The following is a 56,238-nucleotide window of genomic DNA, read 5'->3' as shown; positions in this document are numbered from 1 at the left end:
TGCGCGCCTGTACCTGCTCGGCTCGTTCCACCTGCTGACCGCGCAGGACTATCCGCTGTCGGCCGATGTTGAAAAGGCCTTCGACGCCTCGCAGCGCGTGGTGTTCGAACTGTCGCCGGAAGACATGCAATCGCCGCAGCTGGCCAGCCGCATGGTGCAGGCTGCCACCCGCACCGACGGCAGCGAGCTCAAGCGTGACCTGGACAAGGCGAACTGGCAGAAGCTGCAGGCGTTTGCCGCCAGCAACAACCTGCCGCTGGCGCAGTTGCAGGGCATGAAGGCCTGGTTCGTGGGCCTGACCATTTCGGTCGGGCAGATGCAGAAGATGGGCTTGGACCCGGCGCTGGGCCTGGACCGCCATTTCATGGAGCGCGCGCAGAAGACCGGGCGCAGGACCGCGGGCCTGGAAGACATCGATACCCAGATCAGCATGCTGGACGGCATGAGCGCCACCGAACAGCGGCAGATGCTGGCCGAGGCGCTGGACGAGGTGGCCAAGGGCGATGCGCAGGCGCGCCAGCTGCACGATGCCTGGCGCCGTGGCGATGAGCGCCTGCTGTGGAACAAGATGGCCGTGGAGATGCGCCAGCAGTACCCGCAGCTCTACCAGCGCATCAACACCGGCCGCAACGACGCCTGGGTGCCCAAGCTGGTGCCGTACCTGCAGGCCGGGCAGGGTGGCACCCTGGTGGTGGTGGGCGGGCTGCACCTGCTGGGCAGCGATGGGGTGGTGGAAAAGCTGAAGGCCAAGGGCTACAAGGTCGAGCGCGTGTGCACAGGGTGCAAGCGGTAGATCTACGCCACGCATGGATGCCGCGGTAACGACGGCTGCAACAAAAAACGGCGCGCCAGGGGCGCGCCGTTTTCGTTGCAGCCGATGACCGGACTCAGCGCCGGGTCTTGCCGCCGGTGCCGGTGCCGGTGCTGGCACCGCCCTCGTTCGGCTTGCTGCCGGTACCGGTACCGGTGCCGCCCGGGCGAGGGCCGCCGAAGCCGGCGCCCATGTTGCGCTGGAACTCCTGCCACAGCTCCAGGTTGCGTTCGGTCAGCTGGTTCATCATCGCCCACGGGGTCTGCCCCAGCAGATTGCCCATCTGCTGGCGGAACTGCTGCTGCTGGTCCAGGAAGACCTGCATGCTGCGTTCCAGGTAGTTGCCCATGAAGCCCTGCAGCGAATCGCCATAGAAGCGGATCAGCTGGCTCAGCAGCTGGGTGGACAGCATCGGTTCGCCGTCCTGTTCCTGGTCGGCAATGATCTGCAGCAGCACCGAGCGGGTCAGGTCGTCGCCGCTCTTGGCGTCGCGGACCTCGAAATCCTCGCCATCCAGGATCAGCTGGCGCACGTCTTCGATGGTGATGTAGCTGGAAATCTCGGTGTCGTACAGACGACGATTCGGATACTTCTTGATGATGCGGGTCGCAGCCATGAAGCGGTACTCGTCACAGTAGATGTGCAGCATGGCGCAGTGCACAAGCCTTGGCAACCGCCCCAGCCCCCGCCGGGCTTGGCTTTGCACGCCGATCATGTTGCGCAGCAAGGGTTTGCGTGCTGCGCAGCATGAGCGCGGCGCGACCGCCCCGGAGCGGCGCGGCCGCCCGGGTTGCGCGGCTTACCAGCCCATGTGGTGGCCGCCGTTGATATCCAGGTTGCTGCCGGTGATCCAGGCTGCCTCGTCGGCCACCAGGAACGACACGCCATAGGCGATTTCTTCCGGCTTGCCCAGGCGCCCGGTGGGAATGTCGGCAATGATCTTGGCGCGCACCTCTTCGGGCACGGCCATCACCATGTCGGTGGCTACGTAGCCCGGCGAAATGGTGTTGACGGTGATGCCGAAGCCGGCGTTCTCGCGAGCGAGCGAGATGGTGAAGCCGTGCATGCCGGCCTTGGCCGCGGCGTAGTTGGCCTGGCCATACTGGCCCTTCAGGCCGTTGATCGAGCTGATCTGGATGACCCGGCCCCAGCCGCGGCGGCGCATGCCTTCGATCACCGGGCGGGTGACGTTGAACACCGAATTGAGGTTGGTGTTGATCACATCGTGCCACTGCTCGGCACGCATGCGATGGAAGGTGGTGTCGCGGGTGATGCCGGCGTTGTTGACCAGGATCTCGACCGGGCCCAGTTCGGCTTCCACCGCGCGCACCATGGCCTCGGCGCTGGCCGGGTCGGAGACATCGCCGGGGAAGATCGACACGTTGTAGCCGCGCGCAGTCATGGCCTGCTGCCAGGCGCGGGCCTTGGCTTCGTCGCGGTAGTTGGTGGCGACCCGGTGGCCCTGGTCGGCCAGGCGTTGGCAGATGGCGGTACCGATGCCGCCGGTTCCGCCGGTGACCAGTGCGACGCGAGATGTCATGGAATGCTGTCCGGGTTTCAGGTGGGGGAAGGGGGATTCTGCAACATCGGCGCGGAAAGTGCGCCGTCGGCCAGCAGGATGTCCTGCCGTGGCAGGCGCGCCGGATCGAAGGCGTGCCGGGCGGCCTGCAGCAGCGCGGGCAGGTCTTCGCAGTCGTCCAGGGCCGCCGGCGGTTGCCCCAGCAACGCCCACAGCTGGCGCAGGACCGGCAGCGGCCGCGCGCTGTCCACCGGCAGGGCCGCCAGCGATTTGGACAGCTTGTGGCCCGGCGTATCCAGCAGCAGCGGCAGGTGCCAGTAGCGCGGCACGGCCAGGCCCAGGGCCTGCTGCAGCAGGATCTGGCGCGCGGTGGAATCGAGCAGGTCGGCGCCGCGCACCACCTCGGTCACGCCCTGCGCGGCATCGTCCACCACCACCGCCAGCTGGTAGGCCCAGCAGCCATCGGCGCGGCGCAGCACGAAATCGCCAACCTCGGCGTGTACGTCCTGCTGCTGCGGGCCGCGCAGGCCGTCGACGAAGCGGACCATGCTGCCCGGCGGCACCCGGAAGCGGACGGCCGGGTCCGGTCGCGGTGAGCGGGCCACGCAGCGGTGGTGGATGCCGCCGCTGGCCGCCAGGTCGCTGCGGCTGCAGTGGCAGACGAAGGCCAGGTCGCTGGCCAGCAGCACATCCAGCGCGGCCTGGTAGACGGAGTTGCGCTCGCTCTGCCAGAGCACCGGGCCATCGTGGGCCAGGCCGAAATCGGCCAGGGTGCGCAACTGCGCCTGCGCCGCACCAGGCACCGTGCGCGGCGGATCCACGTCTTCAATGCGCAGCCGCCACAGGCCGCCGGCGTGGCGCGCGAGCAGCCAACTGCCGAAGGCGGCAAGCAGGGAACCGGGGTGCAGCAGGCCGGTGGGCGAGGGCGCAAAGCGGCCGCAGGGAATGGGGGAGGTCATGCTGGCTGAATCGTCGGTCAGGTTGGCGCTTGAATTCAAGCTGACTGCACCGCAAATTGGCAGATATCGACCCCTTCCGAGCCGGAATTTCCCATGTTCACCCGCATCGCACTCTTTCTAGCCACGAACTTTGCCGTGCTTATCCTGGCCAGCATCGTGATGTCGCTGCTGGGGGTCAATCCCAGCCAGATGAGCGGCCTGCTGGTGATGGCCGCGATCTTCGGCTTCGGCGGCTCCTTCATTTCGCTGCTGCTGTCCAAGTGGATGGCCAAGCGTTCCACCGGCGCGGTGGTGATCACCGAGCCGCGCAACCCGACCGAGCGCTGGCTGCTGGCCACCGTTGAACGCCAGGCCAAGGCCGCCGGCATCGGCATGCCGGAAGTGGCCGTGTATGACGGCCCGGAAATCAATGCGTTCGCCACCGGCGCGAACCGCAACAACGCGCTGGTGGCCGTATCCACCGGCCTGCTGCACAACATGAGCGAAGACGAGGCCGAGGCCGTGCTGGGCCACGAGATCGCCCACGTGGCCAACGGTGACATGATCACCATGGCGTTGCTGCAGGGCGTGCTGAACACCTTCGTGATCGTGCTGGCCCGCGTGGTCGGTGGTGTGATCGACAGTGCGCTGTCGGGTAACCGCGAAGGCGGCGGCCGTGGCTTTGCGTACTACATCATCGTGTTCGTGCTGGAGATGGTGTTCGGCCTGTTCGCCACCATGATCTCGATGTGGTTCTCGCGCCATCGCGAATTCCGTGCCGACGCCGGTGGTGCATCGCTGGCCGGTCGCCAGAAGATGATTGCCGCGCTGGAGCGCCTGCAGCTGAACCATGGCCAGAGCACGCTGCCCAGCCAGATCGCCGCCTTCGGCATTGCCGGCTCGAGCGCCAAGAAGCTGTTCATGAGCCACCCGCCGCTGGAAGAGCGCATTGCCGCGCTGCGGGCTTCGACGGTGGCGTAAGTCTCGGCTTTCAAGGTAGTGCAGGAACGCCTGGCCCCGCGCCGGGCGTTCTTGTTTGCGGCAATGTATGCGTCGGTAGTGCCGGGTCATGCCCGGCGGATCATTTCCGCGCCTGCGGAGAGGTGTCACTTTCTTTGCTCGTGCAAAGAAAGTAACCAAAGGAACACGCCGCCATCCGCGAGCCGTCGTGCTGCGCACGACGTTTCCCTGCGCTCCTCGGTGACCCAGGGGACGGCGCGGAACTCGCTGCGCTCAGACACCCGCGCCTCTTCGCCCCTGGTTCCCCTGCGGTGCTCGGCTCGCTACAAGGCGGACCCACGTCAAGGTCAAAAGCCACAGCCGCCCGTACCTGGCAGCATGGAGAACCGTGATGCATCGCAGTCTACGCAAACAAAAACGGCACCCTCCCGGGTGCCGTTTCGATGCGCCGCTGCGATGCGCCGCTCAGAACTTGGCGTCGAACTCGGCGGCGTAGGCGGTGTTTACCAGCACCTTCTGCAGGGCTTCGGCCACCTTCAGGTTGCCGGCCACGATCTGGTGGGTGTCCGGGCCGCGGTTGTCCATGCGGGCCAGGGTGGCGCCCTTGAAGTCGCACACCTTGCCGCCGGCTTCGCGCACCAGCAGCAGGCCAGCGGCCACGTCCCAGGCCTTCACGCCGGCTTCGAAGTAGGCATCGGCGCGGCCGCAGGCCACGTAGGCCAGGTCCAGCGCGGCCGAACCGGTGCGGCGCACGTCTTCGGCATGCACCAGCAGTGCGTCCAGCGCCTTCAGCTGTGCGCTGGCGCGGCTGCGCTCACGCGGCGCGAAGCCGGTGTGGATCATGGTGCCTTCCAGGTCCTTGCGGTCGGCCACACGGATGCGACGGTCGTTGAGCACGGCGCCGGCACCACGGCTGGCGGTGAACAGTTCATTGCGCAGCGGGTCGAAGATCACCGCGTCGGTCGGTTCGCCGTTTTCCACCAGGGCGATGGACACGCAGTAGTGCGGCACGCCGCGCAGGTAGTTGCTGGTGCCGTCGAGCGGGTCGATGACCCACATCTGGCGACGCTCGCCCTGCACGCCACCTTCTTCACCGAAGATGCCGTAGTCGGGGTAGGCGCGCTTGAGTTCCTTGACGATCACCTTTTCCGCATCGGCATCGACTTCGCTGGCGTAGTCCATGCGGCCCTTCTGCACCACATTCAGCGCCTCGAGCTTGTTGATGTTGCGCAACAGGACGTTGCCGGCGAGGCGGGCGGCCTTGACCATGACGGTGACGGCGGGTTTCTGCATGGCGTGGGCTCCCGGAAAGGCAGAAGAGAAGGGCTGGCGGGGGAAAAGAGCGGGTCCGGCGCAGTGGCCGGCCGCACAGTTTACCATTGGTCTTCGTCCAGCTCGACCTTTTCCCTGTTCATGTCCCAGTTTCCCGCCGCCACCCGCATCCGTTTCGTCCTTGTAGGCACCCAGCACCCCGGCAACATGGGGGCCGCCGCGCGTGCCCTGAAGACCATGGGCCTGGCCCGGCTGGTGCTGGTCGCCCCCGAAAAGCCGCTGGACGAGGAGGCCTTCCGCCGCTCGGCCGGTGCCGAAGACGTGCTGGGCGACGCGCCCGTGGTGTCCACCCTGGCCGAGGCCGTGGCCGACTGCACCCTGGTGTTGGGCTGCACGGCCCGCGCGCGCCGGGTGCAGCTGGAGGAGTTCCTGCCGGTTGATGCCGCCGCCCGTGCGGTGGACAAGGCCGGGCAGGGCGCTGAGGTGGCGCTGGTGTTCGGCCGCGAGCGCACCGGCCTGACCAACGAAGAGCTGCAGCTGTGCCACGCCGCCGTGCATATTCCGTCCGACCCGGCGTTCAGTTCGCTCAACCTGGCCGCGGCGGTGCAGGTGCTGGCCTATGAAACGCGCATGCGCCTGCTGGCCCAGCAGCCGGTGGTACGGGCTGAAGAAGGCCTGCGCGAACAGGCGGCCAGCCATGAACAGCTGGAGAGCTTCTTCGGCCAGCTGGGGCAGACCCTGGATGAGATCGATTTCCACAAGGGGCGGGCGCCCGAGTCGGCCATGCGCAAGCTGCGCCGCCTGTTCCTGCGCGCCGAGCCCAGCGAGCAGGAAGTGCGCCTGCTGCGCGGCATTCTGGCCGACGCCCAGCGCATGGCCCGGCTGGCGCAGCCGAAGGATTCGCAAGGCTGACGAAGTTCTCATTTTTTCAGGTAGTCTGTCGCGATTACCTGGGGGATGAATCGTGCTGTCGGGTCTGCGGAAGGCAATGCAGGGGGGACTGCTGAGCCTGGCCTGGGTGCTGTTGGCCGGGATGGCGCATGCTGCGCCGGCGCCCGACCCGGTGCTGGTGCTGGGGCGGATCAGCGACAACCCGAAGGCACATTACGAACAGCTGCAGCCGCTGCTGGACTACGTCGTGGCCCGCATGCACGACGTGGGCATCCGCGAAGGACGGATCCTGATGGCGCGCGATCCGCAGCAGATGGCCAGCTACCTGCGCCGCGGCCGGGTCGACTGGGTCACGGAGACGGCCGGGACTGCCGTGGCGCTGGGCCTGCGCAGTGGTGCGCAACCGCTGCTGCTGACCGAGCGCAGCGGCGTGCGCGAGTACCACACGGTGTTCTTCGTGCGCCGCGACAGCGCGCTGCAACGAGTGGAAGACCTGCGCGGGCATCGCCTGGCCCTGCAGAACACCGCGTCCACCAGCGCCTACCTGGTGCCGGTGATGACCCTGCTTGAGCGCGGGGTGACGCCGCAGATCCTGGCCGGCAACTGGGATGTGCCCGGGCCGGACGCGGTGGGCTATGTGTTTGCGCGCAGCGAGCTGAACGTGGCCACCTTCGTGCACAAGGGGCTGGTAGATGGTGGTGCGGTCAGCAGCGTGGACTGGGACGATGAGGCGCGGGTGCCGGCAGCGTTCCGCCGCGACTTCCGCGTGCTGCTGCGCACCGAACCTTACCCGCGCGCGGTGGAAGTGGTGCGTGGCGACCTGGACCCGCGGGTGCGCGAGCGGCTGCAGCAGGTGCTGCTGCAGGCGGCGTCCGATCCACGTGCGCAGGTGGCATTGCAGCGATTTTTTGGTACTTCCGGTTTCCACCGCGTCGATGCGCATGCGCAGCAGCGGCTGGATGAATTGAAACAAGGGTTGACGCGCGTGCGGATGGAAGTTGAATGAAATGGCTCGGCTCCGGGATGCAGGCCCGATTCCTGCTCGCCATGGGCGGGGCAATGCTGGTGGTGATCGCGATCCTGGCCGTCCTGCTGGGGCGTCAGGCATCGATGCAGAGCGAGGTGAAGAGCCTCAGCGGCGGGGTGATCCACGAGCTGTTCGATCGCAGCGTGCGCAGCCGCGGCGAGGCGCTGGCGCGTGAACTGTCCGATTCATTGGCCAACCCGCTGTACTACAACGACCTGGACCAGGTTGGTGCGCTGGTGCGCGGCACGGCGCGGCAGCCGGTGGTGCGCTATGTGCTGGTGTTCGACGAGCGCGGGCGCCTGGTGCACGACGGCTCGCTGGACGTGGCCGGCTTCGGCCGCGAAATGGACGACCCGCTGGCCCGTGGCGCGGTGAAGGCACAGACCCTGGTGGTGCAGCAGTCGCCCACCGTGCTGGACAACGCCATGCCGATCACCGTGGGCAAGCAGCGTATCGGCGGCGTGCGCGTCGGCATGGCGCTGGACGAGGTGCATGAGCGCGAAGTGGCCGCCAACGCCACCCTGGGCCAGCGCCTGCAGCAGGTCGGCAGCCGCCACCTGGGCTGGCTGCTGCTGATGCTGGGCCTGCTGGTGGTGATCGGGGTGGTGGTGATCATGTACGTGCAGCGCACGCTGGTCACGCCCATCCGCGAGCTGGCTGCGGCGGCACGCCGTATCGAAGCCGGTGATTACCAGGCGCCGCTGGCCGAAAACACCCGCGACGACGAGGTGGGTGAGCTGGTGCGCGGCTTCGCCCGCATGCGCGATGCCATTGCCCGCCATGACCGCGAAGTGCGGCACATGGCCTATACCGATGCGCTGACCGGGCTGACCAACCGGCTGGCCTTCCGCGAAGCACTGGACCACCGCCTGATGGCGGCGCGCGCGTCCGGGCACCGCCTGGGGCTGCTGTTTGCCGACATCGATGACTTCAAGCGGGTGAACGACACCCTCGGCCATGAGGCCGGTGACGAGGCGCTGCTGCAGTTCGCCCAGCGCATTTCCAGCGCGGTGGCCGAAGCCGGCGGTGACGAAGCCTTGCTGGCGCGGTTCGGTGGCGACGAGTTCGTGATCCTGGTCGGCGACGGTGACGTGGCGGCCAATGCCCGCCTGCTGGCCGAAGTGCTGGTGCGCGAGCTGGGCAAGCCGCTGGTGGTGCAGGGCCGCGAGCTGTTCCTGGGCACCTCCATCGGTGTGACCCTGTTCCCCGACGATGCCGCCGATGCAACCACGCTGCTGAAGAACGGCGACATCGCCATGTACCAGGCCAAGATGGCCGGCAAGAACTGCTTCCGTTACTACAGCCGGGCCATGGACCACGCGGTCGAACGCCGCGTGCACATGGAACAGGAACTGCGCGGCGCCTGGGAGCGCGGCGAGCTGCGCCTGGCCTACCAGCCGATCTTCCGCATGCGCGATCGCCGCCTGGTGGGCGTGGAAGTGCTGCTGCGCTGGCAGCATCCCACGCTGGGAACCATTCCGCCGTCGGTGTTCATTGAAGTGGCCGAGCAGAGTGGGCTGATCGAGATCATCGGGCCGAAGGTGCTGCGCGCCGCCTGCATGGAGGCCTCGCAGTGGCCGCGCGGCGCGGCCGGCGATGAACTGTTCGTGTCGGTGAACGTGTCGCCGCGGCAGTTGCGCGGCGGTGAACTGCCCGCGCTGGTGGCGCAGTGCCTGCACGAATCCGGCTTGCCGGCTTCACGCCTGCACCTGGAGCTGACCGAAACGGCGGTGATCGGCGATGAAATGGTTGCCGCACAGCTGCTGGACAAGCTGCACCGCACCGGCGTAAAGGTGTGGCTGGACGACTTCGGTACCGGCTTCTCCGGCCTCAGCCACCTGCGCCAGGTGCCGGTGGATGGCGTGAAGATCGACAAGAGCTTCGTGGCCGACATGCAGCGCGACCCGGATGACCTGGCCCTGACCACGGCGATCATCGCCATGGCCCATGCACTGGGCATCACCGTGGTGGCCGAAGGCATCGAGCAGGAAGCGCAGTTCGAGCTGCTGGCCCAGCGCGGCTGCGACCTGGGCCAGGGTTACCGCTTGAGCCACCCGGTGACCGCCACCGAAGTGGTGCGGATGATCGAATCGGGGCTTTGACAACCCGTTGTCCAGGGGTCAGATCCCTTTTCGCAGGAAAAGGGCTCTGACCCCGGCCATGGCCTTACACCGGGCGCTTGCTCGGGTCGCCCGGCAGTTCCCGCACCAGCTTCGGCACCAGGTAACCGGACAGCCGCGCGGTCAGGCCGGCCACCAGCGCCTTGGCCTGCACATCGTCCACTTCGAAGTGGGCCACGCCTTCCACCCGGTCCAGCTGGTGCAGGTAGTACGGCAGCACGCCGGCGGCGAAGCTGCGTTCGCTCAGGTCCTGCAGGGCCTGCACGCTGTCGTTCACCCCGCGCAGCAGCACCGCCTGGTTCAGCAGCTGCGCACCGGTGCCGCGCAGGCGCGCCATGGCGCCGTCGACGTTGGCATCGAACTCGTTGGCATGGTTGGCGTGAACCACAATCGCCAGCGGCCAGGGCAGGCTGCCCAGCCAGGCCAGCAGTTCATCGTCCACGCGCTCGGGCAGCACGATGGGCAGGCGGGTGTGGATGCGCAGGCGGCGCACGTGCGGAATCTGCCGCAGCGCGTCGGTCAGTTCCACCAGCTTGTGAGTGGCCAACGACAGCGGGTCGCCGCCGGACAGGATCATCTCGTCGATGTCCGCATCGTCGGCAATGGCCTGCACCGCCTCCTGCCAGCCGCCCTTGGCCGCGTTTTCCGCGCCATAGTCGAAGTGCCGGCGGAAGCAGTAGCGACAGTTGATCGCGCAGCTGCCGGTGGCCACCAGCAGGGCACGGCCACGGTACTTCTGGATGACCCCGGTGGCCTTCTTGGCCGCGCCATCGCCCACCGCATCGAAGCTGAACCCGGGGACCACCTGCATTTCCGCATCGATCGGCAGCACTTGGCGCAGCAGCGGGTCGCTGGCATCGCCGTGGCGCATGCGGGCGACGAACCCCTGCGGCACGCGCAGCGCGAACTGCGCCATGGCCGCTTCGGAAACCCCCAGCGCCGCCGGGTCCAGGCCCAGCTGGGCCAGCAGCTGCTGCGGGTCACGCAGTGCCTGCCGCCAGAGCTGCTGCCAGCGTGCGGGCGCGCCCGGAGACTGGGGCCGGGGGAAGGCGGAAAGCTGCATGGAGAGGGGGCCTGCGGTTATCATGGGGGCATAAATCAGTTGCCCACCGGGGTTCCGGTGGGCTTTCCATTCTATCCGGCTCGCCGCACCCGCGGCGGTTTTGCCATTTGAGGAGCTTGAGCATGGCCACTGTGGGCATGAATGACGTCAAGAACGGGATGAAGATCCTGGTCAACAACGAACCGGCGGTCATCACGGATACCGAGTATGTGAAGCCGGGCAAGGGCCAGGCCTTCACCCGCGTGAAGTACCGCTTCATCCGTTCCGGCCGCGTGGTGGAACTGACCATGAAGGCGACCGACGACCTGGAAGTGGCCGACGTTGTCGACACCGACATGAACTACATGTACAGCGATGGCGAGTACTGGCACTTCATGGACCCGGAAACCTTCGAGCAGGTGCAGGCCGACAAGGCCGGCATGGGCGGCGCCGAAAAGTGGCTGAAGGGCGAAGAAGCCTGCATCGTGACCCTGTTCAACGGTGCGCCGATCTTCGTGCAGCCGCCGAACTTCGTTGAACTGAAGATCACCGAAACCGATCCGGGCGTGCGTGGTGACACCTCGGGCGGCGGCGGCAAGCCGGCCACCCTGGAAACCGGTGCCGTGGTGCGCGTGCCGCTGTTCGTCAACCAGGATGAAATCATCAAGGTTGATACCCGCTCGGGCGAATACTCCTCGCGCGTCAAGTAATCCGGCGCAGCCGGATTACCTGTAGAGCCGAGCCATGCTCGGCGTTCCGGGCACCGCCCGGACCCGTTGCTGGCGCCCATGGCGCCGCAGCGGACAGCCGCCGGGCATGGCCCGGCGCTACCGCCTCCCGCCAGGCGCGCCCCTGCCATCACGTTCCCCCACAGCCAAGTGAGCCCGCATGAGCGATAGCCCGCACCTCCCCGAAGCCTGCGACCTGCTCATCGAAGCCGGTCATGTCGTTCCGATCGAGCCGCATGCGGTGGTGCTGGAAGACCATGCCGTGGCCGTGCGTGGCAGCGAAATCGTTGCCATTCTGCCGCGTGCCGAGGCCCGCGCGCGCTTCCGCGCCGCGCAGGTGGTCAGCCGTCCCGAGGCGGCGCTGATGCCGGGGCTGGTGAACGCGCATACGCACAACCCGATGACCCTGCTGCGCGGCGTGGCCGACGATCTGCCGTTGATGACCTGGCTGCAGCAGCACATCTGGCCGGTGGAAGCGGCGGTGATCGGGCCCGAATTCGTGGCCGACGGCACCACTCTGGCCATTGCCGAGATGCTGCGCGGTGGCACCACCTGTGCCAACGAAAACTATTTCTTCGGTGACGTGCAGGCCGCGGTCTACAAGAAGCACGGTTTCCGCGCGCTGGTCGGTGCGGTCATCATCGATTTCCCCACCGCCTGGGCCAAGACCGATGACGAGTACTTCGCCAAGGCCGGTGAGCTGCACGACCAGTGGCGCAGCGACCCGCTGATCGGCACCGCGTTCGCGCCGCATGCGCCGTACACGGTGAACGACGCCAATTTCGAGCGCGTGCGCATGCTGTCCGACCAGTTGGACATGCAGGTGCACCTGCACACCCATGAAACCGCGCAGGAAATCACCGATTCGATCAAGCTGCACGGCCAGCGCCCGCTGGCGCGGCTGGATCGCCTGGGCCTGGTCAACGACCGCCTGATCGCGGTGCACATGACCCAGCTGACCGATGCGGAAATCCACCTGTGCGCCGAACGTGGCGTCAGCGTGGTGCACTGCCCGGAATCGAACCTGAAGCTGGCGTCGGGCTTCTGCCCGGCCTGCGCCCTGCAGCGCGCCGGGGTGAACCTGGCGATCGGTACCGACGGCTGCGCCAGCAACAACGACCTGGACATGTTCAGCGAGAACCGCACCGCGGCCATCCTGGCCAAGGCCGTGGCCGACGATGCCACCGCGCTGGACGCGGCCACCACGCTGCGCGCCTCGACCCTGGGCGGCGCACGCGCGCTGGGCTTCGGCGAGCGCATCGGTTCGATCGAAGTCGGCAAGCAGGCCGACCTGGTCTGCGTTGACCTGTCCGCGCTGGAAACCCAGCCGCTGCACAACGTGCTGTCGCAGCTGGTGTACGCCACCGGCCGCCAGCAGGTCAGCGACGTCTGGATTGCCGGCAAGCCCAAGCTGGTGCAGCGCGAGCTGGTCGGCATGGACCTGCCCGGCATCATCGCCAATGCGCGCCAGTGGCGCGAGCGCATCCGCCATATCCGCGCCTGACCGACGGCGCCGCAAGGATTTCCCATGACCGCCCCGCACGCATCCTCCAATTTCGATCAGGCCGAGCTGGACAAGTTCGCCGCACTCGCCAACCGCTGGTGGGATGCTGACGGCCCGCAGAAGCCACTGCACGCGCTCAATCCGGTGCGCCTGAAGTACGTGGCCGACCGCGTGCCGCTGCGCGGCGCGCGCGTGCTGGACATCGGCTGCGGCGGTGGCCTGCTGAGCGAGGCGCTGGCCCAGGCCGGCGCCGAGGTAACCGCCATCGACCTTGCCCCGGAACTGGTGAAGGTCGCCCGCCTGCACGCGCTGGAAAGCGGCGCGAAGGTGGACTACCGCGTGCAGGCCGCCGAGGACCTGGCCGCCGAACAGCCCGGCAGCTTCGATGTGGTCACCTGCATGGAAATGCTCGAGCACGTGCCGGATCCGGGTGCGATCATCGAGGCCTGCAAGCGCCTGCTGAAGCCGGGCGGCCACCTGTTCCTGTCCACCATCAACCGCACTGCCGCCGCGTTTGCGGTGGCCATTGTCGGCGCCGAGTACGTGGCACGGCTGCTGCCCAAGGGCACCCACCACTACCAGGAATTCATCAAGCCGGCCGAGCTGGCCCGCTGGCTGCGCGAGGCGGATGTGCAGCTGGTGGATGTGAGTGGCATGGCCTACGAGCCGTGGCGCAACCACGCCCGGCTGAGCAGCCGCACCGACATCAACTACCTGGCCTACGCGGTCAAGCCGGAATGAGCAGCGCATCGTTCCCGCGCGCGGTGCTGTTCGACCTGGATGGCACCCTGCTGGACAGTGCGCCGGACTTCGTCGCCACCTGCGATGCGATGCTGGCCGAACGCGGCCGCGCGCCGGTGGACCCGGCGCAGCTGCGCCCGGTGGTGTCCAAGGGGTCGCGCGCCATGGTCGGCGCCGCCTTCCCGGATCTGGACGACGCCGCGCGTGACGCATTGATTCCCGAATTCCTGCAGCGCTATGAGGCGCTGATCGGCCGGCACGCGGTGCTGTTCGACGGCGTGGCCGGCATGCTGGCCGCGCTGGATGCGGCGGGCACGGTGTGGGGCATCGTCACCAACAAGCCGGAATACCTGGCGCGCCTGGTCCTGCCGCAGCAGGGCTGGCAGCAGCGCTGCGCGGTGCTGGTGGGTGGCGATACGCTGGCCGAACGCAAGCCGCACCCGCTGCCGCTGCTGCATGCCGCGCAGGCCATGGGCGTTGCCGCCGAAGACTGCGTGTACGTGGGCGACGACGAGCGCGACATCCTCGCCGCGCGCGCGGCCGCCATGCCGTCGGTGGCGGCGCTGTGGGGCTACCGCCTGCACAGCGACGATCCGCTGGCCTGGCAGGCCGACGTGCTGGTGGAAAACGCCGAACTTCTGCAACTGGCCAGTCTGTGGCCGACCCGGCCGGCAGCCCCGGCCCAGCCGTAAGGAACAACGTAGTGAGCAGTACCGCGCTGGAAAGCTTCCTCGACAAGTGGCGCAGCCGCTGGCCGGAATGGTCGGTGGCCGCACCGTTCGTGGCCGAGCCGCAACGTGACCTGGCCGTGGCGTGGTTCGCGCTGCTGCAGGAATTCGACGACATGCTCAACACCAGTGGCGACCCGCTGCCGGCCGACGCCAAGCTGGCGTGGTGGGGCGAAGAGCTGCGCAGCTGGGCCGGGCAGCGCTCGCGCCATCCGCTGGGGCGCCTGCTGGAGCCGGTGCGTGCGCCGTGGGCGCAGCTGGCCGAGGCCCTGCCGGACCTGGTCGAGGCACGTACCGTCGCGCTGGATGCTGCCGGCGCCGAGCGCGCGCTGGCCAACTACGCTGACGCCGTGGCTGCGGTGGAAGCGGTGCTGTTCAACGACACCCCGCGCAAGGGTGCTGGCCGTGCCGTGCAGCTGCAGACCCTGGCCCAGCGGCTGCAGGACGCTGGCGTGGCCGGTGTGCCGCGCAGCCTGCTGGACGAGGACGCCAGCACGGCCAGCCAGCGCTGGGCGCAGCATCTGCTGAAGGGGTGGGGCACCCGTGTGCCGGGCCCGCGCCCGCGCCGTATCTGGTCCAGCCTGGCCCGCGCCCGCGTGGCCGCGCAGGCCGCAGGCAAGCCGATCGAAGCCACCCCGGTACGCACGCTGCTGCGCGTGTGGTGGGCCGCACGCGGCTGATCGCTCCTTGCGGGTGCCGACCTTGGTCCGCACACGGCTGATCGCTGTTGGTGGGTGCGGACCTTGGTCCGCACGCTCTGGGGATCGTGCCGACCAAGGTCGGCACCTACCAAGGCGCAGTGCGCTCGCCGGGTATGGCCCGGCGCTACCGGAATATGACCCCACCCAAGCGCGTGGCGCGCGCTATTTGCGTTCCAGCACCAGCAACGGGTCGATGCGGGTATCGAACCAGTTCATGCCCCAGTGCAGGTGCGGGCCGGTGGCGCGGCCGGTAGCGCCGACGGCGGCAATCACCTGGCCCTGCTCGACACGATCGCCCACCTTCACGTCGATGCGTGACAAGTGCAGGAAGTTCGAGCTGATGCCGTAGCCATGGTCGATCAGCAGCGTGCCGCCGGTCAGGTACAGATCCGGGCCGGCGAAGGTGACCACGCCGGCAGCCGGTGCTTTGACCGGGGTGCCGGTGGGCACCGCTATATCCATGCCGGAATGGCCCGCGCCAGGCTGGCCGTTGTACACGCGGGCATTGCCGAAGCGACCGCTGATGCGGCCCTGCACCGGCCAGATGAAGGTCTGGGTGAAATCGGTGCGGTTGTCATCGCGGGCGCGCGCCGCGGTCACCTGCGCCTGTTCGCGCTTGATGCGTTCGGCAATCGCCGGCGGCGGATTCACCGTCTTCGGCGGCACGCCGTTCACGCGCTCGGTCGGCCAGTCGCGTGGGGTGACGGTGATCGTGGCCGTCTCGCTGCCGCCATCTGGGCGCTGCACCTGCACCTGCAGCGGGCCCTTCTCGTCGCGGCCAATGCCGAACACCACGCTGCCGTAGTTGCTTACGCGCAGGTCACGGCCGGCGTAGCGCACGCGGCTGCCAGCCGGCACCTTGCCGATCACCATGGCGCCCTGCGAGGCGCTGGGCGGGAATACCACGCGGCTGTCGATCAGGCTGCCGATGCCATCCTGCGCCTGTGCCGGCGGTGCGCTGAACAGGGGCGCGGCCAGCAGCAGCGCCCCGAACAGAAGTGCCGGACGCATCAGCGGTCGTAGGTCATGCGCTGGCCGGCCGGTTCGCCCACCAGCTTGCTGCCGTCCCACACCAGCTGGCCGTTCACCCAGGTCGAGGCCACGCGCGAACGGAAGGTGGTGCCTTCAAACGGCGACCAGCCGCACTTGGACAGCACGTCCTCGCGCTTGACGGTGAACGGCACGTCTTCCACCAGCACCAGGTCGGCGAAGTAGCCTTCGCGCAGGAAGCCGCGCTCTTCCACGTCGAACAGCTGCGCCGGGGCGTGGGCGAACTTCTGCACCACCTGCTCGCGGGTCAGCTTGCCTTCGTGCACGCGCTCCAGTGCGGCCACCAGGGCGTATTGCACCAGCGGCAGGCCCGAGGGCGCCTGCGCATAGGGCTTCTGCTTCTCTTCCCAGGTATGCGGGGCGTGGTCGGTGGCCAGCACGTCCAGCACATCGTCAGCCAGCGCGGCGGTGATCGCCTCGCGGTCGGACACTTCCTTGATGGCCGGGTTGCACTTGATCAGGTTGCCCTTGGTCGCGTAATCCGGGCGCGCGAAGTGCAGGAAGTGCACGCAGGTTTCGGCGGTGATCTGCTTGCGGCTGCCGTCGGCACGGATCAGCGGGCCCTTCTCGAACAGTGCCAGTTCGTCGGCGGTGGAAATGTGCAGCACGTGCAGGCGGGTGCCGTGCTTGCGTGCCAGCGACATGGCCAGGCGGGTCGACTTGATGCAGGCCTCGCGCGAGCGGATGTCCGGGTGCATGTCCGGGGTCAGCGCATCGCCGTACTTTTCCTGGAACGCCTTCAGGTTGGCATCGATCATCGGCGTGTCTTCGCAGTGCGTGATGATCGGGGTCGGGCATTCGCGGAAGATCGCATCCAGCGTGTCCGGGTCGTCCACCAGCATGTTGCCGGTGGATGCGCCCATGAACACCTTCACGCCCGGCGCCTTCTTCGGGTCCAGTGCGCGGATTGCTTCCAGGTTGTCATTGCTGGCGCCGTGGTAGAAGCCGTAGTTGGCCCAGGCGCGGCCGCGGGCCAGTTCGTACTTGGCCTCCAGGATGGTCGAATCCAACGTGGGCGGGTTGGTGTTGGGCATGTCCATGAAGCTGGTCAGGCCGCCGGCCACGGCCGCCGCCGATTCGCTGGCGATGTCGCCCTTGTGGGTCAGGCCCGGTTCGCGGAAATGCACCTGGTCGTCGATCATGCCGGGCAGCAGCCAGCGCCCCGCCGCGTCCACCACCTGTTCGCCGTCGCGCGGGCTCAGCCCGCTGCCGATCTGCGCGATGCGGCCGTTCTCGATGCGCAGGTCGCCGTCGAAGGTGCGGCCTTCGTTGACCATGCGGGCATTGGTGATGAGGGTGGAGGACATGTCAGTGTTTTCCTGTGCAACGGCAAGAAGGGGCGTGGGAAGACTCGGGCACTGGATCGAAGCCGCCGGGATGGAAGGGGTGGCAGCGGCCCAGCCGGCGCGCGGCCAGCCAGCTGCCGCGCAGCGGGCCGTGGCGGCCGATGGCCTCCATCGCGTATTCAGAACAACTGGGCACGAAACGGCAGCGCGGCCCCAGCAGGGGGCTGATGAAGCGCTTGTAGAAGCGCAGCAGGGCGATGAGCAGGCGCGAGATCACCCAGTCATCTTATGCCAGTTGGCATGAAGGCCGCATTTGTGCAGGATGGGCCGTTGGTCGCATGTCGCCGATGGCCTGCGACCGGTGCTGGCACCCTTGCAGGTGCCGGCCAGGTTCCGCACCGCGCAGGGCGGCCAGGTTGTTCGGACCGCCACGTTGGGCCCGCTGGCTCCAGGACTGAATGGAGCAGGCCCCCAAGGTTGCTGCTGCCGGTCGGGTAGGCTATAAAGGCCCGCTTTCCCGGGCCCCGGGGAATCCAAGGAAGAGCGTTTCGTGGCTGCTAAAAAAACTGCAAAGAAGGCCGTCAAGGCCGCCAAGAAAACCGCCAAGCCTGTTGTGAAGAAGTTGGCGGCCAAGCCCGTTGCCCCGAAGTCGGCCAGCAAGCCGGCAGCGAAGGCGGCGTCATCGCAACCGGCGGCCAGGAAGGCCACCGCAAAGAAGACCCCGGCCAAGGCCGCCAAACCCGCCGTGGCCAAGAAGGCAGCGCCGGCGAAGGCCAAGCCTGCGGCCGCGGCGAAGAAGGCCCCGGTGGCGAAGAAGACCGCTGCCAAGGCTGCTCCGGTGAAGAAGGCTGCCGCCAAGCCGGCGCCCAAACCGGTTGCCAAGAAGGCCGCGCCCAAGCCGGCACCGAAGCCGGTGGCCAGCAAGGGTGCTGCCAAGCCCGCCGCGAAAAAGGCGGCTGCCGCTAAACCGGCGCCCGCACCTGCCGTTGTAAAGAAGGCCGCAAAGAATGTTGCCAAGCCGGTTGCAAAGCCGGCCCCGGCCCCCGTAGTGAAGTCCGCACCGAAGCCTGCCGCAAAGCCTGCTCCGGCCAAGCCTGTCCCGGCCAAGACCGCCCCCGTGGTTGCTGCCCCTCCGGCCCCCAAGCCGGCTGCGGCCGCTGCCCCGGTTGCATCGAAGGCCCCGCAATCCAAGAATCCCGTGCCCGTTTCGAAATCGCCTGCCAAGACCGCCGTGAAATCCGCCGTGAATCCTGATACCGCTCCGAAGACCGTGTCGCGCCCCGTCGGCAAGGTTGCCGTGGCTGTGACCGCCCGTTCGGCGGCGCCGGCCCCGCGCAGCAAGTACAAGGTCATCGAATACAAGACCGACGAGGCCACTGGCCGCCCGATCCTGCCGGCTGGCTACAAGCCGTCCTCGGAAGAGGAATACATGAGCTCGCTGCAGCAGGAATACTTCCGTCAGCGCCTGCAGAACTGGCGCGGCGACCTAGTGGAAGAATCCAAGCAGACCATCGAGAACCTGCGCGAGGAAGTGCGTGACATCGGCGACGAAGCCGAGCGTGCAACCCGCGAGACCGAGAACTCGCTGGAACTGCGCACCCGTGACCGCTACCGCAAGCTGATCGGCAAGATCGACAGCACCCTCAAGCGCCTGGAAGCAGGTGACTACGGCTACTGCGTGGATACCGGTGAAGAAATCGGCCTGGAGCGCCTGGAAGCGCGCCTGACCGCCGAGCGCACCATCGACGCCCAGGAGCGTTGGGAGCACCTGCAGAAGCAGCAGGGCGACTGATTCCAGAGCGTTGTGTGGTCATGCGAAAAACCCGGCCTTGGCCGGGTTTTTTGTTTGTAGCGTCGAGCCATGCTCGACTGCTGGCTCTTGTAGGGTCGAGCCATGCTCGACTGGCGCTTCTGAAGAGCAGTCGAGCATGGCTCGACTCTACAACGGCGAGCTTATTGCAGGTCGCGCAGGTTCAACTTCCGCAGCGTCGGGTTCTTCCACGCGGTAATGCCGGCCACGCCCAGCACCGCGCAGCCGCCCAGCACCACCGCCGGCACCAGGCCCAGCAGCTTGGCCATCGTGCCGGCGTAGAACGCGCCCAGTTCGTTGGACGAGCTGATGAAGATGCCGTTGATGGAAGACACGCGCCCGCGCATTTCCTCGGGCGTGGCCAGCTGCAGGATGGTCGAGCGCACCACCACCGACACGCCATCGAATGCCCCGTAGAACAGCAGGATCAGCGCCGACAGCCAGAAGTGCTGGGACAGGCCGAAGCTGACCACGCACAGGCCGAACCCGGCCACGGCGAACAGCAGCACGCGCCCGGCGTTCTTCTGCAGCGGGTGGCGGGCAAGCCACAGGCCGACCGCGATCGAACCCAGCGCCGGAGCCGCGCGCAGGATGCCCAGCCCTTCCGGGCCGTGGTGCAGGATCTCCTGCAGGAAGGCCGGCAGCATCGCCACCACGCCGCCCAGCAGCACCGAGAACATGTCCAGCGCCATCGCGCCGACCATGATGCGGTTGCCGACCACGAAGCGGGCACCTTCGGCGATGCTCTTGAAGATCGGCGCAGCCGGGCCGTCATGCACCGGCTCGCTCACTTTCAGCGTGGCCAGGCAGCCCAGGGCGACCAGTGCGAAGCCGGTGGCCACCGCGTAGGACAGGCCCTTGCCGCCCCAGCCGACCAGGATGCCGCCCAGCGCCGGGCCCACCACCATGCCCGACTGGAACACCACGCTGCCCAGCCCGGCGCCGCGCGCGAACTGCTCACGGGCCAGCACGCGGGCGAACAGGGCGTTGTAGATGGGTGACAGGAAGGCACGCACCATGCCGGTCAGGGCGATGGCCGCATAGATCGGCCACACCCCGTGGAACGGCAACCAGCCCTTTGCCACGCAGGTCAGCACAATGGCCGTGGCCACCAGCCCGGCGCAGGCGACCATGCCCAGCCGGCGGCGCGGCAGGTGGTCCACCAGGTAGCCGGCAAACGGCGCCACGCAGAAGAACGGCAGCACCTCGGCCAGGCCGACCAGGCCCAGCGAGAACGGATTGCGGGTGACTTCGTAGATGTGCCAGCCGACGGTGACGGCCACCACCTGGTAGGACAGCATGGCGAAGATGCGGTAGGCCAGCAGCTTGGCAAAGCCGGGCCGGCCCAGCAGGGCCAGCGCGCCTTCGTCTTCGGTGGTGGCCGCGGTCACGGCTGTTCGCGCTGCAGCTGGGCCTGCGCGGTCTCTCGGATGAAGGCCAGCATCGCGGCCACGCCGTTGCTGCGGGTGGGCGAGAGGTGGCGGGCCAGGCCGATGTCCTGGATGTAGCTGGGTTCGGTGGCCAGGATTTCCTGGGCCGAGCGGCCCGAGTACACGCGCAGGGCCAGGAAGATCAGGCCCGAGACGATGGCCGAATCGCTGATGGCGTGGAAGCGCAGCGACTGCGCGTTGCCTTCCGGCACGATCCACACCATCGACTGGCAGCCCTGCAGGCGGTGCTCTTCGGTCTTCCACTCTTCTGGGAACGCCGGCAGCTTGCGGCCCAGATCGATCAGGTACTGGTAGCGTTCGGACCAGTCAGCGAAGAAGGTGAATTCTTCGGCAATGGAGCTCTGCGCCTCGGTGGCGGTGGGTTCAAGCGGGAACGGGGAGTCGGTCACAACGGTCTCTGCAGTGGGGGCGTGGCCGGGGGCGCCGGCCACGGGGCAGGGCGGTCAGGCGCGCTTGCGCACCCAGCGCACGCCCTGCGGGGTGTCTTCCAGCACGATGCCCTCGGCGGCCAGCTGGTCGCGGATGGCGTCGGAGCGGGCGAAATCGCGGGCCTGCTTGGCTGCGGCACGCTCGTCGATCAGGCCCTGGATGCGCGCATCGTCGTCGCCTTCGCTGGCGGCGGTGCCGAACCACTGCGCCGGGTCGGCCTGCAGCAGGCCCAGCGCCAGGCCGGCGCCGAGCAGTTCGCCCTTCAGGCGCGCGCGCTGGGTCGGGTCGGTGGCACGGCGGGCTTCGCCGGCAATGCGGGCGACCTCGGCCAGTGCCTGCGGGGTGTTCAGGTCATCGTCCAGGGTGGCCTCCACCGACGCCGGAATGACGGCCGCAGCATCCACGTCCAGCAGGTCGCGCAGGGTGCCGTACAGACGGTCCAGGGTGCGCGCGGACTGTTCGATGAGCGCATCGGACCAGTCCAGCGGCTGCCGGTAGTGGGCCGACAGCAGGGCCAGGCGCAGCGCTTCGGGCGGGTGCTGGCGCACCAGGTCGTGCACGCGCTCGATGTTGCCCAGCGACTTGCTCATCTTGGCGCCGCCGAAGTTGAGCATGCCGTTGTGCAGCCAGAAGCGGGCGAAGACCTTGCCGCCGTGGGCGCATTCGCTCTGCGCGATCTCGTTCTCGTGGTGCGGGAACTGCAGGTCCACGCCGCCGGCGTGGATGTCGATGGTCTCGCCCAAGTGGGCGGCGGCCATCGCCGAGCACTCGATGTGCCAGCCCGGGCGGCCGCGGCCCCACGGCGATTCCCAGCCGGGCAGGTCGTCGCTGGACGGCTTCCACAGCACGAAATCGCCGGCGTCGCGCTTGTACGGCGCCACTTCCACGCGGGCGCCGGCCAGCATTTCTTCCGGGTCGCGGCGCGACAGCTTGCCGTAGCCATCGAAACTGGCCACCGCGAACAGCACGTGGCCCTCGGCGGCGTAGGCATGGCCGTTGTCGATCAGCTGCTCGATCATGGTGATGATCTGCGGCATGTGCGCGGTCACTTCCGGCTCGATGTCCGGCGGCACCACGCCCAGCGCGGCCATGTCTTCACGGTAGGCGGCGGCGAACTTGTCGGTGATGGTGCTGATCGGTACGCCCTGCTCGCGCGCGGCGGTGTTGATCTTGTCGTCCACGTCGGTGATGTTGCGGGCGTAGCGCAGCGCGCCGAAGCGGCGCCGCAGCAGGTCGGCCAGCACCCCGAACACCACCGGGCCACGGGCGTTGCCGATATGCACGTAATTGTAGACCGTGGGGCCGCACACATACAGGGTCGGACAGGCCGGATCGATCGGGGTGAACGGTTCGAGCTGGCGAGTCAGGTTGTTGTGCAGGCGCAGGGTCATGGGGATCGGGGTGGGGGACAAGCCTGTGATTTTAGAACGTGTCGGGCCCCTTTGGGGGCGCCGGGGCCCACCGGCGGGCGGGGTGGGGTGGGCAGGAGCGGCGCGGACGGGTAATGTTCAGCCCCTTGCGGTCGTCACTGCCTACACTATTGCCGTGCCCTTCCTTCCGTCGCCAATGAAAACCACCGCGTTGCTGACCCTGGCCTGCCTGTCGGCGGCGCCATTCGTGGTCCGGGCCCAGGAGGCCGAGCCGCGCAACCGTGTGGTGATCGTGGAGAACGTGAAGTTCGACTACGCCCAGGTGCTGAACGTCGAGCCGGTGTTCCAGACCCTGCGCGCCACCCGCACCGAAGAACACTGCGAGCCAGTGTCCACCCGGACCCTGGCCCCGGTGAACGTGACCGGCGAGGAGCCGGTGGAGGACAAGGGCAGGATCGGCCGCTTCTGGGACTCGGTGCGCTCGATGTTCAAGCGCAGCGACGAGGAGGCCGCCGCCGAGGTGGCCGCCGAGAACCCGGCCCCGGCCCCGGCCAACAATGGCCCCATGCTGACCCGCGACTGCCGCATCGTGCCGGTGGGCCGTGAATTCCGCCGCCCCATCGCCTACGACGTGGATTACGTCTACAAGGGCACCAAGTACCGCTCGCGGCTGCCGGAAGACCCCGGCAACCGGCTGAAGATCCGGGTGTCGATTACCCCCTGGGTGGGCGCGGACCAGACCGCTGGCGCTTCGCCCTGATTCTGCGACGCCTGCCCCTTGCGCAGGCCCCCCGCCCATGCAAAGATGTTCGGCCATGAAGCTCACCGACTTCCAGCACGACAGCAGCGCCGCCCGCCAGGCCACTGGCATGACGTCGCGTGCCCGTCGACCGGAACCCCACATTTCCGCTGGGTAACCGGAGCTTTCTGCTGTTCGTCCGAAAAAAACCCAGCCCGCCGGCTGGGTTTTTTCGTTTCCGCGTCCTGAAAGCTTCATCTGCAGCCATTTCGCACCACCCTGTTTGCCGGTTTTCCCTTCCACCGCGCCGCAGCCCGGCGCCGCCACGCAAGGAAAGATGATGTCCCCCAAGCACTTCCTGAACACCCAGGACTGGAGCCGCAGCGAGCTTGACGCCCTGCTGACCCAGGCCGAGCTGTTCAAGCGCAACAAGATCGGCGACCAGCTCAAGGGCAAGTCGATCGCGCTGGTGTTCTTCAACCCGTCCATGCGCACCCGTACCAGCTTCGAACTGGGCGCCTTCCAGCTCGGTGCCCACGCGGTGGTGCTGCAGCCGGGCAAGGATGCGTGGCCGATCGAGTTCAACCTCGGCACGGTGATGGATGGCGATACCGAAGAGCACATCGCCGAAGTGGCCAAGGTGCTGGGCCGTTACTGCGACATCATCGCCGTGCGCGCGTTCCCCAAGTTCGTGGACTGGGCCTACGACCGCCAGGACATCGTCCTCAACAGCTTCGCCAAGTACTCGCCGGTGCCGGTCATCAACATGGAGACCATCACCCACCCGTGCCAGGAGCTGGCCCACATCATGGCCCTGCAGGAGCACTTCGGTACGCAGGACCTGCGTGGCAAGAAGTACGTGCTGACCTGGACCTACCACCCCAAGCCGCTGAACACCGCGGTGGCCAATTCGGCGCTGACGATCGCCACCCGCATGGGCATGGACGTGACCCTGCTGTGCCCGACCGCCGATTACATCCTGGACGACCGCTACATGGGCTGGGCCGAGCAGAACGTGGCCGAGAGCGGCGGTTCGCTGAAGATCAGCCATGATATCGACAGCGCCTACGCCGGTGCCGACGTGGTGTACGCCAAGAGCTGGGGCGCGCTGCCGTTCTTCGGCAACTGGGAGCCGGAAAAGCCCATCCGCGACCAGTACAAGCACTTCATCGTGGACGAACGCAAGATGGCGCTGACCAACAACGGTGTGTTCAGCCACTGCCTGCCGCTGCGCCGCAACGTGAAGGCCACCGACGGCGTGATGGATTCGCCGCAGTGCATCGCCATCAACGAAGCCGAGAACCGCCTGCACGTGCAGAAGGCGATCATGGCCGCGGTTGCCGGTCGCTGATTTTTTTCCGATTCAATCATTTCCGCCGGGCACGGCCCGGCGCTACCAGGACATACCCTCCCCATGAGCAACAAAGACGTCGTTCTCGCCTTCTCCGGCGGCCTGGATACCAGCTTCTGCGTGCCCTACCTGCAGGAGCGCGGCTACAACGTGCACACCGTGTTCGCCGATACCGGCGGCGTGGATGATGAAGAGCGCGATTTCATCGAAAAGCGCGCCGCCGAACTGGGCGTCACCAGCCACGTGACCGTCAACGGTGGCCCGGCCATCTGGGAAGGCTTCGTCAAGCCGTTCGTGTGGGCCGGCGAAGGCTACCAGGGCCAGTACCCGCTGCTGGTGTCCGACCGTTACCTGATCGTCGATGCCGCGCTGAAGCGTGCCGCCGAACTGGGCACCAACATCATCGCCCACGGCTGCACCGGCATGGGCAACGACCAGGTCCGCTTCGACCTGGCCGTGAAGGCCCTGGGTGACTACCAGATCATCGCGCCGATCCGCGAGATCCAGAAGGAACACACCCAGACCCGCGCCTACGAGCAGAAGTACCTGGAAGAGCGCGGCTTCGGCGTGCGCGCCAAGCAGCAGGCCTACACCATCAACGAGAACCTGCTGGGCGTGACCATGTCCGGCGGCGAGATCGACCGTTGGGAAGCGCCGGGCGAAGGCGCCCGCGGCTGGTGCTCGCCGCGCAGCGAGTGGCCGGAACAGGCGCTCACCGTCACCCTGAAGTTCGTGGAAGGCGAAGCCGTCGAACTGAACGGCAAGGCCCTGCCGGGCGACCAGATCCTGGCCCAGCTGAACAAGCTGTTCGCCCCCTATGGCGTCGGCCGTGGCGTCTACACCGGCGACACCGTGATCGGCCTGAAGGGCCGCATCGTGTTCGAAGCCCCGGGCCTGGTTTCGCTGCTGGCCGCGCACCGCGCGCTGGAAGATGCGGTGCTGACCAAGCAGCAGAACCGCTTCAAGCCGGACGTGGCGCGCAAGTGGGTGGAGCTGGTGTACGAAGGCTTCTACCACGACCCGCTGAAGACCGACATCGAAGCGTTCCTGAAGTCCTCGCAGGCCAAGGTGAACGGCGAAGTGGTGCTGGAAACCCGTGGCGGCCGCGTTGACGCGGTGGCGGTGAAGTCGCCGCACCTGCTCAACACCAAGGGTGCCACCTACGCACAGTCGGCCGACTGGGGCGTGGAAGAAGCCGAAGGCTTCATCAAGCTGTTCGGCATGAGCTCGACCTTGTATGCGCAGGTGAACCGCTGAGACCGCATTTGCCCTGGCCCCGTGCGGGCCAGGGCAGATGGCAGCCGGATGAAACGATGAGCGCATTACGCATCAGCACCGATCCGCAGGACCTGGACGTTGCCCTGATCCATCATTTCCTGTCCACCCAGGCGTATTGGAGCCCGGGCATCGGGCGCGACGTGGTGGAACGGGCAATCAGCGGTTCGCTGTGTTTTGGCGCTTACCTGGAGGCGTTCGGCCAGGTTGCGTTCGCGCGCGTCATCACCGACGGCGCCACGTTTGCCTACCTGGCCGATGTGTTCGTGTTGCCGCAGCACCGCGGCCAGGGCTACAGCAAGCAGCTGGTGCAGGCCATCATGGCGCACCCGCAGCTGCAGGGCCTGCGCCGCTTCATGCTGGCCACCAGCGATGCACATGGGCTGTACTCCGGCTTCGGCTTCAGCGCACCGGCACGACCGGAGCTGCTGATGGAAATCGTACACCTGAACCCTTACGCCCCGGCCTCGGCCGTTTGAACACCCAGTTGACCCCATGACCGACCTGCTTGCTTCCACCCTGCAGCACCTCCAGGCTCTGGTGTCTTTCGACACCCGCAACCCGCCGCGTGCGATCACCACTGGCGGCATCTTCGATTACCTGCGTGCGAACCTGCCCGGCTTCAACGTCGAAGTGATCGACCATGGTGCCGGTGCGGTCAGCCTGTACGCGGTGCGCGGTACGCCGAAGTACCTGTTCAACGTGCACCTGGATACCGTGCCCGATTCGCCGCACTGGACTGCCGATCCGCACGTGATGCGCCGGCTGGACGACCGCGTGGTCGGCCTTGGCGTGTGCGACATCAAGGGCGCGGCGGCGGCACTGGTGGCCGCGGCCAACGCCAGCGATGGTGATGCGGCGTTCCTGTTCTCCAGCGACGAGGAAGCCAACGATCCGCGCTGCATCGCTGCGTTCCTGGCCCGTGGACTGCCCTATGAAGCGGTGCTGGTGGCCGAACCGACCATGAGCGAGGCGGTGCTGGCGCACCGTGGCATCAGCTCGGTGCTGATGCAGTTCGCCGGCCGCGCCGGCCATGCCTCGGGCAAGCAGGATGCCGCCGCCAGTGCACTGCACCAGGCCATGCGCTGGGGCAACCGCGCGCTGGATCATGTGGAATCGCTGGCCTCGGCACGCTTCGGCGGCCTGACCGGCCTGCGCTTCAACATCGGCCGCGTGGATGGCGGCATCAAGGCCAACATGATCGCGCCTGCCGCCGAGGTGCGCTTCGGCTTCCGCCCGCTGCCGTCGATGGATATCGATGCGCTGCTGGCGACCTTCGCCGGTTTCGCCGAGCCGGAAGCGGCCGTGTTCACCGAAACCTTCCGCGGCCCCAGCCTGCCGGCCGGTGACATCGCCGAGGCCGAGCACCGCCGCCTGCTGGCACGCGACGTGGCCGATGCGCTGGACCTGCCGATCGGCAATGCGGTGGATTTCTGGACCGAGGCCTCGCTGTTCTCAGCCGGTGGCTACACCACGCTGGTGTTTGGCCCGGGCGATATCGCCCAGGCCCATACCGCCGATGAGTTCGTGACGCTGGACCAGCTGCAGCGCTATACCGACGCCGTGCACCGCATCATCGCCGCCGGCGCCTGATTCCTCCTTTCCGACGAAACCGAAATGTCTCCTGCCCTCCAGCCCCACCGCCAGACCCGCCAGACCATCGTGCGCCTGCTTTCCAGCATGGCCAGCGCGAAGGAGATCAGCCAGTACCTCAAGCGCTTTTCGCAGTTGGATGCCAAGCGCTTCGCTGTGGTGAAGGTTGGCGGTGCCGTGCTGCGCGACGATCTTGAAGCGCTGACCTCCTCGCTGTCCTTCCTGCAGGAAGTGGGCCTGACCCCGATCGTGCTGCACGGCGCCGGCCCGCAGCTGGATGCGGAACTGTCCGCCGCCGGCATCGAGAAGCAGACGGTCAACGGCCTGCGCGTGACCTCGCCGGAGGCCCTGGCCATCGTGCGCCGGGTGTTCCAGCAGTCCAACCTGCGCCTGGTCGAAGCTCTGCAGCAGAACGGCGCGCGTGCCACCTCCATTACCGGCGGCGTGTTCGAAGCCGAATATCTGGACCTGGACACCTTTGGTCTGGTGGGCGAAGTGAAGAAGGTGAACCTGGCGCCGATCGAAGCCAGCCTGCGCGCCGGCTCCATTCCGGTCATCACCAGCCTGGGTGAAACCGCCGGTGGGCAGATCCTGAACGTCAACGCCGACTTCGCCGCCAACGAGCTGGTGCAGGAACTGCAGCCCTACAAGATCATCTTCCTGACCGGCACCGGCGGCCTGCTGGACGAGCAGGGCACGGTGATCGATTCGATCAACCTGTCCACCGAGTACGACCACCTGATCGCGCAGCCGTGGATCCACGGCGGCATGAAGGTGAAGATCGAACAGATCAAGGACCTGCTGGATCGCCTGCCGCTGGAATCGTCGGTGTCGATCACCCGTCCGGCCGACCTGGCCAAGGAACTGTTCACCCACAAGGGCTCGGGCACGCTGGTGCGCAAAGGCGAGAAAGTGCTGCGCGCCACCGAATGGAGCGAACTGGACCTGCCGCGCCTGAAGGGGCTGATCGAATCCAGCTTCGGCCGCACCCTGGTGCCCGATTACTTCCAGAAGACCCGCCTGCTGCGCGCCTATGTGAGCGAGAACTACCGCACCGCGGTCATCCTCACCGACGAGGCCGAGGGCGTGTACCTGGACAAGTTCGCGGTGCTGGACGACGCGCAGGGCGAAGGCCTGGGCCGAGCGGTGTGGAACGTGATGCTGGAGGAAACCCCGCAGCTGTTCTGGCGCTCGCGCCACGGCAACCCGATCAACCACTTCTATTACGCCGAATCCGATGGCTGCTACAAGCAGGACCAGTGGAAGGTGTTCTGGTTCGGCGCCGATGGCATCGACCGCATCAAGACCTATGTCGACCACTGCGCCCAGCGCACGCCGAGCCTGCAGGGCTGAGCCATGATGCCTGCCGATGCCTGGAACAGCGTTCCCACCCTGCGCGGCCAGCATGTGCTGCTGGAACCGCTGCAGCGTGCGCACGTGTCCGGCCTGGCCGCGGCGCTGGAAGGCAGCGGCCTGGACCAGCTCTGGTACACCCAGGTGCCTTCGCCGCAGCAGGCAGGGCACTACGTGCAGGCCGCGCTGGATGCACAGGCCGAAGGCAAGGTGCTGCCGTTCGTGATTCGTGATGCGGCCGGCGCCATCGTCGGCAGCACCCGCTTCTATGGGCTGGAAGCGGACGTTCCCAAACTCAGCCTGGGGTACACCTGGTATGCGCCGCGCGTGCAGCGCACCGGGGTGAACACCGAGGCCAAGCTGCTGTTGCTGCGGCATGCCTTCGAGGTGATGGGCTGCATCAGCGTGGTGCTGGAAACCAGCTGGTTCAACCATGCCTCGCGCACCGCCATCGCCCGCCTGGGTGCCAAGCAGGACGGCGTGCTGCGCAACCACAAGCGGCATGCCGACGGCACGCCGCGTGACACTGTCATCTTTTCCATCATCGACGCGGAATGGCAGGGCGTGAAACGCCACCTGCAGCACCGCCTGGACCAACACGCATGAACGATTCGACTTTCACCCTGGGCATTGTCGGTGCCCGTGGCCATACCGGCGCCGAGCTGATCAAGCTGGTGGCCGCCCACCCGCGCTTGAAGCTGGCCTTCGTGTCTTCGCGCGAGCGTGCCGGCCAGCGCCTGGCCGACCACCACCCCGAAGTGCAGGGCGACCTGCAGTACGAAAACCTGGATGCCGATGCCGTGGCCGCCAAGGGCGTGGATGCGGTGATCCTGGCCCTGCCCAATGGCCTGGCCGCCCCGTTCGTGGCCGCGCTGGACGCCGCCAGGCCTGACACGGTGATCGTCGATCTGTCGGCCGATTACCGCTTTGACAACGGCTGGTACTACGGCCTGCCCGAGCTCACCCGCAGCCGTTATAGCGGCCAGAAGCACATCAGCAACCCGGGCTGCTACGCCACCGCGATGCAGTTGGCCGTACACCCGCTGCTGGACCTGCTGGCCGGCCCGCCGCAGTGCTTCGGTGTGTCCGGCTACTCCGGCGCCGGCACCACGCCGTCGGACAAGAACAACGTCGAGCTGCTGGCCGGCAACCTGATGCCGTACGCGCTGACCAACCACGTGCACGAGCGCGAAGTGTCGGTGCAGCTGGGCGTGGCCGTGGAATTCATGCCGCACGTGGCGCCTCATTTCCGTGGCATCACCCTGACCGCGAACCTGTGGTTGAACCAGGTGCAGACCCGCGAGCAGATCGTCGCGCGTTTCCAGCAGGCCTACGCTGGCGAACCGCTGGTGGAGGTGGTGGACGAAGCACCGTGGGTCAGCCGCATTGCCGGCCGCCATGGCGCCCAGGTCGGTGGTTTCACCCTGGCACCCGGCGGCAAGCGGGTGGTGGTGGTGGCCACTCTGGACAACCTGCTGAAGGGCGCGGCCACCCAGGCCATGCAGAACCTCAACCTTGCGCTGGGCATCGACGAACTGACGTCGATCCCGCACTGAACACGTATTACGGAGCCCCCCATGGCAGACCTTCTTTGGCAGAAGCCGGGCGTCGCGGTCGACGCACAGATCCAGACCTTCCTCGCCGGCGATGACGTGATCCTCGACCGTGAATTCTTCCTGCACGATATCGCCGCCAGCGCCGCGCACGCCGAAGGCCTGCAGCACATCGGCATCCTCAGTGCCGACGAACTGGCCGGCCTGCTGCGCGAACTGGACCTGCTGGCGCAGGACTTCCGCGCTGGCCGTTTCGTGCTGGACACGCAGTACGAAGATGGTCATTCGGCCATCGAAGCGCGCCTGACCGAACGCCTGGGCGATGCCGGGCGCAAGATCCACACCGGGCGCAGCCGCAACGACCAGATCCTGGTGGCCACCCGCCTGTGGCTGAAGGAAAAGCTGCAGCGCGTGGCCCATCTCAGTGCCGAGGTGGCCAAGGTGGCGCTGGACCGCGCGCAGGCCGAGAAGGACCTGCCGATTCCCGGCTACACCCACATCCAGCGTGCCGTGGTGTCTTCGGCGGGCATGTGGTGGGCCGGTTGGGCCGAAGCCTTCATCGACAACGCGGTGCGCGCGCGCGACACCCACGCACTGGTGGATGCCAACCCGCTGGGCACCGCCGCCGGCTATGGCGTGAACCTGCCGCTGGACCGCGAACACACCACCGCTGCACTGGGCTTTGCGCGCATGCAGGTGTCGCCGATCTACGCACAGCTGTCGCGTGGCAAGTTCGAGCTGGCCGCGCTGGAAGCACTGGGCGGCGCCACGCTGGACCTGCGCCGCATCGCCTGGGATCTTTCGCTGTTCACCAGTGCCGAATTCGGTTTCGTCGCGTTGCCGGCGCAGTACACCACCGGCAGCTCGATCATGCCGAACAAGCGCAACCCGGACGTGATCGAATTGATGCGCGCCACCCACGCCAGCGTGGCAGCAGCGCGTACCGAGATCGAGCAGCTGCTGTCGCTGCCGTCGGGCTACCACCGCGACCTGCAGTCGTCCAAGGGCGCCATCTTCCACGGCTTCGGTCGCGGCCTGGCCGCGCTGGAACTGCTGCCGGCGCTGCTGGCAAACCTGGAGTGGCGCGACGACAAGCTGCGTGCAGCCATCGATTCGGGCATGTATGCCACCGACGTTGCGGTGGAAGCGGCCGTGGCCGGTGTGCCGTTCCGCGAGGCCTACAAGGCCGCCGCTGCCGGCGCTGACAGTGCAGGGCAGGGGCGTACCCCGGAAGGCAGCCTGGCCGCGCGCGTGTCGCCCGGTTCGGCCGCCGACCTGCGCCTGGACGAACTGCGCGCGCGCTGGCTGGCGCTGGCCTGATGGCGGGCACTGTCTACCTGGTCATGGCCCTGCGCCTGCCCACGTTCACCCAGGCCGCGGTGCAGCCGCACCTGGATTTCCTGGACACGCTGCGCGATCAGGGCCAGCTGCAGCAGACCGGTGGCTTCACCGATGGCAGCGGCGGCGCCTACGTGCTGTGCAACGTGGACAGCCTGGCGCAGGCCCAGGCCATCGTCGCCACCGATCCGCTGGTGACGATGCAGGCCTCGCAATTGACCGTGCACGAATGGCGTACCCGCTGAGATCCCGCTGATGACACACCCCGCCGCCCACGTCGCCTCGCCGTTCCCCGAACAAGCGCTGCCGCCGTGGCGGCGTGCGGTGCTGAAGGTGGGCAGTAGTCTTCTGGCCGCCGATGGCGGCGGGCTGTCGCCGCGCCATGCGCTGGGCCTGGCCCAGTTCGTGTCGGCCCATGTGCTGGCCGGCCGCGAAGTGGTGATCGTCTCCTCCGGCGCTGTAGCAGCGGGGCGCGCGATCCTGCCGCGCGTGGACGAACCCGGCGCGGCCATGGCCGCCCGCCAGGCGCTGGCCGCACTGGGCCAGGCGCAGCTGATCGGCCTGTGGCAGCGTTTCTTCGAACGGCCGGTGGCGCAGGTGCTGCTGACCCACGACGACCTGCGCAACCGCCGCCGCTACCTCAATGCGCGCGCAACGCTGAACGAGCTGCTGCGGCTGGGTGCACTGCCGGTGGTGAATGAGAACGACACCGTTTCGGTGGACGAACTCAAGCTTGGTGACAACGACAACCTGGCCGCCACGGTGGCCGCGCTGGTCGATGCCGATGCGCTGTTCATCGCCACCGACATCGACGGGCTGTACAGCGCCGACCCGCGCACGGTGGCCGACGCGCAGCCGCTGCATGACGTGGCCGAACTGAGCGACGCCGTGCTGGCCATGGCCGGCGGTGCAGGCTCGCGTGCCGGTACCGGTGGCATGCGGACCAAGCTGGAAGCCGCTGCCAAGGCCGGTCGGCTTGGTATTGAAACCTATCTGTTCAACGGCCGCAGCGGTGACGTGGTGCGCGCGCTGACCCGCGATCGGCTGTTTGGCACGCGCATCCACGCCGCCCGCAGCCGTGAAGCGGCGCGCAAGCATTGGCTGCGGCATGCCCCGCTGGCCGAGGGCGCGATCCTGGTCGATGCCGGTGCCGCGCAGGCCATGCGCGAGAAGGGCGCTTCGCTGTTGCCCGGCGGCATCACCGGCGCCGACGGCGCGTTCCGTCGCGGTGACATGGTGCAGGTGTGCTGGAACAGCGACGCGGGGCGGGTCTGCGTGGCGCGCGGGGTCAGCCAGTACGCCGCCGACGATGTGCGCCGCATCGCCGGGCGCCACACGCGCGACATCCAGGCCGTGCTCGGCTACAACTACGGTGGCACGGTCGTGCATCGCGACGATCTGGTGCTGCCATGAACCAACCGCAGGACATCCCCATGAGTGAAATCGAAGCGCAGGCGCGGGCCTGCCGTGACGCGGCCACGGTGATTGCTGGGCTGGACAGTGCGGCGCGCCGTGCGTTGCTGCTGTGCATGGCACAGGCACTGGAAGCGAACGCTGGCCTGATCCTGGCCGGCAACGCACGCGATCTGGCAGCAGCGCGGGAAAAAGGCGTGGGTGCGGCGATGCTGGACCGCCTGGCGTTGGACCCGGCGCGGTTGTTCGGCATGGCCGAAGCGGTGCGCGAAGTGGCCGCGCTGCCCGATCCGGTGGGGCAGGTAACCCGCGACGATGTGCGCCCCAACGGTATCCGCGTGCAGAAGGTGCGCGTGCCGCTGGGCGTGATCGCGATGATCTACGAGGCACGCCCGAACGTGACCGCAGAGGCCGCCGCGCTGTGCCTGAAGGCCGGCAACGGGGTGATCCTGCGCGGTGGTTCCGAGGCCATCCATTCCAACACCGCCATCGCCCAGGCCCTGGCCGGTGCACTGAAGGCCAACGGCGTGCCGCCGGCGGCGGTGACCGTGCTGACCGATCAGCGCCGCGAGGCCATGCTGGAACTGCTGCAGCTGCACGAGCTGATCGACCTGGCCATTCCGCGTGGCGGTGAAGGCCTGATCCGCTTCGTTGCCGAACACGCACGGGTTCCGGTCATCAAGCACTACAAGGGTGTCTGCCATCTGTTCGTGGATGCCAGCGCTGATCTGGACAAGGCCGTTGCGCTGCTGGTGGATGGCAAGTGCAGCCGCCCGGCGGCGTGCAATTCGCTGGAAACGCTGCTGGTGCACCGCGACGTGGCCGAGGCATTCCTGCCGCGCGCGGCGCAGGCGCTGGGCGAGCGCGGGGTGGAGCTGCGTGCCGACGCGCGCGCGCAGCCGTTGCTGCCGGGCAGCACGGCCGCTACCGACGAGGATTTCGCTGCCGAGTTCCTCGATCTGGTGCTGGCAGTCGGCGTGGTCGATGACCTGGACGCGGCGATCGCCCACATCCGCACGTATACCTCTGACCATACCGAAGTGATTGCGACCGAAGACGCCGGCAATGCCGAGCGCTTCGTCAACGCGCTGCGTTCGGCGGTGGTGATGGTCAACGCGTCCTCGCGTTTTTCCGATGGTGGCCAGCTGGGGCTGGGCAGCGAGATCGGCATTTCCACCACGCGCCTGCACGCGTATGGCCCGATGGGGTTGGAAGCGCTGACCGTGGAACGGTTCGTGGTACGTGGCGAAGGGCAGACCCGGTAGGGGGCTTTGCGGCAGGGCCTGCGGCCCTGCACCTGCTGCACGTCAACGTCAAAAGCGTGCATTCCGTGGGATGGCGGGGTGGTGTCGGAATGCGGGGACGCCGCAAGTCCCCCTCCGGGGCCCAGCCCAGCCGCTGGCGGCTGTGCGGTCGGGCGCTTGCGAAGCAGTGCTTCGCAATCAAAGCGCCCTCACCCCTGTAGGCTTGGCAGCCGCATCCATGCGGCTGACACCCCGCATTCCGACACCGCCCCACCTCTGACAGTTTCCCGCGATCTGTGGGAACGGAAAGGGGTCAGATCCCGTTGCTGCGCAACGGGCTCTGACCCCGGAATTGTTTCGGCATCCGTCAGTAGATCCACGCCATGCGTGGATGATTCATTCGATATCTGACGGATGTGTCGACCAAGGTCGACACCTACCGTTGGCGAGCCCTGCCGGAACGGCAAGGGATCGGATCTCGTTGCTGCGCACCGGGCTCCGACCCTGGATTCAATATTCGATTCTCATGGAAGTTCATCCACGCATGGCGTGGATCTACTGTGTCGACCAAGGTCGACACCCACCCACACCGCCCCGCCATCCCGCGGAATGCTGCTGCTGTTGCCGTTGCCGTTGCCGTTGCTTCAGTCGAGCATGGCTCGACTCTACAGAGGTGCAGGGCTGCAAGCCCTGCCAAAAAAACACCCCTTACAAAAGCGGCTGCCGCGTCAGGCCCACCGGGCGTGCGTTGTCATCCATGTGCAGCGTCACCGCCTTGGCATTCACCAGCAGATCGGCCAGTGCATCGCTGGCACCGAGCGAGTGGGCGATCTCCGCCCGGCTCGAATCCACCCGCGGCGCGCGCCGTTCCTTGCCGGCGAAACGGTAGCGGTTGTACTCGGCCCAGGCGATCAGCAGCAGCGCGCAGCACACCAGGATGATCGGCAGCGCGATCATCACGAACGGGTCCAAGTGCTGCTTGTGCTGGTACAACTGCACGAAGGCCATCTGCCCGCCCAGCAGCCACGAGATCAGCGTGACCAGCGGTGCCCACAGGTAGAAGTAGAAGCCCCAGAAGGCCAGGGTGACGAAGCCCCAGGCCGTGCGCTGCAGGCGCGGCTGCTGGCGAGGCTTCTGGATCAACCGCGAATCGAAGCGGTTGGACGGTTTCTTGGTGGTGGTGCCACGCACGGTGCTCATCGGATCCCCCGGTCAGGGCTGACCCAGGTGGCGCGCTTGCCGCGGCGCTTGAACAGCGTTTTCGGCAATGCCACCAGAGTGGTGAACAGGCTGATCAACCAGTACGCCATCGGGTACCAGATGACCCAGAAGTAGTTGCGTCCAATGTGTGTTTCGTAACGACGGTCGATGATCAGGCTGCTGGCGAACTGCAGCAGGCAGACCAGCGCCAGGATCACGCCGTGCCACTGCGGCAGCAGCGTATCGATGTACAGCGGGGCCGGCAGTGGAACGAACTTGCCCAGCGCCCACAGCACCACGATCAGCAACATGGTGTACGCCCAGAACACGCTCAGGATGTACTCCAGCAACACCCCCCACATCCGCCGCTTGCGCCAGCTGAACAGCGAAGTGCCATGCCGCAGCAGCACTTCCACGCCACCCTGGGCCCAGCGCAGGCGCTGCCGCCACAGACCCTTCAGGGTTTCGGGCATCAGGATGAAGCACAGCGCGTTGGGCTCGTAACGGATGTCCCAGTGGTCCAGCTGCAGGCGCCAGCTGATGTCGATGTCCTCGGTCACCATGTCGTCGGCCCAGTAGCCGATGCGGTGCAGGGCGGTGCGGCGGAACGCGGCGATCACCCCGGACACGGTGAAGATGCGCCCGTACACGCGCTGGGCGCGCTTGATCATGCCGATGATCGAAGAGAACTCGGCCACCTGCAGGCGTCCCAGCAGGGTGGAACGGTTGCGGATGCGCGGATTGCCCGTCACCGCGCCCACGCGCGGGCCGCTGGTCAGGTGCCAGACCATCCAGTGCATGGCGAACTCTTCCAGCATCGCATCGCCATCGATGCACACCAGGTATTCCGAACGCGCGGCCAGCGCGCCCATGCGAAGTGCATTGGCCTTGCCCAGGTTGCGGTCCAGGTGCACCACGCGCAGGCGCGGGTGCTGTGCGGCCAGTGCATCCAGGCGCGCGCCGGTGTCATCGCGGCTGCCATCGTTGATGGCGATCACTTCGAAATCCGGGTAGCGCTGGGCCAGCGCCGCGCCGATGGTGTCGTCCAGGTTGTCCGATTCGTTGTGGCAGGGAATCAGCAGCGTGGCGAACGGGTATTCGGCCATCGGTGGCGGATCGTTGCGCGGCCGCGACTTCCGCTCGCGGCGGAAGAAGTAGTACAGGCCACCGGACATCCAGAAGAACGCCATCACCATCGGGTAGAAGAAGGCGAACTGGAACAGGGCATACAGCCAGGGGCTCATGTCCATGTCACTTCTCCGGGTACGGGAAGTTGCGCGCAGACATCGCGGCGCGCGCGTCCACGGTCGACGGCTTGTCGGCAATGAAATCGTCCGGGTACCACGCGAAGTGGCGTACACCCTGTGCCTGCAGGCGGCGCACCTGGGCGCGCAGGCGCTGGCCGCTGATCGGCGTCTGCGTGCGCCAATCCACGGTCTGCAGTTCGAACATGGTGTGCTTCAGGTCCGGGTCGTGCGCGCGCACGGCGGTGACCAGGCGGTCCAGCCACCGCTCGGGGTGGCGGCTGCCTTCCATCCACGGCATGGCCATCAGCGCGGTGCGGTCGTAGGCCTTGTTGAACAGGTCCAGGCGCTGGGCGAACCAGGTGGCGCTCTGCGGTTCCAGCACCGGCTGGGCGTACAGGTTGCGCACCGTGCCCAGCTTCGGCCGCCAGCGCTGCGCGATGTCACGCAGTTCCAGGGTGAAGTCGATCAGTGCCTGGGTACGGCCGCCATCGGCGCCTTCCTGCGGCAGCTGCGCCAGTTCGGTGTCGCGCACATAGGCATCGTCATGGAACAGCAGGCCTTCGAAGTACGAGTTGATGGCCAGGTCTTCGTAGATGTCCTTGATGATCTGCCGCGCCTGCGGCTTGGTGAAGTCCAACCGGTACATGCCATCGTCTTCGGGGCTGGCGATGCCCAGCGCGCTGCGCTGTGCGGCGTCGGGCAGTTCGTAGCCCAGTACCGGCAGCCACGCATACACCTTCACCCCGGCGCGGGTCTTCAGCTGCCAGGCCACGCGGTTGAACAGGTCCGCACGCATCGGCAGGTGGCGGTTGGGGAAGTACAGCGCATCGGCGGTGTTGTTGCCGTCCGGATCGGCGAAGGCCTGCAGGTAGACGTGGGTCGGGCCGACCTTCTTCACCCGCTCGATCAGCGCATCCAGGTTGCGCGCCTGCTGCGCGGGGTTGGCGTCGTACACCGCATCCATGTCGATCTGCAGCGCGCGGGTGCCATCCAGGCTGACATTGCGGCGCAGTTCAAAGGCCAGCGAGGCCGTGTTCGGGTTGTTGGTCACCAGCAGGCGTGCCAGACCGTGCAGGTCGCGGGTCACCGGCGTGCTGCGGCCTTCCAGGTCGAACGACACCGGCATGCCCAGCTGCTCGGCAATATCGTTGCTCAGCTGGTTGTAGGCGGCGTACGGCCAGACGATCGCCTTCGGCGTCACCCCCAGCTCTTTCCTGATCAGCTGCACGCTGCGGCCCAGGTCGGCACGCAGGCGCTGTTCGTACTCCTGCGCGGTTTCGTAGCGCTGCGCCTTGGGGTCGTACACGCGGGTGATCACCGCCGGGGTCTGGTTGCCCTGCGGGTTGGACTGCACGCCGTGGTGCAGGTTGTCGGTGTGGCTGGCCAGTTCGATCAGCCCGCTGGACTGCATCTCGCGCAGCTGTGCCCAGGTCAGGAAATCGTCATGGCCGAACGGGCGGTAGCCATAGTCGATGGTGCGGCCCGGCGCCATGTCCACGTAGTCGGTGATCACCGCCACCAGCGCCGGGTAGTTGTAGGCGCGCAGCAGCGGGTACACGCGCGTATAGACGCTGCGCAGGCCGTCATCGAAGGTCAGCAGCACCGGCCGTGGCGGCAGCGTGGCTTCCCCGCGCGAGGCCTTGATCAGCTGCGACAGCGAGATCGGGTGGTAGCCATGCGCCGACAGCCAGTCCAGGTGTGCGGCGAAGTTCTGCGTGCTGACCGCGTAGGCGTCGGCGTCGGCCTTTTCGCGCACGTCATCGCGGATGTCGTGGTAGCTCAGGATCAGCAGGCCGTTGTCGCTGGCATCCAGCTCGGTGGGCTGCTGGGCGCCGGCCGGCAGTGCCAGGGCCAGCAGGCCCAGCAGCACGGTGGTCATCAGGTAGCGAAGCATCCGTTCCATCTCACTCTCCCCAGTGCAGCGCGGCATCGAAGCCGATATGACGTTCACGTTGGCCGTCGTAGACCGGCCGCGACCAGCTCACCCCGTATTCCAGGATGCGCCCCTGGCTGAACTGCCATTCGTGGCGGTAGGCCACGCTGGGAATCAGTGCGCTGCCATAGCCTTCCTGCCAGTAGTCGCCCAGCGACACCGTCAGGCGGTGGCGGAAGTGGCGTTCATAGTGGCGCCACAGCTGCTGGTCGATGCGCAGGCCGATCTCCACCGAGCGGTCGCGCGAGGGGTTGAAGTACGGTGCGTCGTCCTGGCTGCCACGGCTGGTGTAGACGCTGCCCAAGCCATCGATCAGCAGGCGCGGGCGGGTCAGCAGGCGCTGCTCGATGGCGCTGGTCAGGGTGTCGCGGCGGTTGCCATCGTCGTAGCGGAACTGGCTGCCGCCCAGGCTCCAGTGGGTGCGCTCGTTACGGGTGTAGTCCACGGCCACGGCCACGCTGTCGGCGGTGATGCCCGAGACGCGGGCCTGCATCGAGGCTTCCGGATCGTTGCGCGCGGCGGTGACGCCGGCATGCCACTGGTCGTTGAACTGCCAGCCGAAGCCACCGCGCAGGCCGGTGTCGCCGATGCTGTCGTTGGGACGAAGCACGGCGGCTTCGGCGTCGGCGCGACCAAACCGGTAGCGCACGCCGGCACCCATCCACAGCGGGTTGATCTTCTGGTCCTGGAAGGTGACCGAACGGCGGTCGGCGAAGGCGAACAGGCGCCAGCGGTCGTCCAGGATCGGCGTGGCCACTTCCATGCCGTAATGCAGGTCGTCGTTGCCCAGCGGCGAGGTGCCGCCGCCGCCCGAGCTGCGGCCGCCTTCAACGGTGGCCTGCAGCTGCCAGCCACGGTGTGCGCGCCAGTCGCGGTCCATGCGCAGCACCGAGGGCTGGTTGGGGTAGCGTTCCAGCAGATCGTCGTGCAGCGGCCGCGCCAGATCGTCGCGCTGCAGCTGCACGTAGGCCTCGTGCATGCCCAGCCGCGGCGAGACGTCGCGCGGGTCCAGGGTGTAGGCCATCTGGTGGCGTTCCAGCGAACGCCGCGGCCAGCCGCGCATCTGGTACACGCTGCCCAGTGCAGTCTGCAGGCCGCCGTTGCCCGGGCCCACGTCCACCAGGGCTTCCAGTTCGCGCTGCGCGGTGGGCAGGTCGCCGCTGTAGGCGCGGATCATCGCCAGGTTCACGTCGGCCTCGTAGCGCGCCCAATTGGCGTACGGGCTCTTGCCACCGCCCCAGCGCCAGGCCGGTTCGTCCTTCTGCCACGTCTGCAGGTAGCCGATGGCCTTTTCTGCCTGCTCGGTCTCCAGGTAGGCGTAGGCCAGTTCAGAGCGCGACTGGAAGCGCGACGGATCGTTCTTCACCGCCGCTTCCAGCAGCGGAATGGCTTCGTCGGGGTGCTGGGTGGCCATCATCGAATCGCCCACCGCCGGCAGCACATAGTCGGGCAGGGCATGGCCTTCGGCCTGCAGGGCGCGCGCTTCATCGCGCACCTGTGCGTGCCGTGACAGGCGGTTGAGCAGGATCAGCCGGTCCATGCGGATGCGCAGGGGGGCCTGCGCCAGCGGCGTGCCGTCGCGCTGCACGTACTGCTCCATTTCAGCCAGCGCGTCCTCGGCCTCGTCCAGGCGCGAATCTTCGGTCTGGCCGTAGGCCAGGCTCCAGTTCACCAGCTTGGCCACGTAGTTCGCTTCCAGCCGGGCCTTCTGGTCGGCATCGAACAACTGCGGCCGTGCCTGATACAGGCGCCAGGCGCGGTGCGCATTGCCGATGTCGCCCAGGGTGAGCACCTGCAGCTTGTACAGCAGGTCATCGTTGGGTTCGGCCTGCTGCGCGCGCTCGATGGCGGCCAGCGCATCAACCCAGTGGGCCTGGTCACGGTAATGGCCGATTTCAGCCAGCCGATCGGCACGGGTGGCCTGGGTGGGCGGCGGCGCCGCGTGGGCCCCGGACGCCAGAGCGGCGCAGGCCAGGCCGACGCAGAGCGCCAGCGGTCGGTGAACAACCATGAATTCCCCCTTCAGCATCCATTCTTAGATGATGTGCAAAAAGTGTGACGCACATCACATGCCAACTTTAGCCGACACGCCCCAAGGAGGCCAGAGCCTCGCTGTTCCCTCTACACGCAACCGCCACCGGATACAGGCCATTTCCATCGCGCCGCCCCTTCCGCCAAAGGCTTGGACTGCGAAACATCAGTGCACCGGCCGCCGCAGCGGCACGGAGTGCGGGCGCGGAGGGGCGTGGCGGCCGGTCGGCCTGGACGCGCCCCGCGTCAGCTTTGGACACGCTACGTCAGTTTGCGCCGAAGCAGTGTGTAGACGCGCGGGGGAAGGTGGCCCGGATCACCACAGATCTTCCAGGCGGCGCGGCTTGCACGCCACCCAGGACGCGCACAGCATGACGGTGGCACAACCGAACAGGAAGCCGAACGGCAGGCCCCAGCCGTTGCTGACCGTGTGCAGCCAGCCGACCAGGAACGGCCCCAGGCAGCTGAAGCTGTAACCCACGCCCTGCATGAAGCCGGACAGCGCCGCCGAGCCGGTGGCGGTGCGCGTGCGCAGGTTGATCAGGGTCAGTGCCAGCGGGAAGGTGGACGGGCCCACGCCCAGCAGGGCGGCCCACAGCAGGGGCGCCTTCATCGGCGCCAGCAGCAGGCCGGCAAAGGCGATCACGAACGAGAAGAAGCCGATCAGCACCAGCGGGAACGGGTTCTGCAGGCGCACCGCCAGCGACGGGATGACCAGCGACGGCAGCAGCCCCAGCGCCGAGAACACGGCCACCATCACCCCGCCGAAGGCCGGCGTGGCGCCAGCTTCCACCACGATGCGCGGCAGCCAGGTGAACATCGAATAGGTCATCAGCGAGGTCATGCCGAACATCAGCGACATGCTCCAGCCCAGCGACGTGCGCCAGACCTTGCCGTGCGGCTGCGCGCTGGGATCGTTGGCCGCCCACTGCGCGTGCGGCGCGCGTCGGGCCAGCATCAGCCACGGCAGGGCGGCGGCCAGGGCCAGCAGCGCCCACATGCCCAGCGACACGCGCCAGCCGGCCGCCTGCGCCACCGGCACCGCCAGCAGCGCCGGCAGCATGGTGCCCAGCTGCAGCATGCTGATGTACAGCGTGCTCATGGTACCCACCTTGTTGGCGAAGTAGCGCTTCACCAGCGGCGGTACCACCACGTTGCCGATGCCCATGCCGGCCAGTGCCATCACCGAACCCAGCAGCAGGGTGCCGACGTTGCCGGCGCTGGAGCGCAGCAGCAGGCCGGCCATGGCCAGGGTCATGGCCAGCAGGGTGGTGCGTTCCAGCCCCAGGCGCCGGGCCAGGGCCGGGGTGGCCACGCCGAACAGGGCGAACGAGGCGGTCGGCAGCATGCCCAGCACGCCGGTCATGGTGGTGCCGAAGCCGAAATGCTGGCCCAGCACGTCCAGCAGCGGGGTGATGGAGGTGACAGCGGTGCGCAGGTTCACGGCCGCCAGCAGGATGGCAGCGAAGGCGAGCAGCCGCCCGTGCAGCAGTGAGGGCGAGTCGTGGGAGGCGGTGGTCATGCGGAATCCTTGCAGGTGGCGCACGCGGGAACGTGGGCGTGCAGCGGCGGCACTGGACCGGGCCGGTGCGGCAGGTGGGGGCAGGGGGCCATTGTACGTGGCCGCGGCATTGCGGCCGCCACGCGGGCGGGGCGCGGATTTCAGATACAAAAAAACCCGGAGGACTGTCGTCTTCCAGGCTTCTTGCTGACCAGCGAAGTGGTCGGGGAGACAGGATTCGAACCTGCGACCTCTACGTCCCGAACGTAGCGCTCTACCAGACTGAGCTACACCCCGAAGGGAGCCGCCTATTCTAGCTGTTCACCCCGATGGCGGCAAGGGGTGAAAGCCGTTTCCTTCACACTGCCAGGCAGTGTCACTTCAGGGAACAAAAAAGCCTGGACAACTTCACCAGGCTTCAATGCGACCACAAAAGTGGTCGGGGAGACAGGATTCGAACCTGCGACCTCTACGTCCCGAACGTAGCGCTCTACCAGACTGAGCTACACCCCGAAGGAGCCGCCTAAGATACCGTGTGAAGGCCAAGGCGGCAAGGTTTTTTTACAACTCAGCGACGGTTTTCCTGTTCGAGCCGGTTCTGCTCGCGCGATTCGAACCACATGCCGTTGAGGATGGCTACGGTGGAGGCCAGGCCGGTGCCGAGAATCCAGGCGAAATACCACATGTTCGTTTCTCCTCTTTTCGGGGTAGGTGCCGACCGTGGGTCGGCACACCTTCAAATCAATACGCGTTCGGGTTCTCGTCCATCTCTTCGGTGGTCGTCTTGCCCTTCAGCACGCGGTACACCCAGGTGGTGTAGGCCAGGATGATCGGCAGGAAGATCGCCGTGGCCACCAGCATGATGCCCAGCGTCAGGTGGCTGGACGAGCTGTCCCAGACGGTCAGGCTGGAACCGGGCTGGCTGGAAGACGGCAGCAGGAACGGGAAGATGGCAAAGCCAACGGTGAGGATGATGCCGGCAATCGACGCGCCCGAGGCGATGAACGCCAGGCCGCCACGACGGGCCCGCAGCAGCGCCGCGCTGGCCAGTGCACCCAGCAGGCCCAGCACCGGGAACACGATGGTGAGCGGCATGCTGCTGTAGTTGCGCAGCCAGCCACCGGCGGCCGTGCCGATGGCCGCGGTCTTCAGCAGCGGGTTGGTCGGGCCGTCGGTCACCACCTGCGAGGTGATCTGGTAGCCGGGCAGGCCGAAGGCCACCCAGGCACCGGCTGCGGCGAACAGCACGAAGCTGATGATCGCCGCCACGCTGCCGTAGCGGGCAGCACGATCGGCCACCGGGCCATCGGTCTTGATCACCAGCATGGCGGCGCCGTGCGACACCAGCATGGCCACGCTCACCAGACCTGCCACCAGCGCGAACGGGGTCAGCAGGCCGAAGAACGAGCCGGTGTAGAAGATGCGCATGCTGTCATCGAAGTGGAACGGCACGCCCAGCAGCACGTTGCCCACCGCCACACCGGCGATCAGGCCCGGCAGCAGGCCACCGACGAACAGCACCCGGTCCCAGTTGTCGCGCCAGCGCTTGCTGGGCAGCTTGCTGCGGTACTTGAAGCCGACCGGACGCAGGATCAGCCCGAACAGCATGGCAAACACCGCCAAGTAGAAGCCGGAGAAGCTGACCGCGTACAGCGGCGGCCATGCGGCGAAGATCGCGCCGCCACCCAGCACCAGCCACACCTGGTTGCCTTCCCACACCGGGCCGACGGTGTTGATCACCAGCCGGCGCTCTTCATCGGTCTTGGCCACGAAGGGCAGCAGGGTGCCCACGCCCAGGTCGAAGCCATCCATCACCGCCCAGCCGATCAGCAGGATGCCCAGCAGCAACCACCAGATCACGCGCAGCGTGGTGTAATCCAATCCAAGAAATTCCATGTGCGTTCTCCTGCCTCAGACCTGGCCGGGGGCCGGCATTGCGGCATTGGGGGATGCGGGGCGGATGTCGGCCTGCAGCGTCGGCAGGATCTCGTCCGGGCCCTTGCGGATCGCCTTCAGCATCAGCTTCACCTCGATCACCAGCAGCACCGTGTACAGCGCGGTGAAGATGGCCAGCGTGGTCAGGATTTCATGCAGGGCCAGGCCCGACGCGGCATAGAAGGTGGGCAGCACGCCATCCACCGCCCACGGCTGGCGACCGTATTCGGCCACGAACCAACCGCACTCGATCGCGATCCACGGCACCGGCAGCGACCACACCGCCAGCTTCAGGAACCAGCGCTTGTCCTGGAAGTTGTTGCGGCAGGAGAAGTAGAACGCCAGGGCGAAGAAGGCGATGAGGTAAAAGCCCAGGCCAGCCATCACGCGGAAGGTCCAGAACAACGGCGCCACGCGCGGCACGGTATCCAGCGCGGCCTTGGAGATTTCTTCCGGCGTGGCGTTGAGGATGTCCTCGCGGTAACGCTTCAGCAGCAGGCCGTGGCCCAGGTCCTGCCAGTGGCGGTCGAACATCTCGCGCGCTTCCACATCGTCCTTGTTGGCGCGGATGCGTTCCAGCGCACCGTAGGCCAGCTGGCCGCCGCGGATGCGGTGTTCGGCGCGCTCCACCAGTTCCAGGATGCCCGGGATCGGCTGGTTGGTGGAACGGGTGGCGATCAGGCCCATCAGGTACGGAATCTTGATCGCGTAGTCGTTCTGCTGGGTGGTCTGGTTGGGAATGCCGAAGGCGGTAAAGTCGGCCGGTGCACGCTCGGTTTCCCACATCGCTTCAATGGCGGCCAGCTTCATCTTCTGGTGTTCGCTGGCGGCGTAACCACTTTCGTCACCCAGCACCACTACCGACAGCGACGACAGCAGGCCGAACGCAGCGGCCACCGCGAACGAGCGGCGGGCCATGTCGCGGTGCTTGTTGCGCAGCAGGTACAAAGCGCTGATCGACATCACGAAGATCGCACCGGTCACGTAGCCGGCGCTGACGGTGTGCACGAACTTGGCCTGGGCCACCGGGTTCAGCAGCACGGCGGCGAAATCCACCACTTCCATGCGCATCGTTTCCGGGTTGAACACCGCGCCGGTCGGGTTCTGCATCCAGCCGTTGGCGATCAGGATCCACACCGCCGACAGATTGGTGCCCAGCGCCATCAGCCAGGTCACCGCCAGGTGCTTGACCGGGCTCAGCCGCTTCCAGCCGAAGAAGAACAGGCCGATGAAGGTGGCTTCCAGGAAGAACGCCATCAGGCCTTCGATGGCCAGCGGCGCACCGAAGATATCGCCCACGTAGTGGCTGTAGTACGACCAGTTCATGCCGAACTGGAATTCCATCACCAGGCCAGTGGCCACGCCGATGGCGAAGTTGATGCCGAACAGGGCGCCCCAGAACAGGGTCATCTGCCGCCAGACCTGTTGGCGTGTCATCACGTACACGCTTTCCATGATGGCCACCATGAAGGACAGGCCAAGGGTGAGCGGTACGAATAGGAAGTGGTACATCGCGGTCAAAGCGAATTGCAGCCGCGACAGTTCTACGACTGTCTGATCAATCATGGCCTGGCTACCTCGTTGGATAGTGCCGTTGCAGGTGGCGGGAAGGGTGGTCTACGGGGTGGATGATGTGACCGACTACTTCAAACAGCCTTGATCCAGATCAATGTATGAATGGCTCTACACGGGGATCGTATGCCAAACCGGATGAAGACTGCGACCGCTGGCCGCAGGGGAGGGCCCCTGTGTGTGCCTACAATGCCGGCCATGCCCTGTTGCCCGTGACCCCCTTGAGCGCTGCCGAATCTTCCGTTGTTGCCACCGACCCGCACGCCGAATCGGCCCTGCAGCGTCGTACCCGTACGGCCTGGCTGGCTGATCTGGCACGCGTGGCGCGGGGCCGCCAGCGCCTGGCGGGGCTGTGCCTGGGCCTGTCCGGCGCGTTGCTGATCGGCCAGGCCGCGGCCATCGCCTGGCTGGTGCAGCACGTGCTGGTGCAGCGTGCGCCGCTGTCGTCGGCGCTGCCAGTGCTGGCCGGGCTGGTGGTCATCCTGCTGCTGCGCACCGCACTGGGCGGCGCCAGCCAGGCTGCGGCAGGCGACGTGGCCGACGCCGCGCGTTTGGCCCTGCGTGAGCGCGTGTTCGCACGGCTGCTGGGGCAGGGCCCGCTGTGGCTGCGGCAGCGTCGTACCGGCGAGCTGGGCGAACTGATGCTGCATCACGGCGATGCGATTGAGAACTATTACAGCGGGTTCCTGCCGGTACGCACCGAAGTGGTGGTGGTGCCGCTGCTGATCCTGGCGGCGGTGGCCTGGGTGGACTGGGTGGTGGCGCTGATCCTGCTGTTCACCGCGCCGCTGGTGCCGTTCTTCATGATGCTGGTCGGCTGGGGTGCCGAAGCCGCCGGTCGCGCGCAACTGGGTGAACTGGCGCGCATGAGCGGGCACTTCGCCGATCGCATCAAGGGGCTGGGCCTGCTGCGCCTGTACGGCCGCGGCGATGCTGAACTGGCCGGTGTGGAAGCGGCCGCCGAAGGGGTGCGCGTGCGTACGCTGAAGGTGCTGCGCATCGCCTTCCTGTCGTCCACCGTGCTGGAATTCTTCGCCTCGGTAAGCGTGGCGATGGTGGCGCTCTACCTGGGGCTGAGCTACCTGGGCCTGATGTCGCTGCACGCCACGGTGCCGACATTGGGTGCGGGGCTGTTCTGCCTGCTGCTGGCGCCGGAATTCTACGCGCCGCTGCGGCGGTTGGCGGCCCATTACCACGACCGCGCCAACGCGCTGGCCGCTGCCGCCGAAGTGGAACGTCTGCTGCACGCATTGCCTGAAGAGGCGGCGCTGCCAGAGGAAGGCATGGCCACGCGCGCGCCCGAACCGGCCGAGGCCGCGTTGCCGCCGCTGCAGGCGCAGGGCCTGGTGCTGCGGCCCTTGGGCGCACCGCAGGATGTGCTGAGTGGGCTGGATGTACGCCTGGAACCCGGCCAACGCCTGGCCCTGATTGGCCCCAGTGGTTCGGGCAAGAGCACGCTGCTGGAGGCACTGGCGGGCTGGCTGCCGCCGCGCGAAGGACGCGTGCAGGTGCGCCCCGGCGTGCAGGTGGCCTACGCCAGCCAGCGCCCGTACCTGTTCCATGGGTCGATTGCCGATAACCTGCGCCTGGCCGATCCCGGTGCCAGTGATGCACGGTTGCGCGCGGTGGCCGAAGCGGCCCAGGTGTTGCAGTTCGCCCAGCGCCTGCCGCAGGGCCTGGACACGATGATCGGTGAGCGCGGCTTCGGCCTGTCTGGTGGCGAGGCGCGGCGCATCGGCCTGGCGCGGTTGTTGCTTCGCGATCCGCAGGTGCTGCTGCTGGACGAGCCCACTGCGTTCCTGGATGCCGACACCGAGGCCGCACTGCTGCGCAGCCTGGCCGCCTACGCGCGCGGCCGCGCCGTGGTGGTGGCCACCCACAGCCCGGCGGTGATCGCCTGGGCCGATCGCTGCCTGCTGCTGCCCGAGGGCCGCCTGGTGGACCCGGCGCAGGCGGTGCGCGCATGAGCCGCTCGCCCGATTCGCTGCGCGCGGTCTTCATGCGCCACCGTCCACGGCTGCTGCTGACCGTGCTGCTGTTGTGGATCACGATGCTGGCCGGCACCGCGCTGCTGGGGCTGTCCGGTGGCTTCCTGACCGCCGCGGCGCTGGCCGGTGCCGCAGGGCTGGCACAGGGCTTCAATTTCTTCTCGCCGTCGGCCGGCATCCGCGGGCTGACCATGGCGCGCATCGTCTCGCGCTACTTCGAAAAGCTGATAGGCCACGATGCGACCCTGCGCATCGCGCGCGACCTGCGCGTGTGGTTCTTCCGCCGTGCGCTGCCGCTGGCACCGGCGCGGCTGGGGGCCACCCGTACCGGTGAACTGCTGGCACGCCTGCTGGGTGACATCGGCGAGGTCGATGGACTGCTGGTGCGCGCGCTCGGGCCCCTGTTCGCGCTCGCTGCGCTGTCACTGGTGGCCATCGCATCGGCAGCGCTGATCCTGCCCGCGGCGGCCGTGCTGCTGGCCGTGCTGGCGCTGCTGATCGGCTTCGGCGTGCCGTGGCTGGGCGTGCGCGGGCGCGATGCCGAAGAAGCCGACCGTGCTGCGCATCGCGCCGCGTTGCGCACCGCTGCGTTCGAAGGGCTGGAAGGCGCGGGTGACCTTGCGGCCCTGCATGCGGCTACCGCGTGGCAGTTGAAGGTGCGCGTTGCAGCCAAGCAACTGGCGGCGCGCGATCGGCGCCGGCGCTGGCGCCTGATTGCAGCGTCCACCCTGCACGGCGCGGTGGCCGGGCTGGGCCTGGTCGGCATGTTGGCGCTGGCCCTGCACGCGGCCGAACAGCAGCGTATTGCTGCGGAAATGGCCGCAGGCCTGGTGTTCCTGACCGTGGCGCTGATCGAGCTGTGGGCCGGCATGGGCCTGGCCTGGCAATCGCTGCAGTCTGGCCGCATTGCGGCCGAGCGTCTGCAGGCCATCGTCGAACAACCCGCCGCCGTGGACGAGCCGCAAGCGCCGCAGCCGGTGCCGCAGGCATCGGCGGTGCAGTGGGATGACGTGCATTTCCAGTGGCCGGGCGCGGCGCGGCCGGTGCTGTGCGGGCTGCAGCTGCGCTTGGCCCCGGGTGAACGCATCGCGATCCGTGGTGACAGCGGTTGCGGCAAGACCACCCTGTCCAGCCTGCTGCTGCGCTTGTGGGACCCGCAGCAGGGGCGCTTGAGCTATGGCGGCCAGGACCTGCGCACGTTCGCCCAGGCCGATTGGCACCGGCAACTGGCCTGGCTGCCGCAGAACGCGCCGGTCTTTGCCGGCAGCGTGGCCGACAACCTGCGCCTGGGCGACCCGGATGCCAGCGATGCCACGCTGTGGGCCGTGCTGCGCCGGGTGCGGCTGGGCGAGTGGGCCGAGCGCAACGGCGGCCTGGACGCCTGGGTGGGCGAGAACGGCGCGACGATGTCGGCGGGGCAGGCACGTCGCCTTGCGCTGGCGCGCGCGCTGTTGCGCAATGCGCCCATCCTGGTGCTGGACGAACCTACCGAAGGGCTGGACGTGGATACCGCGCACGCGTTGCTGCGCGACCTGCCGGCGCTGCTGGACGGCCGCAGCCTGCTGGTGATCACCCACGACGACCTGCCGGACGGCGTGGTGGATGCGCAGTACCGCCTGCGAGATGGCGTAGTGGTGCGCGAAACCTAATCGCGGTGGTCGCGCCGGGCCATGCCCGGCGGGGGCTCAGCGCGAAAATTCGCGCAGCATCACCGCGATCGAGGCCACGTTCGCCACCACGCACAGCCAGAACACCCACTGGAATTCCGCCTTGCGGTGCTTGTGCCGGAACAGCGCCTGGCCCAGCAGCGCACCGGGCCAGCCACCGGCGAACGCCAGAAGCTGCAACGTGCGTTCGGGAATGCGCCACTGCTTGCGCTGTGCCGCCCGCTTGTCATGCCCGTACAGCCCGAACGACACCACGCTGGCCAGCACGCACCAGCCGACCAGCCACAGCGGCAGCACGCCACTGACCGTCAACGCGATGAGCGCGCCGAACGCGGCCAGCGCGAGGTTGCGCCGCCAGGCCACTTACAGTCCGTCGAGGAAACCGCGCACGGCCGGGCCGAAGCGATCGAAATCGACGAGGAATGCGTCGTGCCCCTGCGGCGAGTCCAGGCCGATGAAGCGCGCGTCGGCGCCACCGGCACGCAGGCCGTCGGCCACCTGTTGCTGCTGCTGCACCGGGAACAGGATGTCGGTGTTGGCGCCGATGGCCAGCGCCTTTTCGACACGGATCTTCGCCAGCCCGGCCAGCACGTCACCGTCGGCATACTCGGCCAGGTCGAACCAGTCCATCGAACGACTCAGGTACAGGTAGCAGTTGGGATCGAAGAAGCGCACGAAGCGCCGTGCGTGGCCTTCCAGATAGCTTTCCACCTGGAATTCCAGGCCGAACGGATCGTCGTCGGTCTGGTCCGAATCCAGTCGCACGCGTCCGAAGCGGCCATCCCATTCCAGCGCCGAACGATAGGTGATCACCCCGAGCTTGCGCGCCATGCGCATGCCCGATTCTGGGTAGTGCGCATCGTCGTAGCGGCCGCCGTTCCACTGCGGGTCCAGGCGGATGGCTTCGCGCTGCAGTGAACGGATGGCGATGGAGAACGGCAACGCCTGCGCGCTGCCGGAAATGTTGATGTGGCTGCGGGCGATGCCCGGCTGCAGCATCAGCACCGCCAGCGCGGTCATGCCGCCCATCGAATTGCCGATCACGCAGGCCAGCTGTTCGATGCCCAGCGCATGCACGACCTCGATGGCTGCGCGCGCACCGTCTTCCACCGACAGTTCCGGGAAGTCGAGGCGATAGGGCTCGCCAGTGGCCGGATTCAACGAGGCCGGGCCGGTAGAGCCCTTGCAGCTGCCCAGCGAGTTCACGCAGACCACGAACCAGCGGTCGGTGTCGATCGGCTTGCCCGCGCCGACCATCGCTTCCCACCAGCCCGGGGCCGGGTTGTCGTCATTGGCCGCCGCGTGGGCATCGGGCGACAGCCCGGTGACGATCAGGATCGCGTTGCGGCCGTCGGCGGCCAGCGTGCCCCAGGTCTCGTAGGCCACGCGCGCGCCGTGCAGGGCGCCACCGCGCTTGAACGGGAACGGCGAGGGCAGGGCATGGAAGCGGGTGCCGGGCGGAATGAATTCAGTCATGGCGCCATTCTAGCGGGGCGGCCCGTGGAGCTGGCGGCACGCTGGTTTCCATGGACGGCATGCGCGCAAAGCCGCCGGGCATGGCCCGGCGCTACCGGTCATGCGGCCCGGCGAGCGCAGCGGTGCGCGAACTACGGGAACCGCAGTTCCACCACGCCGTCATGCGGCAGCGTTACCCGCACCGCCTCGCTCTGCAGGTCGCCTTCGCCACGGTTGGCGCTGCCGCTGCGTGAAATGCGCGCCAGCACCTCCACCTCGCGGTGCGCCGACAGCGGTGCGGTCGGCATCGGGCTGTCAGCGTCGCCCAGACCGACCGTGGCCGGGAAGGCGGTCAACGGCAGCTTGCGCGCCGCCACCGGCATTGGCGGGCCGCCCACGGCGCGGGCCAGCACGAACACCTGCGCACTGGCCGGCCAGTCGCCGTGCTTCACCGCGTCGGGCAGCTGCACCTGCAGCTGCAGCAACGCCGGTGCCGCCGTGGTGGAAGGATCGACTGACTGTCCCGCGGCTTCGCGGGCAATCGCAATCTGCGCCTGCAGGGCCTGCGCGGCGCCCGGTTCCAGCTGCGGCAGCAGGCTGCTCCAGATCTCGGCCGCTTCGGCATTGCGGCCGCGCTGGCGCAGGGCAATGCCCAGCAGCCAGCTGGCCCGCTCGGCCTGCGGTGCCACCCGCCGCGCCTGCTGCAACCACGCCATGGCGGTGTCATCGAACTGCTTGCCGGCATCGGCCTGCGCGCGCGCCTGCGCCGCTTCCACCAGCACGCCTGCATCGTCCGGTGCCAATGCTGCGGCACGTGCAAAGGCATCGGCCGCCGCCTGTGCATCGCCCAGTTCGGTCTGTGAACGGCCCAGCAGCGCCCAGCCATCGGCGCGTTGCGGATCGCGATCAAGGGCCTGCTGCAGCGCCGTTACACCGTCGCGCAGGGTCGCCACCGACGGCGCCGGCTGCACCTGCGCTGCGCGCGGGTCGCCCACCAGCAGGTACAGGCAGGCACCGGCCACGCCCAGCGCGAACACGCCCAGTACGAAACCGCGGCGCCCCTGCCGGCGCAGCGGCCACAGCACCAGCGCGGCCATCACCGCGGCCACCAGGCCGGCCAGCACGGGCAGTGTGTAGCTCACCAGCCATCTCCTTCATCGGCGTTGCGGTCGGCCGCTGCCGGTGCCAGCGTGCGGCCGCGCCGGCGCACGATGCCCAGCACCAGCAGGGCACCACCGCCAAGGATCAGCAACGGCCCGCCCCACAGCAGCCAGGTACCCGGCTGCAGCGGCGGCTGGTACAGCACGAATTCGCCGTAGCGGGCGACCATGAACTGTTTGATCTGAGCATCGTCGTGGCCCTGCTGCATCAGCTGCAGCACTTCACGGCGCAGGTCCTGGGCGATCTGTGCGTTGGAATCGGCCAGCGACTGGTTCTGGCACTGTACGCAGCGCAGCTGCGCGGCCAGGTCGTGGAAGCGGGCCTCTTCGGCCGCGCTGCGGAAGGCGAGCGGCCGTGGGTCGTGCAGCGGCTGCTGCGCCAGTGCGGGCAGCGCCGCGCACAGCAGCAGCGCCAGCAGCGCGTTACGGATTGCCGTGCAGGCCGGTATCGGCATGGCCCTGGGCCTTTTCGATCTTCTGCAGCGCGGGAATCAGCTTTTCGTCCACCACCTGCTGGGTCATCGCGCCGCTGTACTTCCAGCGCACGATGCCACTGCCATCGACCAGGAAGGTTTCCGGCGCGGCGGTAACGCCCCAGTCGATCGCGGTACGGCCTTCCATGTCACTGAGCACCACCATGAACGGGTTGCCCAATGTCTCCAGCCAGTGCAGCGCATCGGTGGGCTCGTCCTTCCAGTTGTAGCCGATCACGCGCACGCGCTTGCTTTCGGCGAAGCGGGTCAGCACCGGGTGTTCCTCGCGGCAGGCCGCGCACCAGCTGCCCCACACGTTCAGCAGGTAGGGCGCACCGCGCAGCTCTTCGCTGCGCACGGTCATGCCGGGGTCGTGCAGCACCGGCAGCGCGAAGGCGGGGGCCGGCTTGTCGATCAGCGCGGAAGGCAGCACGTCGCGCTGCGGATCCCCCGACTTCATCACCCCGTACACCATCAACCCCAGCAGGCCGAAGAAGAACAGCACGCCGATGACGATGGCGATGGGGGGCAGCGGGCGCGATGGACGCGAGGCAGGGGACGACGACATGAAAACTCCTACGGACGACGGAAACGGCGGTCGGCGGCGGTGATGAATCCGCCCAGTGCCATCAGCAGTGCGCCCAGCCAGATCCAGCGCACGAACGGTTTGATGTGCACCCGTACCGCCCACGCATTGTTGCCCAGCGGCTCGCCCAATGCCACGTAGACATCACCGTTCAGGCGTGCATCGATGCCGGCCTCGGTCATCACCTGGCCGCCGCTGGCGTACTGGCGTTTTTCCGGGTGCAGCAGGGCCTGCTCGCGGCCGTTGCGGAACACCCGCAGGTGGCCACGGTCGGCCACGAAATTGGGGCCTTCGCGGTGGTCCACGCCTTCGAAGCGGACTTCGTAGCGGCCGACGACCAGCTGCTGCCCCGGCGCCAGCGCCACTTCGCGCTGCACGTTCAGTGCTTCCACCAGCAGCGCCCCGGCCAGGAACACTGCCATGCCGCCATGGGCCACGATCATGCCGAGCATTTCGGCGGTGAAGCGGCCATTGCCGCGCAGCCGCTGCCAGACGAAGCGGGCGGTGCCCAGGCCGACCCAGGCCGCGGCCGCGACGCCCAGCCCTGCCTTCCAGCCATTCTGCGGCGCCTGCCACCACGCCAGCGCACCCAGCACGATGGCCAGCCCCATCCACGGCGCCAGCAGGGCCAAGGCGCGCGAGGGCTGGTCGCGTTGCCACTTCACCAGCGGCCCGAACGGCAGCAGCAGCACCAGCGGCGCCATCAGCAGCAGGAACAGGCTGCCGAAGTACGGTGGGCCGACCGAAATCTTGCCCAGCGACAAGGCATCGGCCAGCAGCGGGTACAGGGTGCCCAGCAGCACCATGGCGCAGGCCGTGGCCAGCAACAGGTTGTTGCCCAGCAGCAGGGTCTCGCGCGAGGTGGCGGTGAAGCCGCGGCGTGGATCATCGCTGTCCATGCCCAGACGGCCGGCACGCAGCGCGTACAGCAGCAGGCTGCCACCGACCAGCAGCGACAGGAAGATCAGGATGAACAGGCCACGCGACGGGTCGGCGGCGAACGAATGCACGCTGGTCAGCACGCCCGAGCGCACCAGGAAGGTGCCCAGCAGGGACAGCGCGAAGGCGGCGATGGCCAGCAGCAGGGTCCAGCTGCCGAAGGTGCCGCGCTTTTCAGTGACGGCCTGCGAATGGATCAGTGCGGCGCCGACCAGCCACGGCATGAAACTGGCGTTCTCCACCGGGTCCCAGAACCACCAGCCGCCCCAGCCCAGCTCGTAATACGCCCACCAGCTGCCCAGTGCGATGCCCAGGGTCAAAAAGCCCCACGCCACGTTGGTCCACGGCCGCGTCCAGCGCTGCCAGCGTGCATCCACGCGGCCTTCCAGCAGCGCGGCGACGGCGAAGGCGAAGGGCACCGAAAACCCGACGTAGCCCAGGTACAGCATCGGAGGGTGGATGATCAGGCCCGGGTCCTGCAGCAGCGGATTCAGGTCGCGGCCTTCCAGCGGCGCCGGGTTCAGGCGCAGGAACGGGTTGGAGGTGAAGATCAGGAAGGCCAGGAAGCCGACGCTGACCACGCCCATCACCGCCAGCACGCGGGCCTGCACCGGGGCCGGCAACTGCCGCGAGAACAGCGCCACGGCACCGGTCCACAGCGCCAGCACCAGTGCCCACATCAGCAGCGAACCCTCGTGCGCGCCCCACACCGCCGAATAGCGGTAGATCAGCGGCAGCAGCGAATTGGAATTTTCGGCCACGTAGCGCACCGAAAAGTCCTGCTGCACGAAGGCCGCCGTCAGCACCGCGAAGGCAGCGGCCACCAGCAGCAGCTGGGCGAAGGCGGCCGGGCGTGCGGTGGCCATCCAGGCGCTGTTGCCGCGCTGCGCGCCGGCCAGCGGCAGGCCGGCCTGCAGCAGCGCCGCCAGCAACGCACACAACAGCAGGATCTGACCCAGTTCTGGCAGCACTCCCGGCAGCACTCAGCGCACCTCGGGCGCCGTTACCGGCACGTCGTGCTTGCGATGGGCATCGCCCATCTTGTCGGCCACTTCCTTGGGCACGTAATTCTCATCGTGCTTGGCCAACACTTCGTCGGCCACGAACACCCCGTCCTGCAGGCGGCCGCTGGCGACCACGGCGGTACCCTCGCGGAACATGTCCGGCAGGATGCGATCGGTGCTGACCGGCAGCGTGGCATCGCCATCGGTCACCACGAAATGTGCCTGCAGCGAACCACTGGGGCGATCGAAGGAGCCCTTCACCACCATGCCGCCCAGGCGGAAGCGCGACTGCGCGTCGACATCCCCGCGCAGCACTTCAGACGGCGTGTAGAGATAGGCGATATTGCGCTGCAGGGCGAAGGCCACCAGGGTGGTCGCCAGCCCGGATGCCAACAGCAGCAGCATTACCCAGACCATGCGGCGTCGCTGCACCGGCGTCATCGGCTGAGCTCGGTGGCCAGCGGCGCCGCTGCCGGGCCGTTGCTGCGCGCCTGCAACCGCTGCTGGCGGCGTTGTGCCTGTTGCCGGGCGTGGCGCAGGCGCAGCCAGGAACCCAGCGCATCGCAGCCCAGCACCAGCAGGAACACCGAGAACGCCGCGATCAGATAGGGCAGGTGGGTCATGGCCGTGGCTCCGTGTGGCGGGCTGCCGGTTGCGTGCCGAAGCGTTCGCCGATCCAGGCCTTGCCGGCCTCGCGGGCGATGTTGTCGGCGCGCGCCTTGGCCAGCAGCGAGCCGACGAACCACAGCTTGGTGGCCACCACCATCCACCACAGCGGCGCAATCAGTTCCGGGCGTACCGCGTTTTCGCCGAACACATTGATCGACTGGCGCTGGTGCAGTGCCCCCCACCAGTCCACCGAATAGCGGATGACCGGCAGCAGGCCCACGCCGATGATCGCCAGCAGCCCGGCGGCGCGCGCGGCGCTGCGGCGGTCCTCGATGGCGTGGTACAGCCCGATCACGCCCAGGTACAGGAACAGCAGGATCAGCTCACTGGTCATGCGCGGGTCCCAGTCCCACCAAGTGCCCCAGGTGCCTTTTCCCCAGATGCTGCCGGTCAGCAGGGTGATCAGGGTGAAGCCGGCGCCCATCGGCGCACAGGCCATGGCCAGGATTTCGCAGATCTTGATCCGCCAGATCAGTGCGATGGCGGAATAGGCCGCCATCAGCGCGAACACGAACAGGCTCATCCAGGCACTGGGCACGTGGATGTAGATGATGCGGAAGGCATCGTGCTGGTTCTGTTCCGGCGGCGCCACGAACAGCCCCTGCCACAGGCCGATCAGCAGCACCGGTACCGCTGCGGCG

Annotated in this window: 53 protein-coding genes and 2 tRNA genes (2 of these 55 running past the window's edge); 25 read left to right on the top strand and 30 right to left on the bottom strand. The window is 67.7% G+C overall.

Features of this window, described 5'->3' with window-relative positions; translation table 11 throughout:
• Positions 1-793, top strand: the 3' portion of a protein-coding gene (locus tag C1932_RS13175; RefSeq protein ID WP_108762480.1) for a TraB/GumN family protein. Its footprint begins 146 nt before the window's first position; 793 of the gene's 939 nt are visible here — the last part of the coding sequence; the start codon falls outside the window, past its left edge; the stop codon is at positions 791-793.
• A gap of 94 nt (positions 794-887) precedes the next feature.
• On the opposite strand, the gene phaR is transcribed toward C1932_RS13175, so the two are convergent.
• From phaR to gluQRS, 3 genes are all read right to left on the bottom strand, one after another.
• Positions 888-1,427, bottom strand: a complete 540-nt coding sequence (gene phaR / locus C1932_RS13170) for a polyhydroxyalkanoate synthesis repressor PhaR (RefSeq protein ID WP_108754841.1) — start codon at positions 1,425-1,427, stop codon at positions 888-890.
• Positions 1,428-1,610: 183 nt separating this feature from the next.
• The gene (locus C1932_RS13165; RefSeq protein WP_108753644.1) at positions 1,611-2,351 is read right to left on the bottom strand and encodes a beta-ketoacyl-ACP reductase; all 741 of its coding nucleotides are present in this window, start codon (positions 2,349-2,351) and stop codon (positions 1,611-1,613) included.
• Positions 2,352-2,368: 17 nt separating this feature from the next.
• A complete protein-coding gene (gene gluQRS / locus C1932_RS13160; protein ID WP_108762479.1) occupies positions 2,369-3,289 on the bottom strand; it encodes a tRNA glutamyl-Q(34) synthetase GluQRS in 921 nt (306 codons plus the stop codon).
• 93 nt (positions 3,290-3,382) lie between these two features.
• Here gluQRS and htpX point away from each other — a divergent pair, with 93 nt between their 5' ends.
• A complete protein-coding gene (htpX, locus tag C1932_RS13155) occupies positions 3,383-4,249 on the top strand; it encodes a protease HtpX (RefSeq protein ID WP_108762478.1) in 867 nt (288 codons plus the stop codon).
• A 444-nt stretch (positions 4,250-4,693) separates the two neighbouring features.
• Here the strand turns inward: htpX and C1932_RS13150 are convergent, their stop codons facing one another.
• Complete coding sequence (locus C1932_RS13150; RefSeq protein WP_108762477.1) at positions 4,694-5,521, bottom strand: inositol monophosphatase family protein; 828 nt, start codon at positions 5,519-5,521, stop codon at positions 4,694-4,696.
• A 120-nt stretch (positions 5,522-5,641) separates the two neighbouring features.
• Between C1932_RS13150 and C1932_RS13145 the strand changes: the two genes are divergently transcribed.
• The 3 genes from C1932_RS13145 (at position 5,642) to C1932_RS13135 (ending at position 9,520) form a co-directional block, all read left to right on the top strand.
• Entirely contained in the window at positions 5,642-6,412 is a 771-nt protein-coding gene (locus C1932_RS13145; RefSeq protein ID WP_108762476.1) for an RNA methyltransferase, read from the top strand.
• Between the two features lie 76 nt (positions 6,413-6,488).
• The gene (locus C1932_RS13140) at positions 6,489-7,397 is read left to right on the top strand and encodes a phosphate/phosphite/phosphonate ABC transporter substrate-binding protein (RefSeq protein ID WP_108762475.1); all 909 of its coding nucleotides are present in this window, start codon (positions 6,489-6,491) and stop codon (positions 7,395-7,397) included.
• Entirely contained in the window at positions 7,394-9,520 is a 2,127-nt protein-coding gene (locus C1932_RS13135; protein ID WP_108753639.1) for an EAL domain-containing protein, read from the top strand. Before C1932_RS13140 ends, C1932_RS13135 begins: the two co-directional genes overlap by 4 nt.
• A 64-nt stretch (positions 9,521-9,584) precedes the next feature.
• Here C1932_RS13135 and epmB read toward each other — a convergent pair whose 3' ends face one another.
• Positions 9,585-10,625: an EF-P beta-lysylation protein EpmB gene (epmB, locus tag C1932_RS13130; protein WP_108762474.1), complete on the bottom strand. Its 1,041-nt coding sequence runs from the start codon at positions 10,623-10,625 to the stop codon at positions 9,585-9,587.
• 98 nt (positions 10,626-10,723) lie between these two features.
• On the opposite strand from epmB, the gene efp reads away from it, so the two are divergent.
• The 5 genes from efp to C1932_RS13105 all read left to right on the top strand — a co-directional run bounded on the left by efp (position 10,724) and on the right by C1932_RS13105 (position 14,961).
• Positions 10,724-11,290: an elongation factor P gene (efp, locus tag C1932_RS13125; protein ID WP_108750146.1), complete on the top strand. Its 567-nt coding sequence runs from the start codon at positions 10,724-10,726 to the stop codon at positions 11,288-11,290.
• A gap of 178 nt (positions 11,291-11,468) precedes the next feature.
• Positions 11,469-12,812, top strand: coding sequence for a TRZ/ATZ family hydrolase (locus tag C1932_RS13120; protein ID WP_108762473.1), 1,344 nt, complete (start codon positions 11,469-11,471; stop codon positions 12,810-12,812).
• 24 nt (positions 12,813-12,836) lie between these two features.
• Entirely contained in the window at positions 12,837-13,553 is a 717-nt protein-coding gene (gene ubiG / locus C1932_RS13115) for a bifunctional 2-polyprenyl-6-hydroxyphenol methylase/3-demethylubiquinol 3-O-methyltransferase UbiG (RefSeq protein ID WP_108762472.1), read from the top strand.
• Complete coding sequence (locus C1932_RS13110; RefSeq protein WP_108753635.1) at positions 13,550-14,245, top strand: phosphoglycolate phosphatase; 696 nt, start codon at positions 13,550-13,552, stop codon at positions 14,243-14,245. The genes ubiG and C1932_RS13110 overlap by 4 nt, the downstream gene beginning before the upstream one ends.
• Before the next feature lie 11 nt (positions 14,246-14,256).
• Complete coding sequence (locus C1932_RS13105; protein ID WP_108762471.1) at positions 14,257-14,961, top strand: squalene/phytoene synthase family protein; 705 nt, start codon at positions 14,257-14,259, stop codon at positions 14,959-14,961.
• 183 nt (positions 14,962-15,144) lie between these two features.
• On the opposite strand, the gene C1932_RS13100 is transcribed toward C1932_RS13105, so the two are convergent.
• The 3 genes from C1932_RS13100 to yidD are packed head-to-tail and all read right to left on the bottom strand — an operon-like array spanning position 15,145 to position 17,595.
• Complete coding sequence (locus tag C1932_RS13100) at positions 15,145-15,993, bottom strand: M23 family metallopeptidase (protein WP_199911964.1); 849 nt, start codon at positions 15,991-15,993, stop codon at positions 15,145-15,147.
• The gene (locus C1932_RS13095) at positions 15,993-17,339 is read right to left on the bottom strand and encodes a dihydroorotase (protein ID WP_108762469.1); all 1,347 of its coding nucleotides are present in this window, start codon (positions 17,337-17,339) and stop codon (positions 15,993-15,995) included. Before C1932_RS13095 ends, C1932_RS13100 begins: the two co-directional genes overlap by 1 nt.
• Position 17,340: 1 nt before the next feature.
• The gene (gene yidD / locus C1932_RS13090; RefSeq protein ID WP_108750139.1) at positions 17,341-17,595 is read right to left on the bottom strand and encodes a membrane protein insertion efficiency factor YidD; all 255 of its coding nucleotides are present in this window, start codon (positions 17,593-17,595) and stop codon (positions 17,341-17,343) included.
• A 273-nt stretch (positions 17,596-17,868) separates the two neighbouring features.
• Between yidD and dksA the strand changes: the two genes are divergently transcribed.
• Positions 17,869-19,110 (top strand): RNA polymerase-binding protein DksA, encoded by a 1,242-nt coding sequence (gene dksA / locus C1932_RS13085; protein WP_108762468.1) that lies wholly within the window; start codon positions 17,869-17,871, stop codon positions 19,108-19,110.
• Positions 19,111-19,271: 161 nt separating this feature from the next.
• Here dksA and C1932_RS13080 read toward each other — a convergent pair whose 3' ends face one another.
• The 3 genes from C1932_RS13080 to cysS are packed head-to-tail and all read right to left on the bottom strand — an operon-like array spanning position 19,272 to position 22,399.
• Complete coding sequence (locus C1932_RS13080) at positions 19,272-20,519, bottom strand: MFS transporter (RefSeq protein WP_108762467.1); 1,248 nt, start codon at positions 20,517-20,519, stop codon at positions 19,272-19,274.
• Positions 20,516-20,968, bottom strand: a complete 453-nt coding sequence (locus tag C1932_RS13075; RefSeq protein ID WP_108762466.1) for a SufE family protein — start codon at positions 20,966-20,968, stop codon at positions 20,516-20,518. Before C1932_RS13075 ends, C1932_RS13080 begins: the two co-directional genes overlap by 4 nt.
• 54 nt (positions 20,969-21,022) lie before the next feature.
• On the bottom strand, positions 21,023-22,399 hold the full coding sequence (cysS, locus tag C1932_RS13070; RefSeq protein WP_108762465.1) for a cysteine--tRNA ligase: 1,377 nt from the start codon (positions 22,397-22,399) through the stop codon (positions 21,023-21,025).
• Positions 22,400-22,574: 175 nt separating this feature from the next.
• Between cysS and C1932_RS13065 the strand changes: the two genes are divergently transcribed.
• The 12 genes from C1932_RS13065 (at position 22,575) to C1932_RS13010 (ending at position 34,258) form a co-directional block, all read left to right on the top strand.
• Positions 22,575-23,138: a hypothetical protein gene (locus C1932_RS13065; RefSeq protein ID WP_108750134.1), complete on the top strand. Its 564-nt coding sequence runs from the start codon at positions 22,575-22,577 to the stop codon at positions 23,136-23,138.
• 319 nt (positions 23,139-23,457) lie between these two features.
• A complete protein-coding gene (locus tag C1932_RS13060) occupies positions 23,458-24,468 on the top strand; it encodes an N-acetylornithine carbamoyltransferase (RefSeq protein WP_108750133.1) in 1,011 nt (336 codons plus the stop codon).
• A gap of 63 nt (positions 24,469-24,531) precedes the next feature.
• Positions 24,532-25,725: an argininosuccinate synthase gene (locus tag C1932_RS13055; RefSeq protein ID WP_108750132.1), complete on the top strand. Its 1,194-nt coding sequence runs from the start codon at positions 24,532-24,534 to the stop codon at positions 25,723-25,725.
• Positions 25,726-25,781: 56 nt separating this feature from the next.
• Complete coding sequence (locus C1932_RS13050) at positions 25,782-26,222, top strand: GNAT family N-acetyltransferase (protein ID WP_108762464.1); 441 nt, start codon at positions 25,782-25,784, stop codon at positions 26,220-26,222.
• A gap of 16 nt (positions 26,223-26,238) precedes the next feature.
• Complete coding sequence (locus C1932_RS13045; protein WP_108762463.1) at positions 26,239-27,336, top strand: acetylornithine deacetylase; 1,098 nt, start codon at positions 26,239-26,241, stop codon at positions 27,334-27,336.
• Positions 27,337-27,360: 24 nt separating this feature from the next.
• The gene (locus C1932_RS13040) at positions 27,361-28,689 is read left to right on the top strand and encodes an acetylglutamate kinase (protein WP_108762462.1); all 1,329 of its coding nucleotides are present in this window, start codon (positions 27,361-27,363) and stop codon (positions 28,687-28,689) included.
• A gap of 3 nt (positions 28,690-28,692) precedes the next feature.
• Entirely contained in the window at positions 28,693-29,295 is a 603-nt protein-coding gene (locus tag C1932_RS13035) for a GNAT family protein (RefSeq protein ID WP_108762461.1), read from the top strand.
• A complete protein-coding gene (gene argC, locus C1932_RS13030) occupies positions 29,292-30,245 on the top strand; it encodes an N-acetyl-gamma-glutamyl-phosphate reductase (RefSeq protein WP_108762460.1) in 954 nt (317 codons plus the stop codon). The genes C1932_RS13035 and argC overlap by 4 nt, the downstream gene beginning before the upstream one ends.
• Before the next feature lie 21 nt (positions 30,246-30,266).
• On the top strand, positions 30,267-31,562 hold the full coding sequence (gene argH / locus C1932_RS13025; protein WP_108756672.1) for an argininosuccinate lyase: 1,296 nt from the start codon (positions 30,267-30,269) through the stop codon (positions 31,560-31,562).
• A complete protein-coding gene (locus C1932_RS13020) occupies positions 31,562-31,825 on the top strand; it encodes a YciI family protein (protein ID WP_108762459.1) in 264 nt (87 codons plus the stop codon). Before argH ends, C1932_RS13020 begins: the two co-directional genes overlap by 1 nt.
• A gap of 10 nt (positions 31,826-31,835) precedes the next feature.
• Positions 31,836-32,993: a glutamate 5-kinase gene (proB, locus tag C1932_RS13015; protein ID WP_108762458.1), complete on the top strand. Its 1,158-nt coding sequence runs from the start codon at positions 31,836-31,838 to the stop codon at positions 32,991-32,993.
• A complete protein-coding gene (locus tag C1932_RS13010; protein WP_108762457.1) occupies positions 32,990-34,258 on the top strand; it encodes a glutamate-5-semialdehyde dehydrogenase in 1,269 nt (422 codons plus the stop codon). Before proB ends, C1932_RS13010 begins: the two co-directional genes overlap by 4 nt.
• Positions 34,259-34,945: 687 nt before the next feature.
• Here C1932_RS13010 and pgaD read toward each other — a convergent pair.
• The 10 genes from pgaD to C1932_RS12960 form a co-directional block, all read right to left on the bottom strand.
• Complete coding sequence (pgaD, locus tag C1932_RS13005) at positions 34,946-35,437, bottom strand: poly-beta-1,6-N-acetyl-D-glucosamine biosynthesis protein PgaD (RefSeq protein WP_108756667.1); 492 nt, start codon at positions 35,435-35,437, stop codon at positions 34,946-34,948.
• Positions 35,434-36,687: a poly-beta-1,6-N-acetyl-D-glucosamine synthase gene (pgaC, locus tag C1932_RS13000; protein WP_108750122.1), complete on the bottom strand. Its 1,254-nt coding sequence runs from the start codon at positions 36,685-36,687 to the stop codon at positions 35,434-35,436. Before pgaC ends, pgaD begins: the two co-directional genes overlap by 4 nt.
• A 1-nt stretch (position 36,688) precedes the next feature.
• Positions 36,689-38,578: a poly-beta-1,6-N-acetyl-D-glucosamine N-deacetylase PgaB gene (gene pgaB, locus C1932_RS12995; protein ID WP_108763445.1), complete on the bottom strand. Its 1,890-nt coding sequence runs from the start codon at positions 38,576-38,578 to the stop codon at positions 36,689-36,691.
• 10 nt (positions 38,579-38,588) lie between these two features.
• Positions 38,589-40,628, bottom strand: coding sequence for a poly-beta-1,6 N-acetyl-D-glucosamine export porin PgaA (pgaA, locus tag C1932_RS12990; protein WP_108763446.1), 2,040 nt, complete (start codon positions 40,626-40,628; stop codon positions 38,589-38,591).
• Between the two features lie 336 nt (positions 40,629-40,964).
• Positions 40,965-42,170, bottom strand: coding sequence for an MFS transporter (locus tag C1932_RS12985; RefSeq protein WP_108762456.1), 1,206 nt, complete (start codon positions 42,168-42,170; stop codon positions 40,965-40,967).
• 199 nt (positions 42,171-42,369) lie between these two features.
• Positions 42,370-42,446 (bottom strand) — tRNA-Pro (locus tag C1932_RS12980).
• Between the two features lie 139 nt (positions 42,447-42,585).
• A tRNA-Pro gene (locus C1932_RS12975) sits at positions 42,586-42,662 on the bottom strand.
• 55 nt (positions 42,663-42,717) lie between these two features.
• The gene (gene cydX, locus C1932_RS12970) at positions 42,718-42,834 is read right to left on the bottom strand and encodes a cytochrome bd-I oxidase subunit CydX (protein ID WP_108750119.1); all 117 of its coding nucleotides are present in this window, start codon (positions 42,832-42,834) and stop codon (positions 42,718-42,720) included.
• 56 nt (positions 42,835-42,890) lie between these two features.
• Positions 42,891-44,045 carry a cytochrome d ubiquinol oxidase subunit II gene (gene cydB / locus C1932_RS12965; protein ID WP_108762455.1) on the bottom strand — a complete coding sequence of 385 codons (1,155 nt, stop codon included), beginning with the start codon at positions 44,043-44,045 and terminating at the stop codon, positions 42,891-42,893.
• Between the two features lie 15 nt (positions 44,046-44,060).
• Positions 44,061-45,650 carry a cytochrome ubiquinol oxidase subunit I gene (locus C1932_RS12960; RefSeq protein WP_108762454.1) on the bottom strand — a complete coding sequence of 530 codons (1,590 nt, stop codon included), beginning with the start codon at positions 45,648-45,650 and terminating at the stop codon, positions 44,061-44,063.
• A 227-nt stretch (positions 45,651-45,877) separates the two neighbouring features.
• Here C1932_RS12960 and cydD point away from each other — a divergent pair, with 227 nt between their 5' ends.
• Complete coding sequence (gene cydD, locus C1932_RS12955; protein WP_108763444.1) at positions 45,878-47,623, top strand: thiol reductant ABC exporter subunit CydD; 1,746 nt, start codon at positions 45,878-45,880, stop codon at positions 47,621-47,623.
• Positions 47,620-49,293 carry a thiol reductant ABC exporter subunit CydC gene (gene cydC, locus C1932_RS12950; protein ID WP_108762453.1) on the top strand — a complete coding sequence of 558 codons (1,674 nt, stop codon included), beginning with the start codon at positions 47,620-47,622 and terminating at the stop codon, positions 49,291-49,293. The genes cydD and cydC overlap by 4 nt, the downstream gene beginning before the upstream one ends.
• Before the next feature lie 36 nt (positions 49,294-49,329).
• Here cydC and C1932_RS12945 read toward each other — a convergent pair whose 3' ends face one another.
• From C1932_RS12945 to ccmC, 9 genes are all read right to left on the bottom strand, one after another.
• The gene (locus C1932_RS12945; RefSeq protein ID WP_108762452.1) at positions 49,330-49,674 is read right to left on the bottom strand and encodes a DUF1294 domain-containing protein; all 345 of its coding nucleotides are present in this window, start codon (positions 49,672-49,674) and stop codon (positions 49,330-49,332) included.
• Positions 49,675-50,787: a homoserine O-acetyltransferase gene (locus C1932_RS12940; RefSeq protein WP_108762451.1), complete on the bottom strand. Its 1,113-nt coding sequence runs from the start codon at positions 50,785-50,787 to the stop codon at positions 49,675-49,677.
• Positions 50,788-50,918: 131 nt separating this feature from the next.
• On the bottom strand, positions 50,919-51,911 hold the full coding sequence (locus tag C1932_RS12935; RefSeq protein WP_108762450.1) for a tetratricopeptide repeat protein: 993 nt from the start codon (positions 51,909-51,911) through the stop codon (positions 50,919-50,921).
• Complete coding sequence (locus C1932_RS12930) at positions 51,905-52,381, bottom strand: cytochrome c-type biogenesis protein (RefSeq protein WP_108762449.1); 477 nt, start codon at positions 52,379-52,381, stop codon at positions 51,905-51,907. The genes C1932_RS12935 and C1932_RS12930 overlap by 7 nt, the downstream gene beginning before the upstream one ends.
• On the bottom strand, positions 52,350-52,967 hold the full coding sequence (locus C1932_RS12925) for a DsbE family thiol:disulfide interchange protein (protein WP_108762448.1): 618 nt from the start codon (positions 52,965-52,967) through the stop codon (positions 52,350-52,352). The genes C1932_RS12930 and C1932_RS12925 overlap by 32 nt, the downstream gene beginning before the upstream one ends.
• 8 nt (positions 52,968-52,975) lie before the next feature.
• Entirely contained in the window at positions 52,976-54,895 is a 1,920-nt protein-coding gene (locus C1932_RS12920; RefSeq protein WP_108750110.1) for a heme lyase CcmF/NrfE family subunit, read from the bottom strand.
• Between the two features lie 12 nt (positions 54,896-54,907).
• Complete coding sequence (gene ccmE, locus C1932_RS12915) at positions 54,908-55,369, bottom strand: cytochrome c maturation protein CcmE (RefSeq protein ID WP_108750109.1); 462 nt, start codon at positions 55,367-55,369, stop codon at positions 54,908-54,910.
• A complete protein-coding gene (gene ccmD / locus C1932_RS12910; RefSeq protein WP_108753608.1) occupies positions 55,366-55,551 on the bottom strand; it encodes a heme exporter protein CcmD in 186 nt (61 codons plus the stop codon). Before ccmD ends, ccmE begins: the two co-directional genes overlap by 4 nt.
• Positions 55,548-56,238, bottom strand: the 3' portion of a protein-coding gene (gene ccmC / locus C1932_RS12905; RefSeq protein ID WP_108762447.1) for a heme ABC transporter permease CcmC. The gene runs 86 nt beyond the window's last position; 691 of the gene's 777 nt are visible here — the last part of the coding sequence; the start codon falls outside the window, past its right edge — the gene reads right to left on this strand; its stop codon occupies positions 55,548-55,550. The genes ccmD and ccmC overlap by 4 nt, the downstream gene beginning before the upstream one ends.

Origin of the sequence: Stenotrophomonas sp. YAU14D1_LEIMI4_1 (assembly GCF_003086815.1) — a bacterium.
Lineage (GTDB): Bacteria > Pseudomonadota > Gammaproteobacteria > Xanthomonadales > Xanthomonadaceae > Stenotrophomonas.
This window is presented reverse-complemented; position numbering and strand designations above follow the sequence as displayed.

Coding starts and splice junctions, on each gene's coding strand:
- phaR (WP_108754841.1), bottom strand. CDS start 1,427: ATGGCTGCGACCCGCATCATCAAGAAGTATCCGAATCGTCGTCTGTAC.
- C1932_RS13165 (WP_108753644.1), bottom strand. CDS start 2,351: ATGACATCTCGCGTCGCACTGGTCACCGGCGGAACCGGCGGCATCGGT.
- gluQRS (WP_108762479.1), bottom strand. CDS start 3,289: ATGACCTCCCCCATTCCCTGCGGCCGCTTTGCGCCCTCGCCCACCGGC.
- htpX (WP_108762478.1), top strand. CDS start 3,383: ATGTTCACCCGCATCGCACTCTTTCTAGCCACGAACTTTGCCGTGCTT.
- C1932_RS13150 (WP_108762477.1), bottom strand. CDS start 5,521: ATGCAGAAACCCGCCGTCACCGTCATGGTCAAGGCCGCCCGCCTCGCC.
- C1932_RS13145 (WP_108762476.1), top strand. CDS start 5,642: ATGTCCCAGTTTCCCGCCGCCACCCGCATCCGTTTCGTCCTTGTAGGC.
- C1932_RS13140 (WP_108762475.1), top strand. CDS start 6,489: ATGCAGGGGGGACTGCTGAGCCTGGCCTGGGTGCTGTTGGCCGGGATG.
- C1932_RS13135 (WP_108753639.1), top strand. CDS start 7,394: ATGAAATGGCTCGGCTCCGGGATGCAGGCCCGATTCCTGCTCGCCATG.
- epmB (WP_108762474.1), bottom strand. CDS start 10,625: ATGATAACCGCAGGCCCCCTCTCCATGCAGCTTTCCGCCTTCCCCCGG.
- efp (WP_108750146.1), top strand. CDS start 10,724: ATGGCCACTGTGGGCATGAATGACGTCAAGAACGGGATGAAGATCCTG.
- C1932_RS13120 (WP_108762473.1), top strand. CDS start 11,469: ATGAGCGATAGCCCGCACCTCCCCGAAGCCTGCGACCTGCTCATCGAA.
- ubiG (WP_108762472.1), top strand. CDS start 12,837: ATGACCGCCCCGCACGCATCCTCCAATTTCGATCAGGCCGAGCTGGAC.
- C1932_RS13110 (WP_108753635.1), top strand. CDS start 13,550: ATGAGCAGCGCATCGTTCCCGCGCGCGGTGCTGTTCGACCTGGATGGC.
- C1932_RS13100 (WP_199911964.1), bottom strand. CDS start 15,993: ATGCGTCCGGCACTTCTGTTCGGGGCGCTGCTGCTGGCCGCGCCCCTG.
- C1932_RS13095 (WP_108762469.1), bottom strand. CDS start 17,339: ATGTCCTCCACCCTCATCACCAATGCCCGCATGGTCAACGAAGGCCGC.
- cysS (WP_108762465.1), bottom strand. CDS start 22,399: ATGACCCTGCGCCTGCACAACAACCTGACTCGCCAGCTCGAACCGTTC.
- C1932_RS13065 (WP_108750134.1), top strand. CDS start 22,575: ATGAAAACCACCGCGTTGCTGACCCTGGCCTGCCTGTCGGCGGCGCCA.
- C1932_RS13060 (WP_108750133.1), top strand. CDS start 23,458: ATGTCCCCCAAGCACTTCCTGAACACCCAGGACTGGAGCCGCAGCGAG.
- C1932_RS13055 (WP_108750132.1), top strand. CDS start 24,532: ATGAGCAACAAAGACGTCGTTCTCGCCTTCTCCGGCGGCCTGGATACC.
- C1932_RS13050 (WP_108762464.1), top strand. CDS start 25,782: ATGAGCGCATTACGCATCAGCACCGATCCGCAGGACCTGGACGTTGCC.
- C1932_RS13045 (WP_108762463.1), top strand. CDS start 26,239: ATGACCGACCTGCTTGCTTCCACCCTGCAGCACCTCCAGGCTCTGGTG.
- C1932_RS13040 (WP_108762462.1), top strand. CDS start 27,361: ATGTCTCCTGCCCTCCAGCCCCACCGCCAGACCCGCCAGACCATCGTG.
- C1932_RS13035 (WP_108762461.1), top strand. CDS start 28,693: ATGATGCCTGCCGATGCCTGGAACAGCGTTCCCACCCTGCGCGGCCAG.
- argC (WP_108762460.1), top strand. CDS start 29,292: ATGAACGATTCGACTTTCACCCTGGGCATTGTCGGTGCCCGTGGCCAT.
- argH (WP_108756672.1), top strand. CDS start 30,267: ATGGCAGACCTTCTTTGGCAGAAGCCGGGCGTCGCGGTCGACGCACAG.
- C1932_RS13020 (WP_108762459.1), top strand. CDS start 31,562: ATGGCGGGCACTGTCTACCTGGTCATGGCCCTGCGCCTGCCCACGTTC.
- proB (WP_108762458.1), top strand. CDS start 31,836: ATGACACACCCCGCCGCCCACGTCGCCTCGCCGTTCCCCGAACAAGCG.
- C1932_RS13010 (WP_108762457.1), top strand. CDS start 32,990: ATGAACCAACCGCAGGACATCCCCATGAGTGAAATCGAAGCGCAGGCG.
- pgaD (WP_108756667.1), bottom strand. CDS start 35,437: ATGAGCACCGTGCGTGGCACCACCACCAAGAAACCGTCCAACCGCTTC.
- pgaC (WP_108750122.1), bottom strand. CDS start 36,687: ATGGACATGAGCCCCTGGCTGTATGCCCTGTTCCAGTTCGCCTTCTTC.
- pgaB (WP_108763445.1), bottom strand. CDS start 38,578: ATGCTTCGCTACCTGATGACCACCGTGCTGCTGGGCCTGCTGGCCCTG.
- pgaA (WP_108763446.1), bottom strand. CDS start 40,628: ATGGTTGTTCACCGACCGCTGGCGCTCTGCGTCGGCCTGGCCTGCGCC.
- C1932_RS12985 (WP_108762456.1), bottom strand. CDS start 42,170: ATGACCACCGCCTCCCACGACTCGCCCTCACTGCTGCACGGGCGGCTG.
- cydX (WP_108750119.1), bottom strand. CDS start 42,834: ATGTGGTATTTCGCCTGGATTCTCGGCACCGGCCTGGCCTCCACCGTA.
- cydB (WP_108762455.1), bottom strand. CDS start 44,045: ATGGAATTTCTTGGATTGGATTACACCACGCTGCGCGTGATCTGGTGG.
- C1932_RS12960 (WP_108762454.1), bottom strand. CDS start 45,650: ATGATTGATCAGACAGTCGTAGAACTGTCGCGGCTGCAATTCGCTTTG.
- cydC (WP_108762453.1), top strand. CDS start 47,620: ATGAGCCGCTCGCCCGATTCGCTGCGCGCGGTCTTCATGCGCCACCGT.
- C1932_RS12940 (WP_108762451.1), bottom strand. CDS start 50,787: ATGACTGAATTCATTCCGCCCGGCACCCGCTTCCATGCCCTGCCCTCG.
- C1932_RS12930 (WP_108762449.1), bottom strand. CDS start 52,381: ATGCCGATACCGGCCTGCACGGCAATCCGTAACGCGCTGCTGGCGCTG.
- C1932_RS12925 (WP_108762448.1), bottom strand. CDS start 52,967: ATGTCGTCGTCCCCTGCCTCGCGTCCATCGCGCCCGCTGCCCCCCATC.
- ccmE (WP_108750109.1), bottom strand. CDS start 55,369: ATGACGCCGGTGCAGCGACGCCGCATGGTCTGGGTAATGCTGCTGCTG.
- ccmD (WP_108753608.1), bottom strand. CDS start 55,551: ATGACCCACCTGCCCTATCTGATCGCGGCGTTCTCGGTGTTCCTGCTG.